The 56,294-nt window shown below is 64.9% G+C and carries 52 protein-coding genes and 1 riboswitch (2 of these 53 running past the window's edge); of the genes, 25 read left to right on the top strand and 27 right to left on the bottom strand.

Features of this window, described 5'->3' with window-relative positions; translation table 11 throughout:
- Positions 1-409: the 5' portion of a cytochrome b gene (locus ACVWW6_RS22790; protein WP_456681412.1), read on the bottom strand. The gene continues 143 nt to the left of window position 1, outside the view; 409 of the gene's 552 nt are visible here — the first part of the coding sequence; the start codon lies at positions 407-409; its stop codon lies off the left edge, out of view.
- A gap of 173 nt (positions 410-582) precedes the next feature.
- Between ACVWW6_RS22790 and murI the strand changes: the two genes are divergently transcribed.
- The 6 genes from murI to ACVWW6_RS22760 all read left to right on the top strand — a co-directional run bounded on the left by murI (position 583) and on the right by ACVWW6_RS22760 (position 5,894).
- Positions 583-1,380: a glutamate racemase gene (gene murI / locus ACVWW6_RS22785; protein ID WP_097532147.1), complete on the top strand. Its 798-nt coding sequence runs from the start codon at positions 583-585 to the stop codon at positions 1,378-1,380.
- 61 nt (positions 1,381-1,441) lie between these two features.
- Complete coding sequence (locus ACVWW6_RS22780; protein ID WP_011088449.1) at positions 1,442-2,215, top strand: HpcH/HpaI aldolase family protein; 774 nt, start codon at positions 1,442-1,444, stop codon at positions 2,213-2,215.
- Between the two features lie 67 nt (positions 2,216-2,282).
- The gene (locus tag ACVWW6_RS22775; RefSeq protein WP_182872062.1) at positions 2,283-2,666 is read left to right on the top strand and encodes a cupin domain-containing protein; all 384 of its coding nucleotides are present in this window, start codon (positions 2,283-2,285) and stop codon (positions 2,664-2,666) included.
- Positions 2,667-2,772: 106 nt separating this feature from the next.
- Positions 2,773-3,540 (top strand): acyltransferase, encoded by a 768-nt coding sequence (locus tag ACVWW6_RS22770; protein ID WP_182872063.1) that lies wholly within the window; start codon positions 2,773-2,775, stop codon positions 3,538-3,540.
- Between the two features lie 304 nt (positions 3,541-3,844).
- Positions 3,845-4,462: a 30S ribosomal protein S4 gene (gene rpsD, locus ACVWW6_RS22765; protein ID WP_011088452.1), complete on the top strand. Its 618-nt coding sequence runs from the start codon at positions 3,845-3,847 to the stop codon at positions 4,460-4,462.
- 364 nt (positions 4,463-4,826) lie between these two features.
- On the top strand, positions 4,827-5,894 hold the full coding sequence (locus ACVWW6_RS22760; protein ID WP_161534370.1) for a threonine aldolase family protein: 1,068 nt from the start codon (positions 4,827-4,829) through the stop codon (positions 5,892-5,894).
- A 16-nt stretch (positions 5,895-5,910) separates the two neighbouring features.
- On the opposite strand, the gene ACVWW6_RS22755 is transcribed toward ACVWW6_RS22760, so the two are convergent.
- From ACVWW6_RS22755 to grxD, 4 genes are read right to left on the bottom strand one after another with little or no spacing between them, the layout of a single operon-like run.
- A complete protein-coding gene (locus ACVWW6_RS22755) occupies positions 5,911-7,173 on the bottom strand; it encodes a serine hydrolase domain-containing protein (protein WP_456681411.1) in 1,263 nt (420 codons plus the stop codon).
- 1 nt (position 7,174) lies between these two features.
- Entirely contained in the window at positions 7,175-8,461 is a 1,287-nt protein-coding gene (locus ACVWW6_RS22750) for a serine hydrolase domain-containing protein (protein WP_456681410.1), read from the bottom strand.
- A 46-nt stretch (positions 8,462-8,507) separates the two neighbouring features.
- Entirely contained in the window at positions 8,508-9,059 is a 552-nt protein-coding gene (locus ACVWW6_RS22745) for an O-acetyl-ADP-ribose deacetylase (protein ID WP_456681409.1), read from the bottom strand.
- 3 nt (positions 9,060-9,062) lie between these two features.
- Positions 9,063-9,389: a Grx4 family monothiol glutaredoxin gene (grxD, locus tag ACVWW6_RS22740; protein WP_027548651.1), complete on the bottom strand. Its 327-nt coding sequence runs from the start codon at positions 9,387-9,389 to the stop codon at positions 9,063-9,065.
- Between the two features lie 239 nt (positions 9,390-9,628).
- Between grxD and egtB the strand changes: the two genes are divergently transcribed.
- Together egtB and egtD are read left to right on the top strand one after the other, a co-directional pair.
- A complete protein-coding gene (egtB, locus tag ACVWW6_RS22735; protein WP_456683174.1) occupies positions 9,629-10,927 on the top strand; it encodes an ergothioneine biosynthesis protein EgtB in 1,299 nt (432 codons plus the stop codon).
- A 50-nt stretch (positions 10,928-10,977) separates the two neighbouring features.
- On the top strand, positions 10,978-11,949 hold the full coding sequence (gene egtD / locus ACVWW6_RS22730) for an L-histidine N(alpha)-methyltransferase (RefSeq protein ID WP_162603627.1): 972 nt from the start codon (positions 10,978-10,980) through the stop codon (positions 11,947-11,949).
- Between the two features lie 261 nt (positions 11,950-12,210).
- On the opposite strand, the gene ACVWW6_RS22725 is transcribed toward egtD, so the two are convergent.
- Together ACVWW6_RS22725 and ACVWW6_RS22720 are read right to left on the bottom strand one after the other, a co-directional pair.
- Complete coding sequence (locus ACVWW6_RS22725; RefSeq protein ID WP_161534365.1) at positions 12,211-13,404, bottom strand: low temperature requirement protein A; 1,194 nt, start codon at positions 13,402-13,404, stop codon at positions 12,211-12,213.
- A 23-nt stretch (positions 13,405-13,427) separates the two neighbouring features.
- A complete protein-coding gene (locus tag ACVWW6_RS22720; RefSeq protein WP_011088461.1) occupies positions 13,428-13,664 on the bottom strand; it encodes a BolA family protein in 237 nt (78 codons plus the stop codon).
- Positions 13,665-13,859: 195 nt separating this feature from the next.
- On the opposite strand from ACVWW6_RS22720, the gene ACVWW6_RS22715 reads away from it, so the two are divergent.
- On the top strand, positions 13,860-14,219 hold the full coding sequence (locus ACVWW6_RS22715) for a DUF427 domain-containing protein (protein ID WP_028173372.1): 360 nt from the start codon (positions 13,860-13,862) through the stop codon (positions 14,217-14,219).
- Between the two features lie 100 nt (positions 14,220-14,319).
- Here ACVWW6_RS22715 and ACVWW6_RS22710 read toward each other — a convergent pair whose 3' ends face one another.
- Positions 14,320-14,493 (bottom strand): DUF1328 domain-containing protein, encoded by a 174-nt coding sequence (locus tag ACVWW6_RS22710; protein ID WP_007612121.1) that lies wholly within the window; start codon positions 14,491-14,493, stop codon positions 14,320-14,322.
- A 176-nt stretch (positions 14,494-14,669) separates the two neighbouring features.
- On the opposite strand from ACVWW6_RS22710, the gene ACVWW6_RS22705 reads away from it, so the two are divergent.
- Positions 14,670-15,860 carry an acyltransferase family protein gene (locus tag ACVWW6_RS22705; RefSeq protein ID WP_028173371.1) on the top strand — a complete coding sequence of 397 codons (1,191 nt, stop codon included), beginning with the start codon at positions 14,670-14,672 and terminating at the stop codon, positions 15,858-15,860.
- A 120-nt stretch (positions 15,861-15,980) separates the two neighbouring features.
- On the opposite strand, the gene purL is transcribed toward ACVWW6_RS22705, so the two are convergent.
- Positions 15,981-18,191 (bottom strand): phosphoribosylformylglycinamidine synthase subunit PurL, encoded by a 2,211-nt coding sequence (gene purL / locus ACVWW6_RS22700; RefSeq protein WP_456681408.1) that lies wholly within the window; start codon positions 18,189-18,191, stop codon positions 15,981-15,983.
- Between the two features lie 183 nt (positions 18,192-18,374).
- Between purL and ACVWW6_RS22695 the strand changes: the two genes are divergently transcribed.
- Positions 18,375-18,854, top strand: a complete 480-nt coding sequence (locus tag ACVWW6_RS22695; RefSeq protein WP_060908146.1) for a PaaI family thioesterase — start codon at positions 18,375-18,377, stop codon at positions 18,852-18,854.
- A 75-nt stretch (positions 18,855-18,929) separates the two neighbouring features.
- Positions 18,930-19,895, top strand: coding sequence for a DMT family transporter (locus tag ACVWW6_RS22690; RefSeq protein WP_060908147.1), 966 nt, complete (start codon positions 18,930-18,932; stop codon positions 19,893-19,895).
- A gap of 9 nt (positions 19,896-19,904) precedes the next feature.
- Here the strand turns inward: ACVWW6_RS22690 and ACVWW6_RS22685 are convergent, their stop codons facing one another.
- Together ACVWW6_RS22685 and purQ are read right to left on the bottom strand one after the other, a co-directional pair.
- A complete protein-coding gene (locus tag ACVWW6_RS22685) occupies positions 19,905-20,879 on the bottom strand; it encodes a tripartite tricarboxylate transporter substrate binding protein BugD (RefSeq protein ID WP_456681407.1) in 975 nt (324 codons plus the stop codon).
- Positions 20,876-21,577 carry a phosphoribosylformylglycinamidine synthase subunit PurQ gene (purQ, locus tag ACVWW6_RS22680; RefSeq protein WP_097532155.1) on the bottom strand — a complete coding sequence of 234 codons (702 nt, stop codon included), beginning with the start codon at positions 21,575-21,577 and terminating at the stop codon, positions 20,876-20,878. Before purQ ends, ACVWW6_RS22685 begins: the two co-directional genes overlap by 4 nt.
- Positions 21,578-21,744: 167 nt before the next feature.
- Here purQ and ACVWW6_RS22675 point away from each other — a divergent pair, with 167 nt between their 5' ends.
- Positions 21,745-22,761, top strand: coding sequence for a magnesium and cobalt transport protein CorA (locus ACVWW6_RS22675; RefSeq protein ID WP_028173365.1), 1,017 nt, complete (start codon positions 21,745-21,747; stop codon positions 22,759-22,761).
- A gap of 151 nt (positions 22,762-22,912) precedes the next feature.
- On the opposite strand, the gene purS is transcribed toward ACVWW6_RS22675, so the two are convergent.
- Entirely contained in the window at positions 22,913-23,152 is a 240-nt protein-coding gene (purS, locus tag ACVWW6_RS22670; protein WP_014494125.1) for a phosphoribosylformylglycinamidine synthase subunit PurS, read from the bottom strand.
- Between the two features lie 13 nt (positions 23,153-23,165).
- Positions 23,166-23,933, bottom strand: a complete 768-nt coding sequence (purC, locus tag ACVWW6_RS22665; protein WP_008974302.1) for a phosphoribosylaminoimidazolesuccinocarboxamide synthase — start codon at positions 23,931-23,933, stop codon at positions 23,166-23,168.
- A 309-nt stretch (positions 23,934-24,242) separates the two neighbouring features.
- On the opposite strand from purC, the gene ACVWW6_RS22660 reads away from it, so the two are divergent.
- Positions 24,243-24,566 (top strand): DUF1476 domain-containing protein, encoded by a 324-nt coding sequence (locus ACVWW6_RS22660; protein ID WP_060908152.1) that lies wholly within the window; start codon positions 24,243-24,245, stop codon positions 24,564-24,566.
- 116 nt (positions 24,567-24,682) lie between these two features.
- Here ACVWW6_RS22660 and cynS read toward each other — a convergent pair whose 3' ends face one another.
- The 4 genes from cynS to ACVWW6_RS22640 form a co-directional block, all read right to left on the bottom strand.
- Positions 24,683-25,171: a cyanase gene (gene cynS / locus ACVWW6_RS22655; protein ID WP_011088475.1), complete on the bottom strand. Its 489-nt coding sequence runs from the start codon at positions 25,169-25,171 to the stop codon at positions 24,683-24,685.
- Between the two features lie 15 nt (positions 25,172-25,186).
- Entirely contained in the window at positions 25,187-26,110 is a 924-nt protein-coding gene (locus tag ACVWW6_RS22650; RefSeq protein WP_456681406.1) for an ABC transporter ATP-binding protein, read from the bottom strand.
- Positions 26,111-26,116: 6 nt separating this feature from the next.
- The gene (gene ntrB / locus ACVWW6_RS22645; RefSeq protein WP_097532156.1) at positions 26,117-26,956 is read right to left on the bottom strand and encodes a nitrate ABC transporter permease; all 840 of its coding nucleotides are present in this window, start codon (positions 26,954-26,956) and stop codon (positions 26,117-26,119) included.
- A 154-nt stretch (positions 26,957-27,110) separates the two neighbouring features.
- Positions 27,111-28,490 (bottom strand): CmpA/NrtA family ABC transporter substrate-binding protein, encoded by a 1,380-nt coding sequence (locus ACVWW6_RS22640; RefSeq protein WP_456681405.1) that lies wholly within the window; start codon positions 28,488-28,490, stop codon positions 27,111-27,113.
- Positions 28,491-28,649: 159 nt separating this feature from the next.
- On the opposite strand from ACVWW6_RS22640, the gene ACVWW6_RS22635 reads away from it, so the two are divergent.
- Positions 28,650-30,578, top strand: coding sequence for a sigma 54-interacting transcriptional regulator (locus ACVWW6_RS22635; protein WP_456681404.1), 1,929 nt, complete (start codon positions 28,650-28,652; stop codon positions 30,576-30,578).
- Positions 30,579-30,584: 6 nt separating this feature from the next.
- Here the strand turns inward: ACVWW6_RS22635 and ACVWW6_RS22630 are convergent, their stop codons facing one another.
- Genes ACVWW6_RS22630 through ACVWW6_RS22620 form a run of 3 tightly spaced genes read right to left on the bottom strand, consistent with a single transcriptional unit; the run spans position 30,585 to position 33,223 of the window.
- Positions 30,585-31,463, bottom strand: a complete 879-nt coding sequence (locus ACVWW6_RS22630) for a sulfurtransferase (RefSeq protein ID WP_456681403.1) — start codon at positions 31,461-31,463, stop codon at positions 30,585-30,587.
- Positions 31,464-31,511: 48 nt separating this feature from the next.
- Positions 31,512-32,645: an acyl-CoA dehydrogenase family protein gene (locus ACVWW6_RS22625; protein ID WP_271612092.1), complete on the bottom strand. Its 1,134-nt coding sequence runs from the start codon at positions 32,643-32,645 to the stop codon at positions 31,512-31,514.
- A 35-nt stretch (positions 32,646-32,680) separates the two neighbouring features.
- The gene (locus ACVWW6_RS22620) at positions 32,681-33,223 is read right to left on the bottom strand and encodes an OsmC family protein (protein ID WP_011088482.1); all 543 of its coding nucleotides are present in this window, start codon (positions 33,221-33,223) and stop codon (positions 32,681-32,683) included.
- Between the two features lie 247 nt (positions 33,224-33,470).
- Here ACVWW6_RS22620 and ACVWW6_RS22615 point away from each other — a divergent pair, with 247 nt between their 5' ends.
- The gene (locus ACVWW6_RS22615) at positions 33,471-34,118 is read left to right on the top strand and encodes a TetR/AcrR family transcriptional regulator (protein WP_011088483.1); all 648 of its coding nucleotides are present in this window, start codon (positions 33,471-33,473) and stop codon (positions 34,116-34,118) included.
- Between the two features lie 107 nt (positions 34,119-34,225).
- On the opposite strand, the gene ACVWW6_RS22610 is transcribed toward ACVWW6_RS22615, so the two are convergent.
- Positions 34,226-35,767, bottom strand: coding sequence for an alpha/beta fold hydrolase (locus tag ACVWW6_RS22610; RefSeq protein WP_456681402.1), 1,542 nt, complete (start codon positions 35,765-35,767; stop codon positions 34,226-34,228).
- 139 nt (positions 35,768-35,906) lie between these two features.
- On the opposite strand from ACVWW6_RS22610, the gene mddA reads away from it, so the two are divergent.
- From mddA to ACVWW6_RS22590, 4 genes are all read left to right on the top strand, one after another.
- Positions 35,907-36,686: a methanethiol S-methyltransferase gene (gene mddA, locus ACVWW6_RS22605; RefSeq protein ID WP_456681401.1), complete on the top strand. Its 780-nt coding sequence runs from the start codon at positions 35,907-35,909 to the stop codon at positions 36,684-36,686.
- The gene (locus ACVWW6_RS22600; RefSeq protein ID WP_456681400.1) at positions 36,683-37,660 is read left to right on the top strand and encodes an NADPH:quinone oxidoreductase family protein; all 978 of its coding nucleotides are present in this window, start codon (positions 36,683-36,685) and stop codon (positions 37,658-37,660) included. The genes mddA and ACVWW6_RS22600 overlap by 4 nt, the downstream gene beginning before the upstream one ends.
- A 29-nt stretch (positions 37,661-37,689) precedes the next feature.
- On the top strand, positions 37,690-38,442 hold the full coding sequence (locus ACVWW6_RS22595) for a PaaI family thioesterase (RefSeq protein ID WP_456681399.1): 753 nt from the start codon (positions 37,690-37,692) through the stop codon (positions 38,440-38,442).
- A 335-nt stretch (positions 38,443-38,777) separates the two neighbouring features.
- Positions 38,778-39,698 carry a hypothetical protein gene (locus ACVWW6_RS22590; protein ID WP_028173353.1) on the top strand — a complete coding sequence of 307 codons (921 nt, stop codon included), beginning with the start codon at positions 38,778-38,780 and terminating at the stop codon, positions 39,696-39,698.
- A gap of 21 nt (positions 39,699-39,719) precedes the next feature.
- Here ACVWW6_RS22590 and ACVWW6_RS22585 read toward each other — a convergent pair whose 3' ends face one another.
- Together ACVWW6_RS22585 and ACVWW6_RS22580 are read right to left on the bottom strand one after the other, a co-directional pair.
- The gene (locus ACVWW6_RS22585) at positions 39,720-42,227 is read right to left on the bottom strand and encodes a patatin-like phospholipase family protein (RefSeq protein WP_271612097.1); all 2,508 of its coding nucleotides are present in this window, start codon (positions 42,225-42,227) and stop codon (positions 39,720-39,722) included.
- Positions 42,228-42,388: 161 nt separating this feature from the next.
- The gene (locus ACVWW6_RS22580) at positions 42,389-43,585 is read right to left on the bottom strand and encodes a TrmJ/YjtD family RNA methyltransferase (RefSeq protein WP_060908162.1); all 1,197 of its coding nucleotides are present in this window, start codon (positions 43,583-43,585) and stop codon (positions 42,389-42,391) included.
- Between the two features lie 337 nt (positions 43,586-43,922).
- Here ACVWW6_RS22580 and ACVWW6_RS22575 point away from each other — a divergent pair, with 337 nt between their 5' ends.
- The gene (locus ACVWW6_RS22575; RefSeq protein ID WP_011088491.1) at positions 43,923-45,137 is read left to right on the top strand and encodes an NADP-dependent isocitrate dehydrogenase; all 1,215 of its coding nucleotides are present in this window, start codon (positions 43,923-43,925) and stop codon (positions 45,135-45,137) included.
- A gap of 97 nt (positions 45,138-45,234) precedes the next feature.
- The gene (locus ACVWW6_RS22570) at positions 45,235-45,735 is read left to right on the top strand and encodes a DUF3455 domain-containing protein (protein ID WP_028173349.1); all 501 of its coding nucleotides are present in this window, start codon (positions 45,235-45,237) and stop codon (positions 45,733-45,735) included.
- Positions 45,736-45,739: 4 nt separating this feature from the next.
- Here the strand turns inward: ACVWW6_RS22570 and ACVWW6_RS22565 are convergent, their stop codons facing one another.
- Together ACVWW6_RS22565 and alaS are read right to left on the bottom strand one after the other, a co-directional pair.
- A complete protein-coding gene (locus ACVWW6_RS22565) occupies positions 45,740-46,966 on the bottom strand; it encodes a cyclic nucleotide-gated ion channel (protein ID WP_456681398.1) in 1,227 nt (408 codons plus the stop codon).
- A 4-nt stretch (positions 46,967-46,970) separates the two neighbouring features.
- Positions 46,971-49,649, bottom strand: coding sequence for an alanine--tRNA ligase (gene alaS, locus ACVWW6_RS22560; protein ID WP_456681397.1), 2,679 nt, complete (start codon positions 49,647-49,649; stop codon positions 46,971-46,973).
- Between the two features lie 231 nt (positions 49,650-49,880).
- Positions 49,881-49,971, top strand: a riboswitch (glycine riboswitch).
- A gap of 146 nt (positions 49,972-50,117) precedes the next feature.
- Here alaS and gcvT point away from each other — a divergent pair.
- The 3 genes from gcvT (at position 50,118) to gcvP (ending at position 54,669) form a co-directional block, all read left to right on the top strand.
- Positions 50,118-51,263, top strand: coding sequence for a glycine cleavage system aminomethyltransferase GcvT (gene gcvT / locus ACVWW6_RS22555; RefSeq protein ID WP_456681396.1), 1,146 nt, complete (start codon positions 50,118-50,120; stop codon positions 51,261-51,263).
- Between the two features lie 11 nt (positions 51,264-51,274).
- Positions 51,275-51,643 (top strand): glycine cleavage system protein GcvH, encoded by a 369-nt coding sequence (gene gcvH, locus ACVWW6_RS22550; protein WP_011088496.1) that lies wholly within the window; start codon positions 51,275-51,277, stop codon positions 51,641-51,643.
- A 161-nt stretch (positions 51,644-51,804) separates the two neighbouring features.
- Positions 51,805-54,669, top strand: a complete 2,865-nt coding sequence (gene gcvP / locus ACVWW6_RS22545; RefSeq protein WP_456683173.1) for an aminomethyl-transferring glycine dehydrogenase — start codon at positions 51,805-51,807, stop codon at positions 54,667-54,669.
- A 138-nt stretch (positions 54,670-54,807) separates the two neighbouring features.
- On the opposite strand, the gene ACVWW6_RS22540 is transcribed toward gcvP, so the two are convergent.
- Positions 54,808-55,857 (bottom strand): hypothetical protein, encoded by a 1,050-nt coding sequence (locus ACVWW6_RS22540; protein WP_456681395.1) that lies wholly within the window; start codon positions 55,855-55,857, stop codon positions 54,808-54,810.
- A gap of 50 nt (positions 55,858-55,907) precedes the next feature.
- Positions 55,908-56,294, bottom strand: partial view of a recombinase RecA gene (gene recA / locus ACVWW6_RS22535; RefSeq protein ID WP_011088499.1) — the 3' portion only. The gene runs 702 nt beyond the window's last position; the window shows 387 of its 1,089 coding nt (coding positions 703-1,089); its start codon lies off the right edge, out of view — the gene reads right to left on this strand; it ends in the stop codon at positions 55,908-55,910.

The raw sequence follows: 56,294 nt of genomic DNA, 5'->3' as shown, positions 1-56,294 counted from the left end.
CCGCCGCACGGTCGGGAGAAGTGAATTGCGGCACGTGAAACAGGCCGAAGAAGTCCGAATAATCAGGCGCGTGCGCCCCGGAATGCGCCCAGCCGAGCATGATGACCACGATCACGGCGAGATACAGCGCGCCATGGCTGATGCGGGCGGCCAGCCTCTGCCAGGGCTGGCTGTCGGCCGGCAACGCCGGCGTCGGGTTGACGACGCGCCAGACCAGGCGCAGCACCGTGAGCAGCAGGATCACATAGCCGATATCGGCATGGATCGAGCGGTAGAAGAAGCGGTCGGGCCGCGCCGGGATGTGGTTCATCCACCAGCCGAAGCCGATCATACCGATGATCGTCAGCGCCAAAATCCAGTGCAGCCAGCGGGAAACGCTGCCCCAGCCGTTACCGGTGTTTCTGATCATGTCGGCTCCCCGGAATTCTGCGGATATGTCCCCGTCCGCAGTGCAACACCCGTGCTGATAGCGGGAACATGCGGCAATCGCGAAATTGAATCGTTCAAAATTGGCCCCAGGTGCCACCGCCGCAAAACCGCCCCAAAAACCGAATGGTAACCAAGACGCTTTAAGGTAACGACGTGACCAATTCCCCGACGATCCTGGTGTTCGATTCCGGCCTTGGCGGGCTCACGGTGCTCCGTGAGGTCGTGGCCGCGCGCCCGGACGCGCATTACGTCTACGTCGCCGACGACGCCTTCTTCCCCTACGGCCACCACAGCGAGGACGAGATCATCGCCCGCGTCGTGCCGCTGATGGGGGAGCTGATCGGCACCCATGATCCGGACCTCGTCGTCATCGCCTGCAACACGGCGTCCACCCTGGTCCTATCGCACCTGCGCGCCGCTTATTCCCTGCCCTTCGTCGGCACGGTGCCGGCGATCAAGCCGGCCTGTGCGCAGTCGAAGAGCCGGCGGGTCTCGGTGCTCGGCACCAAGGGCACGGTGAAGCGCGAATACACCAAGGCGCTGATCCGCGACTTCGCGCAGGGATGCGAGGTGACGCTGGTCGGCTCGCCCGAACTCGCCTCGCTCGCCGAGCGCGCACTCGGCGGCCATCCGATCAGCGACGACGACATCCTCGCCGAGCTCACCCCCTGCTTCGTCGGCGATGCCGCCGACGCAGGCGCGCGTACCGACACGGTGGTGCTGGCCTGCACGCATTATCCGCTCCTGCTCGACCGGCTGACCAGGCTCGCGCCCTGGCCGGTGGACTGGATCGACCCGGCACCCGCCATCGCCCGCCGCGTATCGGATCTGCTCGGCCCGGCTATCGGCGGCATCATGCAGTCCGGCGCCGAGATGATCTTCACCTCGAACCGTGTGCATGACCTTTCGGCCACGCTGACGCCGTTCTTCGGCGGCCGCGCGCTGGCCTGACTTTCCGCGCCAACGACGCGCTGCTAGGCTTCGCCGTCGTCATCTCCGCGCAGGTTTTCTCATGTCGGTCCAGACCACGCCGCTCAACCGTCTCCGCCAATTGTGGCGCGAGGGCCGCCCCGCCTTCGGCGCCATCGCGACCATCCCGAGCGTCCAGACCGTTCAGATCATGGCCCGCTCGCTCGACTGGATCATCGTCGATCTCGAGCACGGGCCGATCGGCCTCACCGAAGCGCATGCGATGATCGCCGCCACGACCGGCACGCCGTGCACGCCGCTGGTGCGGATCGCGGCGAACGAACCGTGGCTTGCGAAAGCGCCGATGGACATCGGCGCCTTCGGCATCAATTTTCCGATGATCACGAACCGCAGCGAGGCGGAGAAAGCGGTGCGCAGCGTGCGCTATCCGCCGCGCGGCGATCGTCTCTGGGGTCCCTTCCACGCGCCATTCCGCTGGGGCCAGTCGATGCCGGACTACATGGCCGGCGCCGACGACGAGATGATCTGCATGATCACCATCGAGCATGTCGACGCCGTCAACCGCATCGACGAGATCATGGCCACGCCCGGCATCGACGTCGCGGTGATCGGCCCCGGCGACCTCGCCACCTCCATCAACAAGCGCGGCCAGATGGACGATCCGGAGCTCTTGGAGCTGGTCGCGCGCGCCGAGGCCGGCATCCTCAGAAGCGGCGTGCCGATCGGCGGCGTCGCCCGCACCGCCGACCAGGCCAACGCCCTGGTCGACCGTGGCTACCGCGCCATCGCGCTCGGCTTCGACTGGTCGCTGTTCCAGCGCGGCATCATGGCGGCGTTCGAGGGCATCAGGCGCTGAACAGGCCGATTGCCACCTTGCCGGGAACTGCCGCGCTGCTAGGGTCGGCCCTTCCAGGGAGGAAATAATGCTCAAAAAGACTTTGCTCGTTCTGTCCTTCGCAGGCCTTGCCTTTGCGGCCTTCGCCCAGCAGCCCGCCATCAAGCGCACCCCACTCCAGAAGACCGATTTCCCGGACGGCTACACGACCCTGACCGCCATCGCCGAAGTGCCGCCCGGCGGCGCCGCTGGCCGTCACACCCATCCCGGGATCGAGACCGGCTATGTGCTGGAAGGCGAGGCCGATCTCCTCGTCGAAGGCCAGCCTGACAAGCACCTGAAGGTCGGCGATTCCTATCTGATCCCGGCCGGCGTCGTCCACGACGCCAAGACCCACGGCGATAAATCATTGAAAATCATTGGTATTTACGTCTACGACAAGACCAAGCCGCTGGCGACGCCAGCCCCCTGATGCGGCGAACCGACCGACCCTAAGCGGGTTGGTTCGTGCTAGAGCACGCGGCGAGCGGGCGACCCGCTCGCTGCACATATTTTAGTCCGCAGGAACCGAAAGACCGATGCGCGGGACGCCCAAGACCATTTCGCTGCCGCGCCGCCTGATCTGCGACCTGATGCGCGCGTCGATGGACGTGCCCTTCGTCTCGCTGTCCCGTTCGCTCAATATCCGCCCCCTGCTGGAGGCGCGCTCGGGCGCGATGGCGCCCGCCGGCTGGGCTGCGATGTTCGTCAAGGCCTTCGCCCTGGTCGCCAGGGACGAGCCGATTCTGCGCACGGTCTACGCCAAATGGCCCTGGCCGATGCTCTACGAGCTGCCGAAGAGTGTCGCGCTGGTGGCTATCGCGCGGGTCGAGGACGGCGAGGAATGCGTGCTGCCGCAGCGAATCGCAGCCCCGGAGGCTCTTTCCCTGGCCGCGGTCGATGCCGAGATCCGGCGCGGCAAGACGGCGCCGATCAACGACGTTCCCATGTTCCGCAAGATCATGCGGGCGACCCGCCTGCCGCTGCCGCTGCGGCGGCTGTCCTGGGCCATCGGGCTCAATTTCGGCCGGCAGCGGGGCAACTGGTTCGGCAGCTTCGCGGTGAGCTCGGTGGCCGCCTATGGCGGCGGCGAGCTGCATCCCGTCACGCCCGGCCCCTTCATCGTCAGCTATGGGGTGGTCGAGCCCGACCAGACCATCCATGTCGTGATCCGCTGGGACCACCGGGTCACCGACGCCGCCCCCATCGCCCGGGTCCTGACCCGGCTGGAACAGGTCCTTAACACTGAAATCGCTGCCGAATTGCGGGCGGCCGGCCCGAAGCCGATCCGGGTGGTCGGGACTTGACCGCGCAGCGGTCATCCCGGGGCGGTGCGATAGCACCGAGCCCCGGATCTCGAGATTCTCAGGTGCGCAATTGCGCACCATAGTTCGGTGCTTCGCTCCCCCCGGAATGACGGCTAAAGAATTGACAGCGAACCCCAAACTCCCCTAAAAGCCGCCTGCTCGCGGGCCGATTTCGGCCCGCGAAGCGTTTCGCGACCCGTGGTCCTCTCCCTTAAGCTTTGGGGATCGGACCTGTCGGTGCCGGGCTTTGGCCTGTCACACAGGAGGGCGCGTTTCCTCAAACCATGCAACCGAAGAGGACGCGATGACTAAGCGCAGTGAGGCGAAGTACAAGATCGATCGCCGTATGGGCCAGAACATCTGGGGCCGCCCGAAGAGCCCCGTGAACCGCCGCGAGTACGGCCCCGGCCAGCACGGCCAGCGCCGCAAGGGCAAGCTCTCCGACTTCGGCGTGCAGCTGCGCGCCAAGCAGAAGCTGAAGGGCTATTACGCCAACATTTCCGAGCGCCAGTTCCACGGCATCTATGTCGAGGCGAGCCGCCTCAAGGGTGACACCGGCGAGAACCTGATCGGCCTCCTGGAGCGTCGTCTCGACGCGGTCGTGTACCGCGCCAAGTTCGTCTCGACGATCTTCGCCGCGCGCCAGTTCATCAACCACGGCCACATCAAGGTGAACGGCCGCAAGGTCAACATCTCGAGCTACCAGCTCAAGGTCGGCGACGTGGTCGAGGTCAAGGAAGCCTCCAAGCAGCTCGCCCACGTGCTCGAAGCCAGCCAGCTCCCCGAGCGCGACACCCCCGACTATCTCGACGTCGACCACGGCAAGATGACCGCGAAGTACATTCGCATCCCCGGCCTCTCCGACGTGCCGTTCCCGGTGCAAATGGAGCCGCATCTGGTCGTCGAATTCTATTCGCGCTGATAACGCGGCACACCAACGTTCAAAGGCCCCGGTTTTCCGGGGCCTTTTTGTTTGGTAGCATGCCATCGATGTCTCGGATGGCCGGCCAGTTCGCCAACACTCTGCCTTCGGCAATGCTGACTGAAGCGGCGATTCGAGCGTGGGCGGCCCTCTCCCGCGACCAGCAGGTCTGTCGATATCGGGGGCTGTTCGCTCATCCCGATTGCAATATGTTCACAGCGGACACGCCAGACGACATCCTTCTTGCCGCGCGACACCGCGTCGCTCAACGTTCCCGTGGCTGAGCACACGTCATCGGGCCCTGCCCAAACGATGCACGCAGTACGTCGCAATTGTTCGACTAGAGGAAATGACGAGACCAGCCATGCTCTACACCCCGCCCCCGATCGATCCCAAGGCGCCGCCGGTGCGCATCAATCTGCTGTCGGACACCCAGACCAAGCCGACGGCTGCGATGCGCGAGGCGATGGCGCGCGCCGAGGTCGGCGACGAGCAGGTCGGCGACGATCCGACCGTGAACGCGCTGTGCGAGCGCGTTGCGGATCTGCTCGGCAAGGAGGCCGCCGTGTACATGCCCTCGGGCACGATGTGCAACGTCACCGCGACGCTAGTGCATTGCCGGCCCGGCGACGAGATTCTCGCGCACGAGACCGCGCACATCATCGCCCGTGAGGGCGGCGCGCATGCCGCGATCGGCGGCTTCCAGGTTACGCAGCTCAAGGGCCCCGACGGCCAGTTCACGCCGGAGACGTTCCGGAAAGCTCTGCACCCGCGCACGCGCTACCAGCCGCCGCAGACCGTCGTCAGCGTCGAGCAGACCGCCAATATCGGCGGCGGCACGATCTGGAAGAAGGCCGCACTCGACGAGATCGTCGAGATCGCCAGGCAGCACGGCCTCGTCACCCACATGGACGGCGCGCGGCTGCTCAACGCCACGGTGGCGAGCGGCATTTCTCCGCGCGACATGACCGCTGGCTGGGATTCGGCCTGGATCGACTTCTCCAAGGGCCTGGGCGCGCCGATCGGCGGTGTGCTCGCGGGCTCGCGCGCCTTCATCGACGCGGTCTGGCAGTGGAAGCAGCGCCTCGGCGGCTCGATGCGGCAGGCCGGAATCTGCGCCGCCGCCTGCATCTACGCGCTAGACCACCACGTCGATCGCCTTGCCGACGATCATGCCAATGCGCGCGCACTCGCCCGCGGACTGTCGCAGATCGCAGGCATCGAGGTGCAGGAGCCCGAGACCAACCTCGTGTTCTTCAAGCCCGATGGCGCCGGCGTCCCCGGCGACAAGATGGTCGCCGCACTGCGCCAGCGCGGCGTGACGCTCGCGATGATGGACGGCCGCATCCGCGCCTGCACGCATCTCGACGTCAATGCGAGCCAGATCGAGGAAACGATCGGATACGTGCGCGAGATCGTGCGCGGGGCGTAAGTCCCGTAGCCCGCGATCAGCGCCCCATCGCCTGATAGATCAGCGTCTTCAGCGCCAGCTGGATCCGGCCGCGCTGCGACGGGGTCTGCACCATGAAGATTCCGAACAGATCGTCTTCGGGATCGATGAAGAAGAAGGTGCCGCCGACGCCGTCCCAGCGATATTCGCCGAGTGGCCATGACGTACCCGCCGGCACGGACGTGCGCACCGCAAAGCCGAGGCCGTAGCCGGAGGACGCGCCCGGATAATAGTTCTGGTCGCGCGCGATTCTGGTCTCCGGTCCGATATGATCCGACGCCATCAGCGCAATGGTCTCGGGCTTGAGATAGCGCCGGCCGTCATAGGTGCCGCCGTTCAGCAGCATCTGCGCGAAACGGGCGTAGTCGCCGACGGTGCCAACCATCCCGCCACCGCCCGACTCCCAGGTCGCCGGCCGCCTGATATCGCGGACCTGCGTCGTCGGATTGATGTTGCGGTCCTCCGGCATCGGCTCGGCAATGCGGGGAAACTTGGCGGGATCGGCGACGAAGAATGCCGTCTCGGTCATGCCGAGCGGACCCAGCAGCCGCTCCCTCTCGAACTGGAGCAGCGTCTTTCCCGAGATCACCTCGACGGCGCGTCCGAGCACGTCGGTGGAAAAGCCGTAATCCCACACCGTGCCCGGCTGCTCGACCAGCGGCAGCGTGGCGATCTTCGCGGCGAAGTCGGCATTGCTGAGATTGCGGTTGAAGAGCTTGGCCTCGGCATAGAGCTCGCGCACCGCGCCGCCGCCGTAATAGCCATAAGGCAGTCCGGAGGTGTGACGCATCAGATCCTTGATCGTCACCGGACGATCGAGCGGCTCCAGCGCCAGCCCGACCTTGCCGTCCTCGGCTCTCTTTTCGACGCCGACCTTCATGCCGGCAAAGGCCGGAATGTATTTTGAAACGGGATCGTCGAGCGCGAGCTTGCCCTCCTCGACCAGCATCATCGCCATCACGGAGGTGATCGGCTTCGACATCGAATAGAGGCGGAAGATCGTGTCCGCGCTCATCGAGATCTCGGTCGCGACGTCGCGGACGCCAAAATTCTCGTAATAGACCGGCTTGCCGTGCTGCTGGAGCAGCAGGATCGCGCCGGGTATCTTGCCGGTCGCGACCTCGTTGCGGATGTAGTCGGAGACTTTTGCCAAGCCTTCAGGCGAGAGGCTGTGCGCGGGGCGCCCCTCGTAGCCTGCTCTCGCGCCGACCACACCGACCAGAACGACGAGCGCCGCGATCAGCGCGCGGCGCCCGGTCATGTCACTTCTCCATGGCTTCATAAACCAACTGCTTCAGTGTCCGCTGCACGCGCTGGCGCTCGGTCGGGGTCTGCTCCAGCAGCACGAAGAACATGTCCTGCTTGGGGTCGACCACGAAATAGCAGCCCGAGGCGCCGTCCCACTTCAATTCCCCGAGATCGCCGGGCGGCGGCGGCTTGGCATTGCCGGGGTCGGTGCGGACCGCAAGGCCGAGGCCGAAGCCAAAACCGTCGCCGGGGAAGTAGAAATAGTCGCGGTCCACGCCGGAGCCCGGGCCGACCTGATCGGTCACCATCAGCTTGAACGTCTCGGGCTTGAGAATGGTCTTGCCGTCGAGGCTGCCGCCATTGAGCAGCATCTGCGCAAAGCGCTCGTAATCGGCCATGGTCGTCACCATGCCGCCGCTGGCGAACTGGATCTTCTTGACCACCGTCGGATCGTTGATGCGGCCGACCCGGAAATCGGCATCGTTCAGCACCGGCTGCGCCAGAAGCTTCTGCTTCTCGGGGGCCGTGACGAAGAAGCCGGTATCGACCATGCCGAGCGGATCGAGCAGTTTCTCCCGCATGATGTCTGTCAGCGGTTTGCCCGCCGCGATCTCCATCACCCGCCCCAGGATGTCGGTGGAATGGCCATATTGCCACAGCGCGCCCGGCTGGTTGTGCAGCGGCAGTTTCGCGATGCGCTCGGCGAACTCGGCGAGGTCGAAATCGCCGGCATAGATGTTGGCGTCGCGATAGGCCTTGCGGACCAGGCTGTCGCCATAGAAGCCATAGGTGATGCCGGAGGTATGGCGCATCAAATCGAGCACCGTGATCGGCCGCGTGAGCGGCACCAGTTCGAGCGACTTGGTGCCGTCGTCGGCCTTCTTCTCGACGCCGACCTTCACATTGGCGAAGGACGGGATGTATTTCGAGACAGGATCGTCGAGCTTGATCTTGCCGTCCTCGATCAGTCGCACCGCGACGACGGACGTGATCGCCTTGCTCATCGAGAACAGGCGGAAAATCGTCTTGTCGGTGATCGGCGCCTTGCTGACCACGTCCTGCACGCCGAAGGCTTCGTGATAGACCGGCTTGCCGTGCTGCTGGATCAGCACGGTTGCGCCGGCGATCTTGCCGGTCGCGACCTCGTTCTTGAAGAACTCGCTGACCTTGGCGAGCTTATCCTGATTGAAATGCGCGCCGGCCGGAATCTCGTAGGTGCCCTCTGCCCGTGCGAACGACATCGCGCCAAGCGACATCAGCGCGCCGCAGGCGAGCGCACGCAGTCCAGACTGTGAAATCATATCCCCTCCCCGGAACATGGCTGGACGGAGTGTACTGACCGCGTCATCAGGCACAAGGGCTGCTGTGTCGTGCTAGCGCCTTGGCATGGAGCCTGGCGCTCGGCTCGGCGAAGCAGCAGAACACCACGCGCGCAACGGATGGCGCGGCAGGGAGCGCCTCGATCGTCGTGCGTACGGCGATCTCCGCCGCCCGGTCGGCGGGAAAGCGGAAAATGCCGGTCGAAATCGCGGGAAATGCCACCGAGGTCAGCTTGTGCTTCCCGCACAGCTCCATCGAACGGCGATAGCAGGAGGCGAGCAGACCGTCTTCGTCCAGCGTGCCGCCATTCCAGACCGGACCAACGGTATGGATCACGTGCGCGGCCTTGAGCCGATAGCCCATGGTGATCTTGGCGTTGCCCGTTTTGCAGCCGTGGAGCATCCGGCATTCGGCGACCAGATCGGGCCCGGCGGCCCGATGGATCGCCCCATCGACGCCGCCCCCGCCAAGGAGCGACGTGTTGGCGGCGTTGACGATGGCGTCAACGCTCAGTGTGGTGATGTCAGCGACAATGACCTCGAACTCCGCGCCACCAATCCGGCGCGTCAGCTGGGTCACGTATTAGGCCGCAACCGCGACGCCCTTCTCGGAGAGGAGCTGCTGCAATTCGCCGGCCTGGAACATCTCGCGGACAATGTCGCAGCCGCCGACGAATTCGCCCTTCACATAGAGCTGTGGAATGGTCGGCCAGTTCGAGAAGGTCTTGATGCCGTTGCGCAGTTCTGCGGATTCGAGGACGTTGAGGCCCTTATAGCCAACGCCGAGGTGGTCGAGGATCTGCACGACCTGGCCGGAGAAACCGCACTGCGGAAATTGCGGCGTGCCCTTCATGAACAGAACCACGTCGTTCGACTTCACTTCGTTGGCGATGAATTCCTCGATGCTCATATCCATGTCCTTCTGGGGCGGAGCCCTCAACAACCACTCCGGGCCGGCTCAGCCGATTTAACCCGATACCTTCCTATATATGTAGCCCAAACCGTTGTGCATCCAAAGTAAAATGGGGGGAAAAGGCCCTGGGCGAGCGGCCTGGGCAGGCCCGAAGCCATTGCATGATGACACGAATATCATCACCGGGGAGGACTTTCATACCGTAACGGAGCCCCTATCTAGGACGAACCTTGGTTTTGGAACCGGGCAACGCCAACAACGTTCTCTTGTCCTGTCTGGAGAAAAACGTGACGAAACAAGCTTCCGCTACGGCCCCCGCCCCGCTTTCGTCACCGTCCTCCGCCCCAGGCAAGCTCGCCCAGCGGCTTCAGGACGCCTTTCTCGCCGTCCGCAACGAGACCGAGCGCCGGGCCGCGCCGCTGTCGCCCGAGGACCAGCAGATCCAGTCCATGCCGGATGCGAGCCCCGCGAAATGGCACCGGGCCCACACCACCTGGTTCTGGGAGCAGTTTTTGCTCGGCGAGCATCGCCCGGGCTATCAGCCCTTCCACCCGGATTTCGCCTTCCTGTTCAATTCCTATTACGTCAGCGCCGGCCCCCGTCATGCCCGGAATCACCGCGGAGACATCACCCGGCCCGGTGCCAGCGAGGTCGGCGCCTATCGCAGATACGTTGATGCGGCGGTCGTCAAATTCTTCCGCGAGGCCGGTGAGGACAAGCTCCGTGCCATCGCGCCACTGGTCGAGGTCGGGCTCAATCACGAGCAGCAGCATCAGGAATTGATGTTCACCGACATCCTGCACGCCTTTGCGCAGAATCCGGTCTATCCGGCCTACGATCCGGACTGGCGCTTTCCATCCGCGACGCGCACCGGCGATGACTGGTTGATCCTCAACGAAGGCATCCACACCGTCGGCCATGTCGACGACAGTTTTCATTTCGACAATGAGAAGCCGGCGCATCGCGCCCTCGTCGGCCCGGTCAAGATCGCACGCAATCTCGTCACCAATGGCGAATGGCTCGCCTTCATGCGCGACGGTGGCTACGCGAACGCAACGCTGTGGCTGATGGACGGCTTTGCTGTGGTCAGCAAGGAAGACTGGCAGGCGCCGGGCCATTGGCGCGAGGTCGATGGCGCCTGGCAGGTGATGACGCTCGCCGGCCTCAGGCCGGTCGATCCCGACGCGCCGGTCTGCCACGTCAGCTATTACGAGGCCGATGCGTTCGCGCGCTGGGCCGGAAAACATCTGCCGACCGAGATGGAGTGGGAGGTCGCTGCGCGCGCCGGCCAACTCAACGATGCCTTCGGCATCGTCTGGCAGTGGACACGGTCGTCCTACTCGCCCTACCCCGGCTACCGCGCCATCGAAGGCGCGCTCGGCGAATACAACGGCAAGTTCATGGTCAACCAGCTGGTGCTGCGCGGCTCATCGCTTGCAACCCCGGAGGGGCATAGCCGTATTACTTATCGCAACTTCTTCTATCCGCACCACCGCTGGCAATTCACGGGACTGCGGCTCGCCGATTACAACTAGTTCTCATCCGACGATCAATGCGCGCCGGACAGCGCGTTCAGGAGAGTATCATGAATGTGCACGCCAGCGCTTTGGCCGAAGCCCATCTTCCCGACGAGCAGACCACCGCTTTCGCCCGCGAGGCCATCGAGGACCTCTCGCAGCAGCCGAAAAAGCTGTCGCCGAAATACTTCTACGACGCGACCGGCTCGGAGCTGTTCGAGGCGATCACGCGTCTGCCGGAATATTATCCGACGCGCACCGAGCTATCGATCCTGAAGGAGCGCGGCAGCGAGATCGCAAAGATCATTCCGGAGCATGCGGCGCTGGTCGAGTTCGGCGCCGGCGCGACCACGAAGGTCCGCCTGCTGCTGAACCACTGCCAATTCGCCGCCTATGTCCCCGTCGATATCTCCGGCGACTTCTTGAACGCGCAGGCGAACGGCCTGAAGCGGGACTTCCCCTCGCTCGGCATCTATCCGGTGGCGGCCGACTTCACCACGCCGTTCGAGCTGCCAAAGGCGGTCGCATCGATGCCCAAGGTCGGCTTCTTCCCGGGCTCGACCATCGGCAATTTCGAGCCGCATGAGGCGCAGGCTTTTCTGAAGAGCGCGCGCCAGATCCTGGGCAAGGGCGCGCAGATGATCATCGGCGCCGACCTCGAGAAGGACGAGCGCGTGCTCCACGACGCCTACAACGATGCGGCCGGCGTCACCGCGCGCTTCAACCTCAATGTGCTGGTGCGGATCAACCGCGAGCTCGGCGGCAATTTCGACCTCTCCGCCTTCACCCATCGCGCCATCTACAATCGCGAGCGGCACCGCATCGAGATGCACCTGATCAGCAAGAAGAACCAGACCGTGCGCCTGCTCGGCACCAGCTTCTCGTTCCGCCCCGGTGAGAGCATCCACACCGAAAACAGCTACAAATACAGCCTCGAGCGCTTCGCTGCGCTGGCCCACGGCGCCGGCTGGCGGGTGCGCGAGAGCTGGACGGATGCGGCGAAGATGTTCTCGGTGCATGCGCTGCAGGTTGCGGATTAAACGCTCTCACCGCTTCCCCCGGACAGCCGGCCTGAGGGCCTATTCAATATAGGCGGTTTCCCTGCGGCGCATCCTTCGAGACGGCCGCCTTCGGGCGGGCTCCTCAGGATGAGGACCGAGTGCGCGGCAGCAGTTTCGAGGAGCACCGAGGCCGATTAGCCTCATCCTGAGGAGATCGCGGAGCGGTACGTCTCGAAGGACGAGGCGCGCGCTCGGACCGCTCCGCGAGGCCACGTACGACACCCTCCGGCCTGCCGTGCTTCAGTGCTCCTCGGCCTCTTCGGGCTTCGATCCCAGCGACACCGATTCCCACACCGCGACCACAATCATGATCACCGTGGTCGCGACCGACAGCCATAGCGGCGAGAGCTCCGCCGCGAACCACCACAGCGCCGCGAGCAGGATGATGCCGATGCCGTGCGAGAGCTGGAGGAAGCCGCGGATCGCGTGCTTGAACAGGATGGTGCCGACCAGGAACACCAGCGGGCCGCCGATCGTGCTCACGATGGTGCGGACGTCGGAATGGCCGGTCGGATGCTTCAGCACCAGTTCGTCCGACACCGCGGTCAGGATGATGCCGGCGACGATCGGCATGTGCAGATAGGTGTAGGCGAGCCGCGCCAGCCGGCCGGATTCTGCGGATTTCGAGATGCGCTCGGAGCCGGCCTCCGCGCCCTTGTGGAAATAGATCCACCACATCGCGATGGCGCCGGTGAGCGCCGAGACGAAGGCCAGGATGTTGTCCGCGGTCCACTCCAACTCGGCAAAGGTCGCGCCGTTGACGACGACGGCCTCGCCGAGCGCGATGATGATGAAGCCGGCGCAGCGCTCGGCCATGTGGCCGCCCTCGACGGCCCAGGCTTCGACCGAGGAGAACCCCAGCTTCGGCACCCAGAATCGCACGGCGGGCGAGACGTATTCGATCGCCAGTGCCACGATCCAGAACCACAGCCTCTCCTCCCCGTGCGCGAGGCCGCCGAGAATCCAGAAGATCGCGGAGCCGGAGAGCCAGACCAGGATGCGGATCGCGTTGTGCCGCACTTCCGTGCGGTGGCGCGGGGTTGCGAACAGCCAGAACGCGGTGCGTCCGACCTGCATGGTTGCGTAGGCGATCGCGAACCAGAGACCGCGGCCATCGAAGGCGGTCGGGATCGTCGTCGACAGCACGAGGCCGCCCAGCATCATCAGGAAGATCAGGATTCGGACCGGCGTCAGATCGGGATTGAGCCAGTTGGTGACCCAGGCGGTGTAGACCCACACCCACCACACCGCCAGGAACAGCAGCGTGACCTCGACGGCGCCGAGCGGCGTGAAATGGTGCAGCAGCGTGTGCGACACCTGCGTGACGGCAAAGACGAAGACGAGATCGAAGAACAGCTCGGCATTGGTGACGCGGCTGGGCTGGTTCGGCAGGATGACGCGAAACATCGCGCCGCGCGGATTGTCCGCAGCCATCATCGGTCCCCGCTGCGATCAGGTCAGGTGCCGGGTACCCCGGTTTGCAGCGCCAGCGCATGCAGCACGCCGCCCATCTGGCCGCGCAGGGACTGATAGACGATCTGGTGCTGCTGGACGCGGGACTTGCCGCGGAAGGATTCCGAGATCACGGTCGCGGCATAGTGGTCGCCATCGCCGGCGAGGTCACGGATCGTCACCTCGGCATCGGGGATCGCTGCCTTGATCATCGCCTCGATATCGTGGGCGTCCATGGGCATTCGGGTCTTGCTCCTTATCTCGGCTGAGATCAGCCTCGTCGTCGAATCGCTGCCGGGGTCCCCGGACCGGCAGGGCCAAACTTAGCGTGAACGGCCTTCTACGTCACGCACTCAGGCACTATATCCCTGATCCCATCAGGATAAAGGCACGACAAAGTGCCGCGCGCGGCAGATTGATCGAAAAGGCGTGAAATCATGAAGCTTCCAGGGCCCGACCACCCCATCACCATCACCCCAAACCCGAAGCGCGTCCGCGTCACGGCGGGCGACATCGTGATCGCCGAGACCAGCAAGGCGCTGACGCTGAAGGAGGCCAAATATCCGGCGGTGCAATATGTACCGCGACAGGATGCCAACATGACGCTGCTGGAGCGCACCGACCGTGTCACCCATTGCCCCTACAAGGGCGACGCGAGCTATTACAGCATCAAGGCCGACGGCAAGACGCTCGACAACGCGATCTGGACCTATGAAACGCCCTTCCCCGCGATGACGGAGATTTCCGGCCACCTCGCCTTCTATCCGGACAAGGTGAAGATCGAGGAAGTGGGGTAGTCTGGAGGCGGCGTCATTCCGGGGCGCGTCGCAGACGCGAACCCGGAATCTCGAGATTCCGGGTTCGGTCCTGCGGACCGCCCCGGAATGACATATCTAGCTACGCCCTGAAGATCGTGAGCCCCAATATCAGCAGCACCAGGAAGATCACGACGAAGACGTAGAACAGGAAGCGGGCGATGTCGGCGGAGGCGGCCGAGATGCCGGTGAAGCCGAGCACGCCAGCCACGATCGAGACCAAGAGAAAGATCAGCGCCCATTTCAGGATCGTCATCGCCAACTCCGACTTGGGCGCCGCACCGCGGCCCTCCAATGCGCGGATGCTAACTTCGCTGCACGGAACTGGTTCCTAACGGCACAGCAGGGTCAAGGCGCAGCACAGACTGCCCTTGCTGAATCGGGTTCCCGGCGGCACAGTCTGGCCGGGACAGGAGCAAGACCGGGGCGGCCATGATGACGATGTCACATTCAGCGACGATCGGTACGGAGGCTCACGCCGCGCCGAAGAGCAAGACGCGCAATGTGTCGCTCGATCGCGCCCGCACCTTCCTGACACTGGTGGTGCTGCTGCATCACGCGGTGATCCCCTATACTTATTTCGGTCATACCGATCCGAAGTACTTCTTCGGCTTCGACATGATCGTGCTCGCCACCGACAGTTTCTTCATGGCGATGTTCTTCTTCCTGTCGGGACTGTTCGCCTGGTCTGGTATCGCCCGGAAGGGAGCGCGGAGCTATTTGGCAGATCGCCTGCTTCGGCTGGGCTTACCCTTCGCGATCTGCGCCCTTACGGTCATTCCGCTCGCCTATTACGCGATCTCCCTGCGGCACCATCCCGAGATCGGCTTTTCGGAATTCTGGTGGAATATGGTCACGAAGGGCCCGTGGCCGAGCGGGCCGATCTGGTTCCTTTGGGTCTTGTTCGCCTTCGACCTGGTTGCCTGCCTGTTGCACCGGCTGTCGCCCAATCTGCTCGATCCGATCAATCGCCTCTCGCTATATGGTCGCCGTCGGCCCGCCGTATTCTTCGCGGTCATGCTTGCCGTCACCGCGGCGTTCTACATTCCCGGGCGGGTTCACTTCGGAGCAGGCAGTTGGTTCGAGTTCGGGCCGTTCTCGGTCCAGCACGGGCGCGTGATGCTCTACGCGACCTACTTCTTTTTCGGTGCCGGCATCGGCGTTGCGCAAATGGATCGCGGGCTGCTCGCTGCAGACGGCCGGATGGCGAGGGTCAGCTGGGACTGGATGGTACTGGCGATCGTTCCCTATTGCCTCTTGTGGGTGCTGATCTTCATCAAGCGCGAAATCCTGGGCAACCCGTCGCCGTTGCCGGACTGGTATGAAGCGCTCTATGCCATCTGCTTCACTGTCTTCAGCGTCGCCATCATGTTTCTGATCCTGGCCTTTTTCCAGAGGTTCAAGCAATCAGGCTCAGCCAAGCTGCTCGATCCAATGCAGAGCGACGCGTACGGCATGTTCCTGGTGCACTATCCGATCGCACTGTGGCTGCAATACTGGCTGTTCGACTATGACCTGCCGGCGGTCGTCAAGGCCACGCTCGGGTTTGTACTGACAGTCGCGGCGAGCTGGGCGCTGACGCGAGCATTGCGGCAGATCCCGGGCGCGACGAAGGTGCTTTGAGGAAACGGCACCGGCCTCCTATCGTCATTCCGAGCGCAGCGAAGCAATCCATCTCACCGCAGGCAGCAGTGTGGATTGCTTCGTCGCCTCGCTCCTCGCAATGACGGGGAGATGGCGTCGCTAGGCCGCCTTCCCGCCCATATACTCCGGCAGCCAGCGCTCGAACGAGGTGCGCAGCGTATCGATCGTTACCGGCGCTTCGCCGGCGATCGCGATCGCGTCGCCCCCGGTGGTGCCGATCCGCACGCAGGGCACCTCGCAGCCGCGCATCTTGGCGAGCACGCGGCCGGCCTCCGTTTCCGGTACGGTGACGAGATAGCGCGCCTGGTCCTCGCCGAACCAATAGGCCTGCGACACGAGCGCGGTCGGTGCCGCCAGCAGCTTTGCGCCGATGCCGCTCGCCATCGCCATCTCGGCGAGCGCGATCAGGAGGCCACCGTCCGAGAGGTCGTGCACGGCGGTCGCGGTGCCCGCATGGATCATGCCGCGCACGCAGTCGCCGTTGCGCTTCTCGGCAGCGAGGTCGACCGGCGGCGGCGCGCCCTCCTCGCGACCGCAGATGTCGCGCAGGTACACCGACTGGCCGAGCCAGCCATGGGTCTCGCCGATCAAGAGGATCGCCTCGCCCTCGGCCTTGAAGGCGAGCGAAGCGGACTTGGTGAAATCGTCGAGCAGACCGACGCCGCCGATCGAGGGCGTCGGCAGGATCGCGCGGCCGTTGGTCTCGTTGTAGAGCGAGACGTTGCCGGAGACGACCGGGAAGTCCAGCGTGCGGCAGGCTTCCGAGATGCCCTTCAGGCAGCCAACGAACTGGCCCATGATCTCGGGCCGTTCAGGATTGCCGAAGTTAAGATTGTCGGTGATCGCGAGCGGCTTGCCGCCGACCGCGGTGATGTTGCGCCAGGCTTCCGCCACCGCCTGCTTGCCGCCCTCGAACGGATCGGCCTCGCAATAGCGCGGCGTGACGTCGACGGTCAGCGCCAGGCCCTTCGGGCCATCCTGCACGCGCACCACGGCGGCATCGCCTCCGGGGCGCTGCATGGTGTTGCCGAGGATGACGTGGTCGTACTGCTCCCAGACCCAGCGCTTAGAGCACATGTCAGGCGTGCCGATCAGCTTCTCCAGCGCGCTACCTACGCCCAACGGTGCCGGCACCTCGCGCGCGTGCACGACCGGCAGCGCGGCGGAGGGGACATGCGGCCGGTCATAGAGCGGCGCCTCGTCGCCGAGCTCCTTGATCGGCAGGTCGGCCATGACGTCGCCGCCATGCTTGACCACGAAACGCTTGCTCGGCGTGGTGTAGCCGACCACGGCGAAGTCGAGGCCCCATTTCTTGAAGATGGCCTCGGCTTCCTTCTCCTTCTCGGGCTTGAGCACCATGAGCATGCGCTCCTGGCTCTCCGAGAGCATCATCTCGTAGGCGCTCATGCCGGTCTCGCGGGTCGGCACCGCGTCGAGATCGAGATCGACGCCGAGGTCGCCCTTGGCGCCCATCTCGACTGCAGAGCAGGTGAGCCCCGCCGCGCCCATGTCCTGGATCGCGATGACGCAGCCCTTCTCCATGATCTCGAGACAGGCTTCCAGCAGCAGCTTCTCGGCGAAGGGATCGCCGACCTGCACGGTGGGGCGCTTCTCCTCGGACTTGTCGTCGAACTCGGCCGAGGCCATCGAGGCGCCGTGGATGCCGTCGCGGCCGGTCTTGGAGCCCAGATAGACGATCGGCATGTTCACGCCGGAGGCGGCCGCATAGAAGATCTTGTCGGCATCGGCGAGGCCCACGGCCATCGCGTTGACGAGGATGTTGCCGTCATAACGGGTGTGGAAGCGCACCTGGCCGCCGACCGTCGGCACGCCGAAGGAATTGCCATAGCCGCCGACGCCGGCGACCACGCCGGAGACCAGATGCCGGGTCTTGGCATGCTCGGGCGCCCCGAAGCTCAGCGCATTGAGGCAGGCGATCGGCCGTGCGCCCATCGTGAAGACGTCGCGCAGGATGCCGCCGACGCCGGTGGTTGCGCCCTGGTAGGGCTCGATGTAGCTCGGGTGGTTGTGGCTCTCCATCTTGAAGACCACGGCCTGGCCGTCGCCGATGTCGATCACGCCGGCATTCTCGCCGGGGCCCTGGATCACCCAGGGCGCCTTGGTCGGCAGGCCGCGGAGATGGATGCGCGAGGATTTGTACGAGCAGTGCTCGTTCCACATCGCCGAGAAGATGCCGAGCTCGGTGAAGGTCGGCTCCCGCCCGATCAGCTTCAGGATGCGCTCGTACTCGTCGGGCTTGAGCCCGTGGGCGGCAACCAGTTCGGGGGTGATCTTGGGTTCGTTCTTCATGGATTCGGGGCTTTCGACGGCGTTTTGCCGTTCTTAGGAAGATCGGGGCCTCGCGAAAAGCCCTTTATGGCGCATTTTCCCACTGTCCCACGTTTTGCGGCCGAGGGGTGCGGGAACGGGAATTGCACGGCGCGGACGGATCGGATTTAAGGGCTGAAGACCCGCAATTGAAGGCCCATTTCCTTGCACGAATTGACCAAAATGGCTGCCCCGCCCCGCCCCGAGCTGCATGTCGCGACCGAGGGTGAGTTCAAGGGCTGGCAGACCTGGATCAGGGACAGCTTTGAGAACCATATCGGCCCCTTCTGGCACCGCCTGGAAGCGGACGGCAGCGTCCGCTGCGCCTTCCGGGTCGAAAAGAAGCACCTGAACGGCTCCGGCAACGTCCATGGCGGCTGCTTCATGGCCTTCGCCGACTACTGCCTGTTCGCGATCGGCCGGAACGCGCTGAACGGCCGCGGCGTGACGGTCAATTTCGCCTGCGAGTTCCTGGATGCCGGGCATGAGGGCGAGCTGATCGAGTGCACCGGCGAGGTCACCCGCGCCGGTGGTTCGCTGATCTTCCTGCGCGGGCAGATGGCCTCCGGCGAGCGCCTTCTGTTCACCTTTTCCGGGACGATCAAGCGGGCCAAGCGGAAGTCGCTCCCTCAGCCAAACGCATAGCTCGACGCCTTCCCTTTTGGCGCCCCCTCGCCCAGACTTGCGAGAGGCGCGGTCGCGCCGGGGAGCAAGAACAAGGTGCCGCAGAGCACATCGGGGGCGGGTCGCACGACGGCGTCCGCATCAACGCCGCTGTCGTCCATGGCCGCCACCGGCGCACGCAGCTGGCGCGACTATGCGCTGCTGTTCGCGCTCGCCTGCTGCTGGAGCTCCACCTATCCGCTGGCCAAGCTCGCGCTGGACACGATTCCGCCCATCACCTTCATCTCGGCGCGCTCGCTGATCGCGGCCGCCTTCCTGTTCGCGATCCTGTGGATACGCGGCGTCAGGATCCCGACCGATGCGAAGGCCTGGAAGCTGTTCGCAACCCAGCAGCTGATCAACTCGACCTTCCCGTTCCTGGTCATCACCTGGTCGCAGCAATATGTGCCGGCGTCCAACACGGTGGTGCTGGCCTCGACCACGCCGATCTTCGCCTTCCTGATCACCTCGCTGATCACGCGGCACGAGCCGGCCACGCTGTTGAAGCTCGCGGGCGCGATCCTCGGCCTCGCCGGCACCGTCGCCATCGTCGGCCTCGATGCGCTCGGCGGCTTCGGCCGCGAGATCGTCGCGGAGATCGCGATCCTGCTCGCCACCATCTCCTTTGCCTGCGCGACGATCTTCGGCCTCCGGCTATCCGACTACGACCCGATGGTGGTGGCGGCCGGCTCGCTGCTGTTCGGCGGCCTCATCCTGCTCCCGCCCTCGCTGATCATCGACCAGCCCTGGACGCTGCACCCGACGTTTCAGGCGATCGTCGCCACCATCGTCATGGGCATCGTCTCCAGCGCGTTGGGGTTGATGCTGTTCTACGTCTGCCTCGGCCGGCTCGGCACGCTTACCACGAACGCGCAAGGCTATTTGCGCATCCCGATCGGCGTCGGCCTTTCCGTGCTGCTGCTCGGCGAAAGCGTGCCCTCGAACCTGGCGCTGGGCCTGCTGCTGGTCATGGCCGGCGTCGCCGCGATGACGGTGCCGGCGGAGCGGCTGAAGCGGCGCTAGCGCAAGGCGCTATTGCTTGGCGTCGTCCGCCAGCATCTTCCGGTATTTCTCGACGTCGCGCGTCACCAGTTGCTGAAGCAGCTCCGGCGTATGCTCGTTGTCGTCGGGCGCGACGGTCGACAGGTCGGCAAAGCGCTTCTTCACCGCATCGGTCTCGACCGCGGTGCGCGCCGCCGCATTCAACCTGGCGATGACGGTCGGCGGCGTGCCCTTGGGCGCGAACAGGCCGTTCCAGCCCTGCGCCTCGAACTCCGGCAGCCCGGCTTCAGACGACGTCGGCAGGTCCGGCAACGTCGCGAGCCGTACGGTCGAGCCGACCACGAGTCCCCTCACCAGCTTCTCGTTGATCGACTGCGAGACCGAGGCCGCCGCGTCGCAGACGCCGTCGATCTGGCTGCCGATCGCATCGGTCAGCGCAGGGGCTGCGCCGCGATAGCCGACCAGCGTCGCGTCGATCCCGGCGGCGGTGACGAAGCTCTTGCAGATCAAATAGTTCGAGGAGCCGACGCCGGCATGGCCGAGATTGATCTTGGCCGGATTGGCCCTGGCGTAGGCGATGAACTCCTTGAGGTCCTTCGCCGGAAAATCCTTGCGCACGGCGATGATGCCGAACGTCTTCGCCACCATCGCGATCGGCACGAAGGAGTCCGGCGTAAACGGCAGCTTCGGATAGATCGTGTAGGTCGCGGCATTGGTGCCGGCATTGCCGATCGCAATCGTGTAGCCGTCGGGCTCGGCGCGGGAGGCACGTGCCAGCGCGGTCGAACCGCCGGCACCCGCAACGTTTTCGATCACGATGGTCTGGCCGAGCGCGACGCTCATTTGCTCGGCGACGGTGCGCGCGATCACGTCCGAGGTGCCGCCGGCCGCGAACGGCACGATCATGGTGATCGGACGCTTGGGGAAGTCCTGGGCGAACGCGGCCGTAGCGAACGCAGCGACGGCGGCAGCGACCGACAGCCGCTTCAACACGGGTGAAATCACGCGGCCTTTTCCAGATGCTGGGCGAGACCGGCGAACAGGCCGCGGCCGTCAGTGCAGCCCATGATGTCTTCGACGTGGTTTTCCGGATGCGGCATCATGCCGAGCACATTGCCCTTGTCGTTGACGATGCCGGCGATGGAATGCGCCGCGCCGTTGATGTTGGCGGCCTCGTCGACCACGCCCTCGGCCGAGCAATAGCGGTAGAGCACGCGCCCCTCGCCTTCGAGCCGCTTGATGGTTTCTTCGTCCGCCTCGTAATTGCCCTCGCCATGGGCGACGGGCACGCGGATCACCTGGCCGGCATTGTAGCCACGGGTGAACGGCGTGTCGGAACGCTCGACGCGCAGATGCACGTCGCGGCAGATGAATTTCAGCCGCGCATTGCGCATCAAGACGCCGGGCAGCAGGCCGGATTCGCAGAGGATCTGAAAGCCGTTGCAGACGCCGAGCACGAGACCGCCCTTCGCCGCATAGTCGCGCACAGCATCCATCACCGGCGCACGCGCGGCGATTGCGCCACAGCGCAGGTAATCGCCATAGGAGAACCCACCCGGCACGACCACGAGATCGGTGCCCGCAGGCAGCGACGTCTCGGCGTGCCAGACCATCGCGGGCTCGCTGCCCGAGATCAGCCTCAGCGCGCGCGCCATGTCACGCTCGCGGTTGATTCCGGGAAAGACGAGGATGGCGGCTTTCATGGCAGGGGTTCCGACGGTGACGGGAATCGGGCTGGCCGAAGGGCCAATTCGTGCAGAGACATAGCCATTTGACGGGGATTTTACCAGTGCTAGCCTCGCCGGACGGCCTTGTACACAGGCCATAGCCACGGCGCTTTTGCCTGACGATTTTGCCCGGGATTGCAGCCATGAACGTCCCGTCGCTGCCTGCATCCTCCTCCCAGCCGGTGTCCACTGAGGGCGTCGTCGCCGCGGGTGCCTATGTCGATGGCCGGCGCGTCGCCAACATCGCCATCAGCGAGGCCTCGAGCTGGCGGGCCAAGCCCGGCCACGTGGTCTGGATCGGGCTGCACGAGCCGGACACGGCCCTGCTCGGCGCCGTGCAGAAGCAGTTCGACCTGCACGATCTCGCGATCGAGGACGCCGCCCACGCCCATCAGCGGCCCAAGATCGAGCAATACGGCGAGGCCCTGTTCATCGTGGCGCGGACGGCGCAGCTGATCGAGGGCCGGATCGCCTTCGGCGAGACGCACATCTTCGTCGGCGAAGGCTATCTGGTCTCGGTGCGCCATGGCGCCTCGACCTCCTACACGCCGGTACGCGAGCGCTGCGAAAGCTGCCCGCGGGCGCTCGCGCGCGGCGAGGACTACATCCTCTACGCCATCCTCGACTTCATCGTCGACAACTACTCGCCGGTGCTCGAGAGCATCCACGATGAGGTCGAGGGCATCGAGGACGACGTGCTCTCCAAGCCGATCAGCAAGGCGCAGATCGAGCGGCTCTACATGCTGCGCCGCGACCTGCTGCGGCTCAGGAATGCGATCGGCCCGCTGGTGGAGGTCTGCCGCCGTCTGGAGCATGACGAGCTGGCGATGGTGCGCGCGACAATGCAACCGCTGTTCCGCGACGTCACCGACCACGTCAGGAACATCCAGGAGCGCATCGATTCCATGCGCGAGGTGCTGGCCTTCGCCTTCGAAGCGAGCCTGCTGGTGGGCCAGGCGCAGGAGACGGCGGTCTCCAAGAAGCTCGCCTCGTGGCTCGCGATCCTGGCCGTCCCGACCGCAGTCGCCGGCATCTACGGGATGAACTTCAAGTACATCCCGGAGCTACAGCTGGAATACGGCTACTTCATCGTGCTGGGATTAATGGCGCTCGCCTGCCTCGGGTTGTACTGGCGCTTCCGCCGCGTCGGGTGGCTGTGAGCGCGAACGTACACGACCAATGTAGCTCCTCATCCTGAGGAGCGCGCCCCCTGCGCGCGTCTCGAAGGATGGAGGCCGAGGTGCGAGAGCCGGGCCTGCATGGTTCGAGACGGCGCTTGCGCGCCCCCTCACCATGGGGTTTGCAACCGGGCTAAACGATCTCGACCCGATAGTTCTCGATCACGGTATTCGCCAGCAGCTTGTCGGCGGCTTCCTTCAGCGCCGCCTCCGCCTTTGCCTTGTCGGCGCCGGCGAGCTCGATGTCGAACACCTTGCCCTGGCGGACGCTGGCGACGCCGTCGACGCCGAGCGACTTCAGCGCGCCTTCGATCGCCTTGCCTTGCGGATCGAGGATGCCCGTTTTCAAGGTAACGGTGACACGTGCCTTCACGTCGAAAACCCCTTTAGCTCTTCACCAGCACCGGGCCGGAGCCCGCCGGACGCTCGTTCTCCATGAGGATGCCGAGGCGTTTTGCAACTTCGGTATAGGCCTCTAGCAGCCCGCCGAGATCCCGGCGGAAACGATCCTTGTCGAGCTTCTCGTTCGACTTGATGTCCCACAGGCGGCAGGAATCCGGCGAGATCTCGTCGGCGACGATGATCCGCATCATCTCGTTCTCGAACAGCCGCCCGCACTCCATCTTGAAGTCGACCAGGCGGATGCCGATGCCGAGGAAGAGGCCGGTGAGGAAGTCGTTGACGCGGATGGCGAGCGCCATGATGTCGTCGATCTCCTGGGGCGTCGCCCAGCCGAAGGCGGTGATGTGCTCTTCCGACACCATGGGGTCGTTGAGCTGGTCGTTCTTGTAGTAGAATTCGATGATCGAACGGGGCAGCTGCGTGCCCTCCTCGATGCCGAGGCGCTGCGACAGCGAGCCGGCGGCAACGTTCCGCACCACCACTTCCAGCGGCACGATCTCGACCTCGCGAATCAACTGCTCGCGCATGTTGAGGCGGCGGATGAAGTGGGTCGGCACCCCGATGTCGTTGAGGTGCTGAAACAGGTACTCCGAGATCCGGTTGTTGAGGACACCCTTGCCCTCGATCACCTGATGCTTTTTCGCATTGAACGCGGTGGCGTCATCCTTGAAGTGCTGGATCAGGGTACCGGGCTCCGGGCCTTCGTAAAGAACCTTTGCCTTGCCTTCATAAATGCGACGCCGACGGCTCATTGGGATGTACCGTGTTTTGTTGAAATCCATGAATTTGGTGTGCTCCGGTTGACTAGGATTACGACCCACAGCGGAGCTGCCGTGAACGGCCGGGAACCCGTAGAAACAGAACGGGAACCAAGCCTTTAGGCAACCTATCCGATTGGCTGTCCGAGCACAATCGATCCGGCCGTCCGGCACCAACTTATACCGTTTTGCCTGCGGCTTAACGGCCCGTTGTCTTGCCGATTCGTGCTCCTTATCTAGGCATGCGCCGGGGCTCTCGCAACGAGGGCCGCCGGGTCCAGTCAGCAGGGAATTGGAAAAGGCATGAGCGAGATCAACAAGCGCGAGGAAGGCTTTGAGAAGAAGTTCGCCCTCGACGAGGAGCAGAAGTTCAAGGCGGAGGCCCGCCGCAACCGGCTGCTCGGGCTGTGGGCCGCGGAAAAGCTCGGCATATCAGGGGAAGCCGCCACGGCCTACGCCAAGGAGGTGGTCGCGGCCGATTTCGAGGAAGCTGGCGACGCCGACGTCCTGCGCAAGCTCATGGCCGATTTCGCCACCAAGAGCGTCGTCGTCACCGAGCAGGCGATTCGCGCCAAGATGAGCGAGTTGCTCGCTGTGGCCGCGGCCGAGGTGAAAGCGGGGAAGTAGCGCCGCGCGCGTCCCACACTCGTAGTCATTCCGGGGCGGTCCGTGAGGACCGAACCCGGAATCTCGAGATTCCGGGTCCGATGCTTCGCATCGTCCCGGAATGACGGAGCGGGAGATCACCCCTCCTTGAAGCCGTACTCCGGCACGTTGCCGCTGGCGCCGTAATATTTGTACGGCAGGAACTTGCCGCTCATGGTGATCTTGACGCGGTCGCCCTTGGGGTTGGCGACGCGCTCGATCCCCATGTCGAAGTCGATCGCCGACATGATGCCGTCGCCGAATTCCTCCTCGATCAGCGCCTTCCAGGCCGGGCCGTTCACCATCACCATCTCGTAGAAGCGGTAGATCAAGGGATCGGTCGGCGGCATCGGCGTGCCAGTGCCGCGCATCGGCACCTCGTTGAGCATCGCGGTCTCGGCCTTCGACAGGCCGAACAGCTCGCCGGCGTTGGCGGCCTGGGGTTTCGTCAGTTTCATCTGGCCGAGGATCGCGCCGACGATCAGCACCTCCGCATAGCCGCCGATCTGCTCGCAAATGTATTTCCAGCTCCAGCCCTTCTCGCGCTTGATGTCGAGCAGCTTCTCGGTGAGGTCTTCGCGTTTCATGTCAGGATCTCCTTTTTAGGCAGTGAGTCCGGGACTGGTCCCGGGTGTCCAAGTCTGTCGTTGCTCTTCGCCGCCAGTTGCGACCGTCAGTCCGCGCTTGCCGATATGCACCACGGGCACGTTGCGCGGATCGTGATCGGGCTTCTCGGCCGCGAATGTCTTGCTGCGCGTCACCAGGAAATCGATGATGTGGTTACGCAGCGCATAGTACAGAGGATGGCGATGCAGATCGGTGCGGCCGCGATCCTTCGGCAGCGGATTTTCAACGACCTCGGCCAGCACCGCGCCGGGCCCGTTGGTCATCAGGAAGATCTTGTCGGCGAGATAGATCGCCTCGTCCACGTCGTGGGTGATCATGAACGCGGTCTGCCCGGTCTCCAGACAGATGCGCCGCACCTCGTCCTGAAGCGTGCCGCGCGTCAGCGCGTCCAGCGCCGAGAACGGCTCGTCCATCAGCATCATCTTCGGCGTGATCGAGAGCGCACGGGCAATACCGACGCGCTGCTTCATGCCGCCGGAGAGTTCCGAGGGACGCTTGTGCTCCGAACCCGTCAGGCCCACGAGATCGATGAAGGTCTGCGCACGCGCCTTGACCTTCGCCCGATCCCAGCTCCGCCATTTCGAGCTCACGGCATAGGCGACGTTGCCGAGCACGGTGCGCCAGGGCAGCAGCGCGTGGCTCTGGAAGATCACGGCGCGGTCGAGGCTGGTGCCCGAGATCGCCTGCCCGTCCACGATAACCGCACCCTCGCTCGGCGCATCGAGGCCGGCGAGAATGTTGAGCACGGTGGTCTTGCCGCAGCCGGAATGGCCGATCACGCAGCAGAACTCGCCCCGCGGCATCGACAGCCAGAGATTCTCGAACACGGTGGTCGTGGCACCGCCCGCACCCGGATAGCGTTTTGCGATGCCTTCGATGGAGATGAATTTGTCGGTCATCGGCCCCTACTCCGGAAACGTGACCATGCGCGTGAAGCGCGCGAGGATCTGGTCGAGCAGCATGCCGACAATCCCGATCAAGAGGATCGCGATGATGACGTTGGTGATCGAGAGGTTGTTCCACTCGTTCCAGACGAAATAGCCGATGCCGGTGCCGCCGACGAGCATTTCGGCCGCGACGATCACGAGCCAGGCGATGCCGATGGAGATGCGCATACCGGTCAGGATCGTCGGCGCCGCTGCGGGCAGGATCACCGTGAAGGCGCGCCTGATGGTGCCGACCTCGAGCGTGCGCGCGACGTTGATCCATTCCTTGCGCACGCTGGCAACGCCAAACACGGTATTGAGCAGCATCGGCCAGATCGAGCAGATGAAGATCACGAAGATCGCCGAGATCGAGGAATCCTTGATGGTGTAGAGCGCCAGCGGCATCCAGGCGAGCGGCGAGATCGGCTTCAAGACCTGGATGAAGGGGTCGAGCGCCTTGCTCAGCAACGGCGACATGCCGATCAAAAAGCCGAGTGGAATGGCGACGAGCACGGCGAGCAGATAACCGGTGCCGACCCGCGCGATCGAATAGGCAAGCTGGATGCCGAGCCCCTTGTCGTTGGGCCCGTTGTCGTAGAACGGCCTCCTCACGTGCTCCCAGAGCTTTGCGCCGACATCGAGCGGCCCTGGCATGGCGGATTTGCCCTGCGTCGCGGTCAGGCCCATCAGCTTGGCATATTCCGGACTCATCGTCGCGACCGGCGCCGTCGAGCGCGTGGCGAGATGCCAGATGCCGAGGAACGCGGCCAGCAGCACGATCGAGACGAGGCCGGCGCGGAGGCGGAGGTTGGTGCTCATCTCCCTCTCCCCGCTTGCGGGGAGAGAGTTGGGGTGAGGGGGGCCCTCCGCAAGGGAGGTGAGAGTTGGACTCGCGGAGAGTCTCCCTCACCCGATCGCTTCGCGATCGACCTCTCCCCGCAAGCGGGGAGAGGTGAAGAGAGCGCACGGCCCATCACGACGCCTTCCTGATCTTGAAGCTCGCGAGGTAATCCTCGGGCTTTGCCGGATCGAAAGTCTTGCCCATCACCGCGAACGACTTGTAGGCGGTTGCCGGCGGCGACAGGCCCATCTCGGTCATCAGCTTCTTGGTATCCGTCGCCAGATACACCTGCTCGGCCACCGCCTTGTAGTCGACGTCGCCCTTGATCTGGCCCCAGCGCTTCATCTGCGTCAGCATCCACACCGCAAACGACTGCCAGGGGAACGGATCGAAATCGACGCGCTTGGCGTCGGTCTTCACGCCGCCGAGGCCGTCGGCATAGGTGCCGGTCAGGACCTGCTCCAGCACCGTGACCGGCGCGTTGATGTAGTTGGCGGGCGCGATGGCCTCCGCGATCTGCTTGCGGTTCTCCGCCTTCGACGCGTAGGCGGTGGCATCGACGATGGCGCGCGTCAGCGCGGCAAAGCTGTTCGGCGCCGTGGCGATGAATTCGCGGCTGGCGGCAAAGCTGCAGCAGGGATGGCCGTCCCAGATCTCCTTCGAGAGCAGGTGCATGAAGCCGACGCCGTCATAGATCGCGCGCTGGCAGATGTTGTCGGGCGCGAGGAAGCCGTCGATGTTGTCGGCGCGGAGGTTCGCGACCATCTCCGGCGGCGGCACCGAGCGCAACTGCACGTCGGTATCGGGGTCGAGCCCGTGCTCGGCGAGATAGTAGCGCAGCAGATAATTGTGCATGGAGTAGTCGAAGGGGATCGCGAATTTCAGGCCCTTCCAGTCCTTCGGATCGCGCTTGTCCTTGTGCTTGGTCGCCAGAACGATGCCCTGCCCGTTGATGTTCTCGATCGCAGGCACTGCAAACGGAATCGCGTTGGCGCCAAGCCCCAGCGAGATCGCGATCGGCATCGGCGCCAGCATGTGAGCTGCGTCGTATTCCTTGTTGATGGTCTTGTCGCGGATCACGGCCCAGCCGGCGGTCTTCACCACTTCGACATTGAGGCCGTGCTTGGCATAGAAGCCCATCGGCGCCGCCATGATGATCGGCGTCGCGCAGGTGATGGGGATGAAGCCGACCTTGAGGTCCTTCTTCTCCGGCGTGCCGGCCTGCGCGAAGACCTCGGTCGCGGTCTGAAGCGGGAAGAACTGCGACAGTGCGGCGAGTGCGGTCGATGCGCCGACCGATTTCAGGAAGGCGCGCCGGACCACGTCCTGCGGAAACATCGCGCGCATCACGGCGGAGGCGACGACGCCCTCGTAGCGCTTCTCCTCACTCTCGATCTGCGAGCAGCGCAACGCCGTGGCCTGCTCGTGCTCCGCCGCGGACTGGTGCTGGCCGCAGGCACAGCCGGCTCGAAGGTTGCGATTGGGATCAAACGGATTGTCGAACGTGGACATCGGACCTCCTGCGCGTCATTGCAGGAGCAATTACGCAAAGAGCATGCCACCACCTTTCGGCCGTCCAGTGCCTTGATGACGCAGCACTTTTCATCACACTTGGTCGCTACGAAAATTCGTGATACACGAGAATTCGTAGTTCAATCACGAGATTTCGTAATGGCGACGACGCAGATGTTCGCTCCCGATGATACCTCCGAGGCCCTCGACCCGCGCGTCGCCGCGTTCGAGTCCTCGGTCGAGGCCACGCTGCTGGTCGATCCCTATGCCGACCAGATCATCGACGCCAATCCGGCCGCCTGCGCCCTGCTCGGCTACGACCGCGCGCTGCTGCGGCAGACCAGGGCGAGCACCCTGCACGCCGGCGAGCTTCCGGCCCTGACCGTGTTCACCCAGGCCGTGCTGCACAAGGGCGCCTACTGGACCACGGCGCTCACCCCTCGCCATGCCACCGGACAAAATCTCCGACTGGAATATGCCGGCTGCGTGCTGCCCCATGACGGCCGCACGCTGGTGCAGCTCACCCTGACCGATCTCGACGCGCGCCGGCGCCGCAATGTCGATGCCGCCGCCGAAGACCACATGCGCAGCGGCATCTCGACCTGGCAGCGGGTCGAGCGGGTGTTCCAGGACATCGAGCGCGAGAACCAGCTGATCCTGCGCGCCGCCGGCGAAGGCATCTATGGCGTGAACGCGGAAGGCAAGACCACCTTCGTCAATCCCGCGGCCGAACGCATGCTGGGCTGGACCGCCGAGGAGCTGGTCGGCAAGGAGATCCACCCGATCGTGCACCACACCCATCACGATGGCCGGCACTATCACAACCATGACTGTCCGATCTACGCGGCGTTCCGCGACGGCGCCGTGCATCAGGTCGACGGCGAGGTGTTTTGGCGCAAGGACGGCTCGCCGGCCTGGGTCGAATACACCTCCACCCCGATCCGCGACCGCGGCGTCGTGGTCGGCGCCGTCGTGGTGTTTCGCGACGTCAGCCAGCGCCGCGAGGCCGACGAGAAGCTGCACGCAGCCCTCACCGAGGTCGACCGCCTGCGTGAGCGGCTCGAGCTCGAGAACGCCTATCTCCAGGAAGAAATCCGCATCGAGACCAATCCGCGCGGCATCATCGGTCAAAGCGAGGCGATCCAGAAGACGCTGCGCCAGGTCAAGCTGGTGGCGCCGACCACCGCGGCGGTGATGATCACCGGCGAGTCCGGCACCGGCAAGGAGCTGATCGCCCGCGCCATCCACGAGGATTCCACCCGCAGCGACCGGCCGCTGATCCGCGTCAACTGCGCCGCGATCCCGCGCGAATTGTTCGAGAGCGAGTTCTTCGGCCATGTCCGCGGCGCCTTCACCGGCGCGACGCGCGACCGCATCGGCCGGTTCGAGCTCGCCGACGGCGGCACGCTGTTCCTCGACGAGGTCGGCGAGATCCCGCTCGAATTGCAAGGCAAGCTGCTGCGCGTGTTGCAGGAAGGCAATTTCGAGCGCGTCGGCCAGGAGCGCACCCGCGCGGTCGACGTCCGCGTCATCGCCGCGACCAACCGCGACCTCAAGCAGGAGGTCCAGCGCGGACGTTTTCGCGAGGACCTCTATTTCCGCCTCAACGTGTTTCCGATCGAGACGGTGCCCTTGCGCGAGCGGCGCGAGGACATTCCCCTGCTCGCCCAGCATTTTCTGACGCGCGAGGGCAAGGCGCTGAAATCGAATTTGCGCCTGTCGGAAGGCGATGCCCGGCGGCTCACGCGCTACGACTGGCCCGGCAATGTCCGCGAATTGCAGAACGTGATCGAGCGCGCCGCGATCCTGTCGCAGAACGGCCGCCTGCGCATCGACCTGCCTGATACCTCCGGCGCGCCAGCTCCGGCCGGCACCGCGCGCCAGAAGGCCGATGCGCGGCCCGCGGTCATGACGTCAGCGGAGATGCGCGATCACGAGCGCGCCAATATTCTCGCCGCGCTCGAGGCCTGCGCGGGAAAGGTGTTCGGCCCCGGCGGCGCGGCGGAGATGCTTGATATCAAGCCGACCACGCTGGCCTCGCGGATCAAGGCGCTGGGGATCGCGCCCCGTCCGCGGGCCTTCGGTTAGCGACGCTCACGCCGCCTTGGTCGTCACCTCGGATGCGATCGGCAGCCCTTGCTCGATCGGCAGCGACGGATCGCGCGACCATTCGTTCCAGGAGCCGAAATACATCCGCACGTCCTTCACGCCGGCGTTCTTCAGCGCCAGGAACGTGTTCGAGGCCCGCGCCCCCTTGAAGCAGTAGAGATAGACCGGCGTCGTCTGCGAGATGCCGACGGTGGCGCATTCGGCCAGGATCTCGTCCTTGGACTTGAAGCGCGGGCCTTCGGCGGTCGGCTTCATCATGCGGTACCATTCCAGCCACACCGCGCCGGGGATGCGGCCCTTGCGCGGGCAGAAATCCTTTCCATAAGGAGACGAGCTGTCGCCGATCCACTCGTCGACATCGCGCACGTCGAGGATGGCGATGCCGGGCTTGCCGACGGCGCCAAGCATCGTCTTCGCATCGATCAGGATCTCGCCCGCCTCAGGCACGATCGCGAACGACGCCTTCGCCGGCGTCGGCACGTCCTTCGTCACCGGGAAGCCCGCGGCCGACCACGCATCGAAGCCGCCATGCAGCACCTTCACCTTGGGATAGCCGAGCATGGTGAGCAGGTAATAGCCGCGGCAGGACTGGCCGAAGCCCGAGTTCATCGACTGCTCGTAGATCACGGCCGTCTCCTTGCCGGAGAGACCGGCGGCGCCGAACGCGTCGGCGAATTTTGTCTTCAGCTCCGCCATGCCCTCAGGCGTCGAGGTCGCGAGGAACGTGAAGATCTCATGCACGTTGACGGCATTGGGCAGATGGCCGGCGGCGTAGGCATCGGGATTGCGGGTGTCGATGACGACACACGGCTCTAGCTTCAAGAGATCGGCGAGTTCGACGGCAGTGATCAGAACGTCAGTCATGGCAGCCTCTCCGTTGAGGTTGGGGGTCTTCGGGTGGACTCGCAAAGATCAGGAATCGGCGAGCATCTTGCGCAACTGCTTGGTGGCAGGCGTGACGATCGCGACGAAATAGGCCTCGCGCAGGCGTCGCTGCGCGCGGTGGCTTTTGAGGTAACCGCGCGCGCCACAATGCAGCATCGCCGCATGCGCCGCCGCGACGCTGGCTTCGCCGGCGCGCAGGCGGAGCGCGATCACCTTGCGCCAATAGGTCTCCTCCTCGTTGTAGGGATCGCGCGCCAGCGCCATGGTCTCGGCCTCGAGCTCGGCGGCGAGGTCGCGGAAGTGCACCGGCTGCTGCGGCAAATAACGGTTGATGTGGCCGAGGGGACCGCCGACCTCGTCCATGATGTTGATGCAATCCCTGATAACGCCGAGCGCCATGCCGGCCTGGAGCAGGATGAAGCCGGCGCGGATCTTCTTGACGAAGGGACCTGCGGGATCGGCGAGGATCAGCTCATCCGGCACGAAGACGTCGCGGAACTGCACGCCATAGGTACCGGTGCCGTCCATGGCGAGGAACGGCTTGCATGGCGTGAGTGTGATCGCAGGGTCCGAGCAATCGGCCAGAAACATCACAGTCCCGGGCTCGCCACTTGCGATGCCCTGATCGTCCTCGCACTGGAAGATGGTGCCGAAATAATGATCGGGGCCGAGATTGGAGACCCAGGGCAGCGCGCCGCGGACGATGTAGCCGCCCTCGACCTTCCGCCCTTTCAGCTTGAGCTTCTCGATGCCGAAGAAGCTCTTCATCGGATTGGAGAGCCCGGTGCCGCCGAGCACCCGGCCGGTCGAGAAGGCATCGCCGAAGCGCCTCGCGAGCTTCATATTGGTCGAGTTGGCGGCGTACCAGACCAGCGTGTTCTGGCACCAGGCCATGAACGCCGTAGCGCCGCAGACCTCGCCGATCGCCGCCATCGCCTGGATGGCGCAGCGCAAATCCGCGGGACCTTCGTGCGGCATATGACTGCCCCACGCGCCGACCGCGCCGAATTCGCGCAGCACCTCGGCCGGATAGACCGAGCCGTCGTCGATACCGGCGGCGAGCGGCGCGAGCTGCTCGCGCGCGATCCGCGCTACCTCGCCTGCAATGGACGGTGCGGGTTGATCCAAAACGTCGACCCGCGATAAAGCCAGTGAACCCATGATCGCCTCCCGCACCTTGTCCTGTTGCCGTCAGCCTAGATGCCGACCTCGAGATTGACCGGACGGGTGAAGGTGTTGGCGACAGGCGACCATTTCTTCACATGGGCGACCAGCGCGTTGATCTCGTCCTGCGAGATGCCCTCGCACTCCATGTCGACCTTGACGCGCACGTCGGTGAAGCCAACGGGCTTGTCGGAGACATCGCCGGTGCCCCACACGGCCGTGATGTTGAGGTCGCCCTCGAGCTCGAGCTCGAGCTTGTTGACGATCCAGCCGCGATGCACGGCGTTGGCGTGCAGGCCGACCGCAAGGCAGGAGCCGAGCGCGGCGAGCGAGGCTTCCGACGGATTGGGCGCGGTATCGTCACCCAGAAGGCCCGGCGGCTCGTCGACGATGTAGGGCTGCAGATTGCGGATGTAGTTGGCGTGGCGGAATTTTCCTTCCGCGACTGTCTTGCATTTCAAGGTCTTGACGACCTTCGGATTGGCCTTGCCGCTCGCGATCAGTTGCTCGAGGCCATTCTTGTCGATGGGCGCGAGGCAACCCGTCAGCACGGTCTTTTGAACGACGGCAGTCATCAGTTTTCTCCCTGGCAGCCGAGGAAATCGGCAGGATACCGAACGGTCTGTTTCCTTGCATGGAGCGTGCCAGAGGCGGCCAAAAACAAAAGGCGAAGCATTGGAGCCGCTTAGCCGGCGCTGCCTGCGGATTGATCAGCCGCCCCATGCCCAAAGGCGATGCAGATGGGTTGCGCTTTGCGAATCTTTTCAGCGCGGAACAGATGCGGCTTGCTGATGCGGCGTCGCTGCGGGTAAGTTTGGACTCATGGCAAAGACGTCATCGAAGAAGATCTCGCCCCACGCCGGTGCCGGCGAAGACGAATCCGCGCGCGGGCGCCTCTTGAGCGCCGCGACGCATCTGTTCTGCAAGAACGGCATCAACGCCACCGGCATCGACGCGATCATCGAGGAAGCCGGCACGGCCAAGACCACGCTCTATAAATTGTTCGGCTCCAAGACCAACCTCGTCAACGCGGTGCTGGAGAGCGAAGGCAAGCAGTGGCGCGAATGGTTCATCGGCGCCATGGAGCAAGGCGGCGGCGACGCGCAGGCAAAACTCACGCGCATCTTCCCCGCGCTGAAGAGCTGGTTCGCCGAGGAACGCTTCTACGGCTGCCCGTTCATCAACGCCGTCGGCGAGCACGACAAGGACGCAAAACAATTCCGCAACATCGCGCTGAAGCACAAGAAGATCGTGCTCGGCCACATCGAGAAGCTCGCCGGCGAGCTCGGCTCGAGCGAGCCGGCAGTGCTCGCGCACCAGCTCGGCCTCATCATCGACGGCGCGATCGTCGCAGCGATGATCTCGCGCGACCCGGGCGTGGCGGATACGGCCGCGCTCACGGCCGGCCCCCTGCTCGGCCAGTCCAGAACGAAGAAGAAGCGCGCCGCGGATCAGTTAGAGGCGGTGTAAGCCTCGCCATGATCCCGTAGGGTGCGCAAAAGGCGCAAAGCGCCGTGCCCACCAGATCTTCGCGACCTTGTTGATCGAGATGGTGGGCACGCTTCGCTTTGCCCACCCTACAATGTCCGTTTCATAAATCCCCCGATCGCCGCCAGCACCGGCTGCTGATCGCCGGCAAAGAACCAGTGATCGTTGCCGTCGAGCTCGACGAACTCCGCGCCGCTGATCCGGCTCGCGATGTCGCGGCCGGCCGCGATCCGCACCGCCCGGTCGCCCCGCCGGTGCAACACGAGCGTCGGCACGGCGATCTGCGCCAGGAGATGCCGCACGTCGGCGTCGCGAAACGCCTCCAGCACGGCGGAGATGCCGCCGGGACTGGAGGCCGCGCGCAGCAGCCCCGCCCACCAGGCGCGCGCCTGGGCATCACGAGCCAGGCTCGGCGCAAAAGTTTCGATCCCGACCGGACCGCCCCATTGCGCGACGAGCTGCTGGCGCCAGGCGTCATACTGGCTGGCGCGCAGCGCATGCGGATAGTCCTGCGACCAGCAGCCCTTGGCCAGGGCGCCGAACAGGATGAGCCCGGCCACGAGGCGCGGCTCATCGACCGCAAATTTGATGCAGGCCGGCCCGCACTCGGAGGCGCCGAACAGCACGACGCGGCGCGCATTCGTCGCGCGCAGGACCGTGCCGATATCCTCCGCGGTGACGTCGATGCCAGGGGCCGATCCGACCCGGTCGGACAGCCCGATGCCGCGACGATCGAACACGATCAGCCGCCCGAGCTTCATCAACGACGCCAGAAACGTCCGGCTCGCGGGATGCTCCCAGGCGCGCTCCACATGCGACACGAAGCCGGGCATGACCAGGATATCGAGCGGGCCGCTGCCATAGGTCTGATACGCCAGATGCACGCCGGCGCCCTTCACATAGCGTGTCGTCGGAACGGCAAGCGCTGTCGCCGCGGGACTCATCAGCGCTTCGGTCTCGGCTTCCGGCGCAACCCCGAGCTCGTCGCGCAGCCGCTGCGTCAGTGCCGCGTGGTGCCGCTCAGCCGCGCTTCGGTCGCCGGCCAGCAGCAAGCTGCGGATCAGATGGCGGCCATAGACTTCGCTGAGCGGATCGAGCTCGACCAGACGTCCCGCGTGCACTGTGGCGGCAAAATGCTCGCCCGCGGCGTTCTTGTCCTGCACCAGCCGCTCCAGCGCGTTCATGAGCCGCCCCCGCAGCGCCTCCCGGCGGAAGAACGCCCAATCGTCGAATTCGGGACAATCGTCCAGCGCGAAGCCGGCCAGGAAGTCACTCCGGTAGATCCGGCAGGCCTGCTCAAAGTCGCCGCGGTCGCAGGCGCTCTCGAACAGATGCGTATCGACTTTCAGCGCGATCGCGGGTGACCATCGCACGCTGGCGCGATCAGTCTCGAAAACCGGCTGGCCGAGCGTCTGCTCGATGCGGTGAAGCAGCCGCCGCAATCGCGCACGTCCGGTCTCGCCGGGGCTCTCGGGCCACAGCAGCGTGGCCACGACGTCCCGCGCCACAGCACCCTTGGCCTCCGCGACATAGACCAGCAGCGCAAGACCCTTGCGTAAGGCCAGCTTGATCAGGCGGTCGTCGGCATGGACCTCAGGGAAGCCAAATGTTTCCAGCGAGAAGGCCGTCATGGAAATCCTCCCTCCCCGGCCGGGGGACGCTCAGGGGACGGTCCAGCGATAACAATCGGGTCAGATCGAGCCCGCTCGCCGGTGAGCGATTGAGGCTCCTGCATGCGGCACTGCCGCCGTCCGCGCAATAGGAAAAAACATGTTCGCGCGCCTCGCAATCCTGCTCTACGCCATCGTGAGCTATGCCGTATTCACGGTCTCATTTCTCTACGCCCTCGGTTTCGTCGACAATTATGTCGTGCCGAAGTCGATCGACGTCGGCAGCCCCACGAACTTGGGCGAGGCCATCCTCGTCAACCTGCTGCTGATGACCCTGTTTGCCATCCAGCACAGCGTCATGGCGCGCCCGGCCTTCAAACGATGGTGGGCCAAATTCCTTCCCCCGGCCTGCCAGCGCAGCACCTACGTGCTGCTCTCCAGCCTGATCCTCCTGCTGCTGTTCTGGCAGTGGCGTCCGATCCCGACGCCGGTCTGGCAAACGAGCGGAATAGCGGCCTGGCTGCTGATCGGCGTGCATTGGCTCGGCTGGCTGATCGCGTTTGCCTCGACCCACATGATCGACCATTTCGATCTGTTCGGTCTGCGTCAGGCTTTCGTCGCGTTCCGCGGGACCGAGATATCAGGTCAATCCTTCAGGACGCCGCTGCTCTACAAGATCGTGCGGCATCCGCTCATGCTCGGCTTCCTGCTCGCATTCTGGGCGACGCCCGCGATGACCGCCGGCCACTTGCTGTTCACGCTCGCGAACACGGCCTACATCCTGGTGGCGTTGCAGTTCGAGGAGCGGGATCTGATCGCCGAGTTCGGCGCGACCTACCAGGAATATCGCCGCCGCGTTCCCATGCTGGTGCCGCGCCTTTTCGCCCGCCGCCGGACGGACGATCGGAAATCGCCTCGTCCCGTTGGAGCACCCCGATGAAAGCGGTTCTGTGCAGCTCGTTCACCGGCCCTGCGGACTTGCGCCTCAGCGAGATCGACGAGCCGAGGCCTGCCGGCGACGAGATTCTCATCGACGTCCACGCGGCGTCCGTGAGCTTCATGGACCAGTTAATGGTTTCGGGCCTTTACCAGATGCGGCCGCCGACCCCCTTCGTGCCCGGCACGGAAGCATCCGGCATCGTCGTCGCGGTCGGCGACAAGGTCACGACATTCACCCCGGGCGATCGGGTGGCGTGCAGCAGTTGGACCGGCGGCTACGCCGAACGGATGACCGCGAAGCAATCGAAGAGCGTGCGTCTGCCCGATGGCGTCGCGTTCGAAGCGGCAGCGACGGTGCTGCACAATTACGGCACGGCCTATTATGCGCTGGTCGAGCGCGCACGGGCGGAAGCCGGCGAAACCGTGTTCATCACCGGCGCTGCCGGCGGCGTTGGACTAGCCGCCGTGGACCTCAGCCGCCATTTCGGCCTGCGCGTCGTCGCCGGTGTCGGCTCCGATGACAAGGCCGCCCTGGTGCGCGGTTACGGCGCCAGCGAAATCGTCAACTATCGCGGCGAGGACCTGCGCGACCGGATCAAGTCGATCACATCGGGAGAAGGCATCGATATCGGCTTCGACAATGTCGGCGGAGCGGTCTTCGAGCAGATGGCGCGGCTGATGAAATGGGGCGGGCGGCTGCTGCCGATCGGATTCACCAGCGGCGAGATTCCACAGGTCCCGATGAACCTGCCGCTCCTGAAAAACTATTCCATCATCGGCGTCTTCGTCGGCGCCTGGGCGGAGAGGTTTTCCGCGGAGGCCGCGCGCATGAACGTCACGCTGATGCAATTGCTGGCCGACGGACGAATCCGCCCGCATATCGATCGCATCCTCCCTTTGGAGGAGGCCGGGGACGCCATGCGCGCCGTGGCCAATCGCACGGTTCAGGGACGAATTGTCCTCAAGATCAGGTAGAGTGTGCCGACGAAGAGAGAGCATAACCGATGACCCGGATCATCATCGACAAGCGCTATTGCGGTCCGCCGAACTCCGGCAACGGCGGCTATGTCTGCGGCCGGCTGGCGCGGCACATTCCCGGCACTGCGGAGGTGACGCTGCGCGCACCGCCGCCGCTGGACAGGCCGCTCGATGCGATCGCGACCGACGACGGCACATGGGAGCTTCGCGATGGCGCCAAGCTCGTCGCGACCGGGCGGCCGACAAATGTCGAACTGGCGCGGCTGGAGAAAGCCAGCTTCGAGGAGGCCCGCGCCGCCGAGCTGCGGACGCCGGTCAAGCCGCACGAGCACCCGTTGCCGACCTGCTTCGTGTGCGGACCCGCCAGGGCGAAGGGCGACGGCCTTCGCATTTTCGCCGGACCGCTCGGGCGTGATGTGCGGAATGCCGTTCTCGCGGCGAGCTGGATACCGGATCCGAATCTGGTCGCCGAGGACGGCCTTGTCGCAAGCGAATTTCTCTGGTCGGCGCTCGATTGTCCCACCGGCTATGCCTGCAACTACAATCAGGAGAGCGACAGCTTCGACCAGGCGCCGCTCCTGCTGGGACGGATGTCGGCACGCATCGAGGCCCGGCCGCGCCCCGGCGACCGCTGCGTCATCACGGCCTGGCCGACCGGCCGCGACGGCCGCAAGCGCACGGCCGAGGCCGCAGTGCATGATGAAACCGGGAGGTTGCTGGCCGTGGCGCGCGCGACATGGATTGCAGTGGAGCGCGAGGTGCAGCTGGGGTGCGGGTGATGCTCGGCGGGCGACGGGAGAAGCCCCCGCCCCATACCTTTTCAAGAGCAAAAGCGCCGCGGCGATGAGCTGACTTCGGCCAACCAAACGCGATGCGACCAAGCCACGCCGAACGGCCCGTGGCGGGTGTAAGCGGCTCTCCCGAGGCTGTTCACACCTCAATCGGGCATTTTTAGCTACCGCAACCTGTGTTACTCTGCCGGCCGTCCGGGCTTCGGACGGCGGCTTCCGCCGCGCTGTGCGATTGCTTCGAAAATCACTTTGGTGCGCTCGCGGCTGCAGTTTCGAAATGCGCCGCCTGCAAAAATATAGTGCTTATGCGATAGGAGTGCCTGATGCGTCTTGCCCCAGCCTCTCTGCTCTTTTCGACCAGCCTGTTTGGATTTTTCCTACTGTGCGACAGTTCGGCGCCGGCGAACCCAACCTACGTCTGTCCCATGGCATCCGCCGCGCTTGAAGATGACACGCTGTACGCATTCGACGGTCGAACGATGACCCCGGTCATTTCCGCGAATGAGTTCGAGGCCCCCCAGCGAAAGTGGACAACTCTCTATTTCGTCGTCAAGACGGCCGGCGATGACCGGGCCGGTGCGATCGTGATAAAGACGGCGAGGCTTGGACCGCAACTGACCTCCGACCGGCCGGACTATGGCCGCGTCTTGTTGCGACGATCCGGCGTCGGCTCGAATTGTGGAAGCCAGCGTTCATATTTGAACAGCGTTTCAACGCTCGCATACGAGGCCTATCACGACCTGGGTTACGATCGCGGCGAGATCCTGGAGCGCCCGGACGGGAGCGACACTGGCCTCACTACTTTGCAACACTTCCATACTGGCTACGACGCAACGGACTATGCTTCTCGTGACCAGAAATGCAGGCGAACGGATGACAAAAAGCGTTACGATGGAAGCTACGAAGCGCGAAGTAACCGCTCACAATTTTCGTTTGTGACAGATATCGTCGACCACGGCATCAGCGGCGCGGCTTCGCAAGCGGCCTCGGGGGGCTTTCGGTGGGTCGCGTCCCTGATTGTTCCTCCAGCTTCTGCCAACAGAGAAAATTTGCGGGAGCGTCGGGTTGAGATCAAGCCCTATCAGACAGTTGCCGGCATCGCTTGCGTACCCTTCCGGATCAGCCCACGAGGCACCGCGCAGGTGATCCGAGTTAACGATCTCGATCGCAGGAAACAGGTTGGGTTCGACTTCGGCAGAGTGAAGGAAATCCGGCTAGGTCCGACAACCGGAGGGGAGCCTTAGAAGCGCCGGCTGCGCCACTCATCACCCAGCGGGCGCGCTCGGAGCCGGAGCAGCAAAAGGCGGGGCCCCCGTCAACCGCCGAACGAAGTCGTCTGCTGTAGCAGCGGCATCCAACCCAAATGCATTTGCCATCATTTCGACGCTGGACCAGCCCAGGTCTCGATATGCCTCGAACTGGGCCGAGTCGAAAAACTGATCGACAGTGGATTGATTCGGGAAATCAGGATATTTGGCCTTGTACCCTTTGGTGGAAAAGCTGAGCTGCTTGATCATTCCCGATTTCAGATAAACGAATGTTCCGGTCTTCGCTTGGTCCGCAATCCCGGCACGGTGCTCGGCAGGATAATCGATCGAGGCCACGAAGTAGGATTTCTTCGCGAACTTCGCGCCGGCCGGATAGCCCATGTCCCCTGCGGGCGCGATGGTATCTGCCTCTGCCTCGATCTTGATGATGACACCGAAATCTTCGCGCACTCGCTGACATACCGAGGCGAGGGCCGACATTGCCGTTGACGGATCCTCCTCCGAGTCGAGCACGATCACCACATCGCAGCGCCTCCGGATGAGCTCGTAGGCTCCCAGATTGTCGAAGTGCCCTCCGTCGCTCAGCTCGAGAAAATCGCTGTCGCGCTGATAGCCGGACCGAAACACCCCGTACTTGAGGCCCGGCGAGAAATAGTTCGGCGTTCCCCGAGATGCGCCGGGAGCGCCAATCCAAAGGCCGAGGCGGAGATTGAAGAGCATCATGACGGTCGAGATCAACCGATCACGCGTGATGCCGGTCCCGATAAAACCGGCATTCGCGTTGGCAGCGGCGCCCGAGGCTGCCATGGCAGAGGCGAGCGTCATTGGACCATGCCGCTTGCCGTGGTCCGATGTCGAAAGCCATCCCGTTGTAAAACTCCCGACATAACACGGGCTCAACAGAAAACTGGCTCCGCCGCGAAGCGCAACCGTCTGATCGAGGTCGTTGACCAGAATGACGTTGGTGTTGATCAGTGGATAAGGAAGCGGACTGGTCTGTTTGGGTGGCCATATCGCCGCCAATGGCAACCGGTCCGCATCGCTATAATTTGGCGCATCCGCCGCCTTTTGCTCAATCGTCGGCATGAAGGCTTCCATCAGGCGGTCGCGATAGAAGCGATGCAGACCGAGGTAGTTGACGTTGCTCCACCATCCAAAGGCAACTGAAAACACCAGGAGCGCAGCGAAAAACTCGCGGCAATATTGTGCCTGGTCTGCGGTGAGATGTTGCGGCTGGATTAGAAATCTCGCTCCAGCATAGGCGATCACGAGTATGAGATAGAGAAAGGCACCGGCCGCCAAAGTGGCCGCGACGCGGGTGGCAAGAGAGGGCGCGAGCCGCTGCGCCTGCACGAAGTGACCATAAAGACCGGAAAGAAATCCGCTGGCGACGGTGAAGATTCCGATCAGCGCCTTTCCTCCGGTTGGATAGCTCTTGGTGGAATCCGCGATTGCCTCGAACACAAAGGGAAGAGATCCGAACGTGAGGCACGCGATCAGGGTGGGAAACCACACCGTCGCGGCCAGCTCGTATTTGCGCCGCACCGCATAGTTGACGCCGAACTCCAGTATTCCTGAAAGCTGCAGAATGCCGACAATAATCGCGCACGCGCCGAACAGACCGAATCCGGCGGTCGCAATCAACAGCGCCGAAGTGACGGGATCGACAGTAGCCAGATCGAAACGTGCTCCGAAGTGACCGAACGTGAAGTAGGAGACCAGCAGCCCGGCGATGCCGACGGCGGCACAACGCCCGGCCCGGGCGATGCGGTCACCGCGGTTTTCCGTGGTCTCGGGAGGAATGAGGATCGAGATGATCGCAAGGAATATCGTCCCGATCAGCGCAATCGCCAGAAGCAACACAATGGCGAAAATGAAGACACCGGCAAACGCCGAAACGCAGATGCCGATCCATGGCAACGACAGGGTCATGGCTTCCAGTTTTGGGACGGTTAGCTCTCCCATGGTCCCGTACGATTCGTAGAAGGCGTGAAAGCCGGTGGCCACGAATACGACCAGCATGAACGCGATCGCCAGTGGCAGCCAGAAGAAAACGCTGATCAGAAACGTGCGAAGCAGAACCGCGATTCCCGACCAGATCGAGATGCCGCCGCCTGGCGCGAGAAAGCTGGCGTGCCAGCGCAAATACTTCAGGCTCTCATTTTCACTCGCAAGAGATTGCGTTTGCTCGCTGCCATAGGGAAAGTTTGCGCCCGCGTCGGTGTTGGGATCGTCATGCCATTTCCACTGCACCGCCGACGCGGCATATCCGCCGCCGGACACGCTCGATATGTAGTCGAAATGCTTGAGCAAGCCGCTGTTGGCAAATCTTTGCAATGCACCGAGACAGAACGTCGCCGAGCGAATGCCTCCCCCTGACAGCGCGAGCCCAATCCAGGGGCCGGTTACAGCTCTCTTCCGGCCCACGGCCACAGCAGCGCGTTCATCCTGCAAAACGGCGGCTTCGTGCTGCCGCGCGATCGCTGTGGCCCCCGCCTGCGTCAAGCTCCTTTTTCGAAAAAGCACAGGCGCCCCCACAACCAGCGAATGAGGTGAACAAGCCCGACAATCTTAGCCGCTTGTCCGTGGACGGAAAGGCAAAAGCTGGATTTCGGAACAGTTCAGCCCGCTGAGGCATGGGCCGTGGTGGATAAGTCTTGGGTACTTCAGGTCTTGGACATCATGGACTGGAGAACCGTAAGGCCACTCTCCAGATCCCGCTCCACATCCGCCGCCCGGATCTCCAGCACGCGATAGTCGCGCGCCTCGAGCCACGTCCGCCGGCCCGCCCGGTCCGCCGCGATCGTCTCGCCCTCGCCCGGGTTCACCAACTCGATCGCGATCCGGTGCGGGAACGAGACGAAGTCCGGGATGTGGCGGCCGACCGGGGTCTGGCGCTTGAACTGGCCTGCGAAGCGGCGGTCGCGGGTCAGGGCCTGCCAGAGCAGCCGCTCGGCATCGGTCGGGTTTCGGCGGAGCAGGCGGGCGAGCCCGCGCACGGTCGATCCGCTGTCGGGGACACCGCCGCCCTGGCCGTGCTCGGCCAAGAGCGCGCGCAGGCGGGTTGCCTGCTCGCCGTCGAGCACGCCGCCCTTGGCCGGGCCCTTGCGCCCCTCCGCGATCGCCATGACGACGCCATGGAGGGTGTGCATGTCCTGCTTGGTCGGCTCCATCCGGCTGAAGATGTTGCGCAGGTTGACCAGCATGGTGTCGCGCTTCTCGGCCGGCCGCAGGAACTCGACCTTATCGAGCTCGCGCACGAGATTGTCGAAGAAGGCCTGCATCTGGTGCTGCGAGGCGCGCTCGGAGCGCTCCGGCATGGCGTGCGGCAGCTCGCCGGATGTCGCCAGCTTGAACCATTCATAGCCGATCAGCAGCACGGCCTGGGCGAGGTTGAGCGAGGCGAAGCCCGGATTGACCGGGAAGGTGATGATGCGGTTGGCGAGGCCGACCTCCTCGTTGGTCAGCCCCCAGCGCTCGCGGCCGAACAGGATACCGGCCTTGCCCCCGGTCGCGACGTGTCCGGAGATCTCGGCCGCTGCGGCTTCCGGACCCACCACCGGCTTGGCCTGGTCATGGGGGCGCGCGGTGGTGGCGAACAGCAGGTCGAGATCGGCGACGGCCTCACCGACCGTGTCGAACAATTCGACCTTTTCCAGAATATAGTCGGCGCCGGCGGCGGCGCGCTGGGCGGCGATGTTGGGCCAGCCGTCGCGGGGGTTGACGATGCGCAAGCGGCTCAGGGCGAAGTTGCCCATGGCGCGCGCGGCCATGCCGATGTTTTCGCCAAGCTGCGGCTCGACCAGGATCACGATCGGACCGTCGAGGGAAAGACCCGCCTTGCTCTTGTCAGTCCCCGACATCTCGTTTCGCTTTCACTCTTCGTCTCAAGGCCTTGGCAAGGCGCTCTCAGGAATTGATTCAAGGCCCGCCGCCAGCCGGCGCGCCCTGCCGCCTGTCGTTTGCCTGTCCTGACGAAATTCTCAAGGGAAATAACGACTTGGATTCGACTTTTGAATCTCTTCTGAAGCCTCAGGCCGGCCCCCGCCGGCGGGCCGCTCCCCGCCCCCCATCTGGGGAAGCTGGATGAGCTAAAAGTGCATAATCCCTTGGCTTTCGCCCGCCGCGCGGCGGTGCTAAGAGGCGGCGGATATTCCCGTGGCGCGCCAATAGCGCCGTTCCCAAGAGGCTTCCCCGATCATGGCAAAAATCAAGGTATCCAATCCCGTCGTCGAACTCGATGGCGACGAGATGACCCGGATCATCTGGCAGTACATCAAGGACAAGCTGATCACCCCGTTCCTGGATGTCGAGCTGATGTATTTCGACCTGGGGATGGAATACCGCGACCACACCAACGATCAGGTGACCATCGACGCCGCCGAGGCCATCAAGAAGGTCGGCGTCGGCGTCAAGTGCGCCACCATCACCCCTGACGAGGCCCGGGTGAAGGAGTTCAACCTCAAGCAGATGTGGAAGTCGCCGAACGGCACCATCCGCAACATCCTCGGCGGCGTGATCTTCCGCGAGCCGATCATCTGCAAGAACGTGCCGCGCCTGGTTCCCGGCTGGACCAAGCCGATCATCATCGGCCGCCACGCCTATGGCGACCAGTACCGCGCCACCGATTTCAAGTTCCCGGGCAAGGGCACCCTCTCGATGAAGTTCGTCGGCGAGGACGGCACCGTGATCGAGAAGGAAGTGTTCAAGGCCCCCGGCGCCGGCGTCGCCATGGAGATGTACAATCTCGACGACTCCATCATCGACTTCGCCCGCGCCTCGCTGAACTACGGCCTGCTGCGCAACTACCCGGTCTATCTCTCGACCAAGAACACGATTCTGAAGGTCTATGACGGTCGCTTCAAGGACATCTTCCAGGACATCTACGACCGCGAGTTCAAGAAGGAATTCGAGGCCAAGGGCCTGACCTACGAGCACCGCCTGATCGACGACATGGTGGCCTCGGCGCTGAAATGGTCCGGCGGCTATGTCTGGGCCTGCAAGAACTACGACGGCGACGTGCAGTCCGACACGGTCGCGCAGGGCTACGGCTCGCTCGGCCTGATGACCTCGGTGCTGCTCACCCCGGACGGCAAGACCGTGGAAGCGGAAGCCGCCCACGGCACGGTGACCCGCCACTACCGCGAGCACCAGAAGGGCAAGGAGACCTCGACCAACTCGATCGCGTCGATCTTCGCCTGGACCCGTGGCCTCGCCCACCGCGCCAAGCTCGACAACAACGCCGAGCTCGCCAAGTTCGCGAACACCCTCGAGAAGGTCTGCGTCGACACCGTCGAGGCCGGCTACATGACCAAGGACCTCGCGCTGCTGGTCGGTGCCGACCAGCGCTGGCTCTCGACCACCGGCTTCCTCGACAAAGTCGCGGAGAACCTCACCAAGGCGATGGCGGCGTAAGCCGACCGCAATTTCGCCCGACTGGGCCGGACATCATCACGGGCCGCGCCTTTGAGCGCGGCCCGTTTGTTTTTTGAAACCCTTTGCGGAGACCGCCATGTTCAGCAAGCTTGCCGCCCCCACCCTGATGCTCGCGGCCCTGATCGGACCGGCCGGGGCTGCGGAGACGCTTCCCGAGGCCATCGCCGCGCCGGGCGAGACCGTCGTGCTCAGCGTCCACGCCGAGGGTGCGCAGGTCTACGAGTGCAAGGCGGGCGCCGACGGCAAGCTCGCCTGGGCCTTCCGCGAGCCGATCGCGACGCTTCTCTCCGAGGGCAAGACGATCGGCCATCACTATGCCGGTCCGAGCTGGGAGCTTGCCGACAGCAGCGCCGTGGTCGGCAAGGCCATCGGCAACGCGCCGGGCGCCACGGGCGCCGACATCCCCTGGCTGAAGCTGGAGGTCGCCTCCCGCCGCGGCAGCGGCGTCCTGACGCCGGTCACCACCGTCCAGCGCATCAACACCCATGGCGGCAAGCTCGAGGGGTCTTGCGACAAGGCCGGCGAGTTCAAAAGCGCGCCGTACTCGGCGGACTATGTTTTCCTGAAGAAGGGCTGACCGCTCAGCGGTCGGTGCCCTCGCGCTCGGCCTGGGCCAGTTCCGCCGCAGCGAGATCGCCGGTCTCTTCCAGCCGCGCCTTCGCGGTCTTGTGGACGTGGGCCGCGAGCGTCGGCATGCGCTCGATCAGGGCGTGGAAATCCTGGGCGTCGAGCACCAGCAGCCGGGTCTTGCGCGTCGCCGTCACCGTGCCGCTGCGCTTGGTCTTGTGCAGCAGCGCGATCTCGCCGAAGAAAGTGCCGTCGGTGAGCCGCACATTCTGGCTCGGCAGCGCGATCTCGACCTCGCCGGCGGTGATGAAATACATCGACGTGGCGGCATCGCCCCGCCGCACCAGGATCTCGCCCTGCTCGATGGTGCGCGCCCGCAAGAGCCGCATGATGTCGGCGATCTCCGAGGCCGACAAATGCGAGAACAGCGGCACCCGCGCCAGCATGCCCCAGGTGACGACGAAGTCGCGCCGCTTCACCTCTTCCGCGAAGGCCGTCGAGATGATCGCGACCGGCAGCGCGATCATGGCAAAGCCTGAGATGATCGCGAACACCGAGACGAACTTGCCGAGCGCCGTCACCGGCACGACGTCGCCATAGCCGACGGTGCCGAGCGTCACGATCGCCCACCACATCGCCTGCGGGATGGTGCCGAGCTTGTCCGGCTGCACGTCGCGCTCGATGGCGTAGAGCAGCGAGGCGAAGGTCAGGACCACGCCGATCAGGATGACGATGCAGCCGATCAGCGCGCGCCGCTCGGCGTGCACGGCGGCGAGCAGCGAGCGCATTGCCGGCGAATAGCGGATCAGCTTGAAGAACGGCAGCACGCCGAGCGCCGCCAGCGTCGCATGCCGGCCCGTGGCGAGCACGATTGCCGCGGGCAGGAACGCCATGAGGTCGATGATGCCGAGCGCGGAGAAGGCATAAGAGAGCCGGTCGGACAGCGCGGACGCCTTGCGCTGGGTGTGTCCGGCCACCGTCCACAGCCGCGCGGCATATTCCAGCGCGAACACGATCACGGCGAAGACCTTGATCGCCGAGAACAGCGCGCCGAACTGCGCGTCCAGATCCGGCACCGAGGCGAGGACCATCGCGACCACGTCGAGCACGATGACGCCGATGATCAGCTGGATGAAGCGCGACCCGACCGAATAGGCCAGCGGATCGTGCTCCAGCAATTCGTAGAGGCGATCCCTTAAATTGGGGTCGCGAAGCCCACGTCCTCGCGGAACGAGGCCCACGGCCTCACGCGCCCGCCATGGCTTTTTCGATCGCCGCAAGCGCCTCGGGCGCCTTGGCACCGTCGGGGCCACCGGCCTGCGCCATGTCGGGGCGGCCGCCGCCGCCCTTGCCGCCGAGCGCTTCGGAGGCGACACGCACGAGGTTCACGGCGTTGAAGCGCGCGGTGAGATCGGCGGTGACGCCCACCACGATTCCGGCCTTGCCGTCCCCGGTGACGCCGACGATGGCGACCACGCCGGAGCCGATCTGCTTCTTGCCGTCGTCCGCGAGGCTCTTGAGATCCTTCATCTCGATGCCCTCGACCGCACGCGCCATCAGCTTGACGTCGCCGACCTCGCGCACGCCGGAGGCTGCGCCATTGCTGGCGGCAGCACCGCCGCCCATCGCGAGCTTCTTGCGGGCGTCGGAAAGCTCTCGCTCGAGCTTCTTGCGCTCCTCCATCAGCGCGGTGATGCGCGCCGGCACGTCGTCGATCGAGGTGCGCAGCTCGTTCGCCGCGGTCTTCGCCAGCGCCATGGTGTCGTTGGCGTGCTTGCGCGCGTAGTTGCCCGTCAGCGCCTCGATGCGGCGCACGCCCGAGGCGACCGCGCTCTCACCGGTCAGCGTGATCAGGCCGATGTCGCCGGTGCGCCGCACATGGGTGCCGCCGCAGAGCTCGACCGACCAGCCGAGCGCGTTGGCGCCGCGTTCGCGCGCGGTCCTGCCCATCGAGACGACGCGGACCTCGTCGCCGTATTTCTCGCCGAACAGCGCGCGCGCCCCGGCCTCACGAGCTTCATCGACGCCCATGACGCGGGTCGTGACCTCGTCGTTCTCCAGCACCACGTCGTTGGCGATGTCCTCGACGCGGGCAAGCTCCTCCGCCGTGATCGGCTTCGGATGCACGAAGTCGAAGCGCAGCCGGTCCGGCGCGACCATCGAGCCGCGCTGGGCGATGTGGTCGCCGAGCACCTGGCGCAGCGCCTCGTGGATGAGATGCGTCGCCGAGTGATGGGCGCGGATCGAGGAGCGGCGCGAATGATCGACCTCGAGCTGCAGCGCGGTGCCGAGCTTCAGCTCGCCGCTCTCGACCGTGCCGACGTGGACGAAAAGATCGCCGAGCTTCTTCTGCGTGTCGGTGACGCGGAATTTGACGCCGCCCTCCCCGAGCAGCACACCGGTGTCGCCGACCTGGCCGCCGGACTCCGCGTAGAACGGTGTCTGGTTGAGCACCAGCGCGCCGGTCTCGCCGGCCTTGAGGCTGGCGACTTCCTGGCCGTCCTTGACCAGCGCGGAGACCACGCCTTCGGCGCTCTCGGTCTCGTAGCCGAGGAATTCGGTGGCGCCGAGCTTCTCGCGCAGCGGGAACCAGATCGCTTCGGAAGCCGCCTCGCCGGAGCCCTTCCAGGACTCGCGCGCCTTGGCTTTCTGGCGCTCCATCGCATCGGTGAAGGCGGACTGGTCCACGCCGATGCCGCGCGACTTCAGCGCGTCCTGCGTCAGGTCGAGCGGGAAGCCGTAGGTGTCGTAGAGCGTGAAGGCGACGTCGCCGTCGAACATGTCGCCCTTCTTCAACGAAGCGCTCTTCTCGTCGAGGATGGCGAGGCCGCGCGTCAGCGTCTTGCGGAAACGCGTCTCTTCCAGCCGCAGCGTTTCCTCGATCAGCTTCTCCGCGCGCATCAGCTCCGGATAGGCCTGGCCCATCTCGCGGACCAGCGCCCAGACCAGCCGATGCATCAGCGGCTCTTTCGCACCCAGCAGCTGCGCATGGCGCATCGCGCGGCGCATGATCCGGCGCAGCACGTAGCCGCGGCCTTCATTGGAGGGCAGCACGCCGTCGGAGACGAGGAAGGCCGAGGAGCGTAAGTGGTCGGCGATGACGCGGAACGAGGCCACGGTCTGCTCGTTCGGCCCGCTGCCGAGCGCGGAGGCCGTCGCGTCGATCAAGTGACGGAACAGGTCGGTCTCGAACACGCTGTCGACGCCCTGCATGATGCAGGCCATGCGCTCGAGGCCCATGCCGGTGTCGATCGAGGGACGCGGCAGATCCACGCGCTCCTCCTTCGTCACCTGCTCGTACTGCATGAACACGAGATTCCAGAATTCGAGGAAGCGGTCGCCGTCCTCTTCCGGCGAGCCCGGAGGTCCGCCCCAGATGTGCTCGCCGCGATCGATGAAGATCTCCGAGCACGGGCCGCACGGCCCGGTGTCGCCCATCGCCCAGAAATTGTCCGAGGTCGGGATGCGGATGATGCGGTCGTCGGAGAAGCCCGCGATCTTCTTCCACAGCCCATGCGCCTCGTCGTCAGTGTGGTAGACGGTGACGAGCAGCTTGTCCTTGTTGAGCCCAAAGTCCTTCGTGATCAGCTTCCAGGCGAGCTCGATCGCGCGCTCCTTGAAATAGTCGCCGAACGAGAAGTTGCCGAGCATCTCGAAGAAGGTGAGATGGCGCGCGGTGTAGCCGACATTGTCGAGGTCGTTGTGCTTGCCGCCGGCGCGCACGCATTTCTGCGAGGTGGTGGCGCGCTGATAGGGCCGCTTCTCGACGCCGGTGAAGACGTTCTTGAACTGCACCATGCCGGCATTGGTGAACATCAACGTGGGGTCGTTGCGCGGCACCAGTGGCGAGGACGGCACGATCTCGTGGCCGTTCTCGGCAAAGAAGTTCAGAAAGGTCGACCTGATCTCGTTGACGCCGCTCATGTTCATCCAATCGGGTGTGTTCGGACCCGCGACCGCCGTCCAAACCGGAAATTAAGGCTGATATCTGCGGGTCAAAGCGCTTTTAGACAAGGCCAGCTTCGCTGTCCAGAAACTGTGCAGAGAGATCAGAGGGTTGCCGCAGGCGCTCAATCCCGTTGCAATCCCGTTGAAAGACGCAAAGGCCGCGTTGACAGGCTTGGCTGGCCTGTGGTCTGTACCCATCTGTATCGTACGGCCACGTCGGGAGAGACCGGCTTTAGGCAGCCGGCGCCGAAGGAGCAACCGCCCCGGAAACTCTCAGGCAAAAGGACCGCGTGGCTTTGACAGCATCTGGAAAGAGGCGCCGACGAGCTTGAGGCTCGGACAGCGTCCGCCGACGGGATAATACTCTCAGGCACAGCGACAGATGGGGCTTCGACTGGTTGGCTCGGGGAATCGTCCCCGGGGAACCGCCGAGGGCCCCCTGTGATGCTAGCTCACGACCAAGACTCCCTGAAACGTACGCCCCTCTACGACCTTCATGTGTCCCTCGGGGGCAAGATGGTGCCGTTCGCGGGCTATGACATGCCCGTGCAGTACCCCGCTGGCGTGCTGAAGGAACACCTCCATACCCGCAGCCAGGCCGGCCTGTTCGACGTCTCCCACATGGGCCAGATCGCGCTGCGGCCGAAATCCGGCAGGGTCGAGGACGCCGCCCACGCGCTGGAACGGCTGGTGCCGCAGGATATCGTCGCGATTGCGCCGGGAAGGCAGCGCTACGCCCAGTTCACCAATGCCGATGGCGGCATTCTCGACGACCTGATGGTCGCCAATTTCGGCGACCACCTGTTCCTGGTCGTCAACGCCGCCTGCAAGGCAGAGGACGAGGCGCATCTGCGCGCGCATCTCTCGGACGACTGCGTCATCGATTCGCTGGCCGACCGCGCGCTGATCGCGCTGCAGGGTCCGAAGGCGGAAGCGGTGCTGGCGAAATTCTGTGCAGAGGCGCCGTCCATGAAGTTCATGGACGCCGGTCCGCATGAGGTCGCCGGCATCAAGTGCTTCGTCTCGCGCTCCGGCTACACCGGCGAGGACGGGTTCGAGATTTCGGTTCCCGCTGCGGACGCCGAGCGTCTGGCCAAAACGCTGCTGGAAAACCCCGACGTGATGCCGATCGGGCTCGGCGCCCGCGACAGCCTGCGGCTGGAAGGCGGGCTCTGCCTCTACGGCCACGACATCGACACCGCCACCACGCCGGTCGAGGCCGCGCTGGAATGGTCGGTGCAGAAGAGCCGCCGCAGCGGCGGCGCGCGCGCGGGTGGTTTCCCCGGCGCCGAGAAGATTCTCGCTCATTTCGACCAGGGTGCGGCCCGCCGCCGCGTCGGCCTGCGCGCGCAAGGCCGCGCGCCGGTGCGCGAGGGCGCGCTGCTGTTTGCTGATAGCGCATCCGCCGAGCCGATCGGACAAGTCACATCGGGCGGCTTCGGCCCGAGCCTGAACGCGCCGGTCGCGATGGGTTACGTGCCCACCGCATCGAGCGCGCTCGGCACGAGCCTGTTCGCCGAGGTGCGCGGCCAGCGGCTGCCGCTCACGGTCGCCGCCATGCCCTTCGTGAAAAACACCTACAAACGCTGAGGACTTCAGAAATGACCACGACGCTGTACACCTCCGACCATGAATGGCTCGCCATCGAGGGCGATGTCGCCACCGTCGGGATCACCGACTACGCGCAGTCGCAGCTCGGCGACGTCGTGTTCATCGAGCTGCCCAAGCTCGGCCGCGCGCTGAAGAAGGCGGAAGCCGCCGCCGTGGTGGAGTCCGTGAAGGCGGCCTCCGACGTCTACGCGCCTGTGACGGGCGAGGTGCTCGAGACCAACGATGCGCTCGCCGCCGAGCCGGCGCTGGTGAACTCGGATGCACAAGGCAAGGCCTGGTTCTTCAAGATCAAGATTGCCGACAAGAGCGAACTCGGCGGCCTCATGGATGAAGCCGCCTACAAGGCCCACACGGCGTGAGATGAAGCGAACTCTGACCTCACATTCGGTGTCATCACCCGCGAAGGCGGGTGATCCAGTACGCCGCGGCCCATCGGCTCAATCACGAACGCCTGCGTTTACTGGATCGTCCGCCTTCGCGGACGATGACAGCGACAGATGACCTAAAGCGAGGACCCATGATGACCGCGCACCGCAAATCCAACGGCGACACCACCAATTTCGCTCGCCGCCACATCGGCCCGTCGGCGCGCGACGTCGCCGCGATGCTGGAGACCGTCGGCGCCAAAAGCGTCGACGCGCTGATGGCGGAGACGCTGCCGGCCTCGATCCGGCAGGCCGCCCCGCTCGATCTCGGCAAGCCGCTGAGCGAGACCGAGGCGATCGCGCATATGGGCGAGCTCGCTGCCCAAAACCAGGTCTTCACCTCGCTGATCGGCCAAGGCTATTCCGGCACGATCCTGCCTGCGGTGATCCAGCGCAACATCCTGGAGAATCCGGCCTGGTACACGGCCTACACGCCCTACCAGCCCGAGATCAGCCAGGGCCGGCTGGAGGCGCTGTTCAACTTCCAGACCATGATCTGCGACCTCACCGGGCTCGACGTCGCCAACGCCTCGCTGCTCGACGAGGCCACCGCGGCCGCCGAGGCGATGGCGCTGGCGGAGCGGCACTCGCGGGTCGAAGCAAAGGCCTTCTTCGTCGACAAGGACGTGCATCCGCAGACGCTGGCTGTGATGCGCACTCGCGCCCAGCCGCTGGGTTGGAATTTGATCGTCGGCGATCCCCTCACCGATCTCGACAAGGCCGACGTGCTCGGCGCGCTGCTGCAATATCCGGGCTCATCGGGCGCATTGCGCGACCTCAGGCCCGCAATCGCGGCGTTGAAGGCCAAGGGCGCACTTGCGATCGTTGCCGCCGACCTGCTGGCACTGACACTGCTCGCCTCGCCCGGCGAGCTCGGTGCCGACATCGCCATCGGTTCGGCGCAGCGCTTCGGCGTGCCGATGGGCTATGGCGGACCGCACGCGGCCTATATGGCGGTGCGCGATGCGCTGAAGCGTTCGCTGCCCGGCCGCATCGTCGGCCTCTCCGTGGATTCGCGCGGGATGCCGGCCTATCGCCTCGCGCTGCAGACCCGCGAGCAGCACATCCGCCGCGAGAAGGCGACCTCCAACATCTGCACCGCGCAGGTGCTGCTCGCCGTGATCGCCGCGATGTATGCGGTCTATCACGGCCCCGAGGGGCTTTCGCAGATCGCGCGCCAGGTGCATCGCCGCGCTGCGGTGCTCGCCGCGGGCCTGCGCAAGCTCGGCTTTGCGCCGCACTCCGACAGCTTCTTTGACACGCTCAGCGTCGATGCCGGCGCCAAACGCGCCGAGATCGTCGCGCGCGCGGCGGCCGAGAAGATCAATCTCGGCGTCGGTGAAACCGCGCTGCGCATCGCGCTCGACGAGACCACCACGCCCGCGACCGTCGAGGCGGTCTGGCGCGCCTTCGGCGGCCAGCTCGCTTACGCCGAGTTGGACGCGACCACGCGCGAGGCGCTGCCGGAGGCGCTGAAGCGCACGACCGCGTTCCTCACCCACCCGGTGTTCCACGCGCATCGCTCGGAGACCGAGATGCTGCGCTACATGCGCAAGCTCAGCGACCGCGACCTCGCGCTCGACCGCGCCATGATCCCGCTCGGCTCCTGCACGATGAAGCTGAACGCGACCACCGAGATGATGCCGCTGACCTGGCCGGAATTCGGCAGCCTGCACCCGTTCGTCCCGCGCGAGCAGGCCAAGGGCTATCACGCGCTGTTCGCGCGGCTGGAGAAGTGGCTGTGCGACATCACCGGCTATGACGCGATCTCGCTGCAGCCGAATTCCGGCGCGCAGGGCGAATATGCCGGGCTGCTCGCCATTCGCGGCTATCATGCCGCGCGCGGTGAGGCCCATCGCAAGATCTGCCTGATCCCCTCCTCCGCCCACGGCACCAACCCGGCCTCGGCCGCGATGGTCGGCATGGACGTCGTGGTGGTCGCCTGCGAGAAGAACGGCGACGTCGACGTCAACGATCTCCGCGCCAAGGCCGACAAGCATGCGAATGACCTCGCCGCGGTCATGATCACCTATCCCTCGACCCACGGCGTGTTCGAGGAGCACATAAGCGAGATCTGCGACATCGTCCACGGCCATGGCGGCCAAGTGTATCTCGACGGCGCCAACCTCAACGCGCAGGTCGGCCTGTCCCGGCCCGGCGATTACGGCGCCGACGTCAGCCACCTCAATCTGCACAAGACCTTCTGCATCCCGCATGGCGGCGGCGGCCCGGGCATGGGCCCGATCGGCGTGAAGGCGCATCTCGCCCCGTTCCTGCCGGGCCATCCGGCGACGCGAGGCGACGCACCGGTCGGCCCGGTCTCGGCCGCGCCGTTCGGCTCGGCCTCGATCCTGACCATCTCCTACATCTACATCCTGATGATGGGCGGCGAAGGCCTGAAGCGCGCCACCGAGATCGCAATCCTCAACGCCAACTACATCGCCGCACGGCTCGATGCGCATTTCCCGGTGCTCTACAAGAACGCGAGGGGCCGCGTCGCGCATGAGTGCATCGTCGATCCGCGTGCGCTGAAGACGACCAGCGGCGTCACCGTGGACGACATCGCCAAACGGCTGATCGATTACGGCTTCCACGCGCCGACCATGAGCTTCCCGGTGCCGGGCACGCTGATGATCGAGCCGACCGAATCGGAATCGAAGGCGGAGCTGGATCGCTTCTGCGACGCCATGATCGCGATCCGGAAGGAGATCGCCGAGGTCGAGGCCGGCCGCTTCAAGATCGAGGCCTCGCCCTTGCGCCACGCCCCGCACACCGTGCACGACATCGCGGACGATGCGTGGGCCCGCGCCTATAGCCGTGCCGAGGGCTGCTTCCCCGACGGCGTCTCGCGCACCGACAAATACTGGAGCCCGGTCGGACGCGTCGACAACGTCTATGGCGACCGCAATTTGGTGTGCTCGTGCCCACCGGTGAGCGACTACGCGGAAGCGGCGGAGTAAGACGCGACGGAAGTTTCGTAGGGTGGGCAAAGCAGAGCGTGCCCACCACATTTGTGCACATTGAGATATGGTGGGCACGGCTCTCGCGCGCCTTTGCCCACCTTACGGCTCTGCCCTCTACCCATCCTACAACCTAGCTTAAGGCGCCACCAGCGAACGACTTTGCCCGTCCCAGCGCCAGAGCCGTTCGTTGGTCAGAAGCGTGCCGCCCCACCAGCGCCGGATCGGATTGTGGCTGCGGAAGTCTTCCCGGCCCGCAAGCACCGCTTTGCCGAACTCCGTCAGCAACAGCCGGCTCCGGCGAAAGGCGGCGTTGCGACCTCGCGCATCGTGCGGGGCAAGCGTCGCGAGCTTCGGATCGAGACCGGCGACCGCCGGCATCGGACCGGACGCAAGCCCTTCGAGCAAAGGGCCGAGCTCCCACTGGTCGTACACACGTGTTTCGAGCAGGCCGCCCGGCTGAAACAGCTCCCTGGTACGGTTGTGTCCCCTCGCAATCAATTCGAGAAGCCGCGCTTCCGTCGCACCCAGTCCGGTGATTGGTGACGGCAGTTCTGCCAGCAATTCTTCCATCGCCGGCTTCAGGAAGGGTAGCCTGGGGAAATCCCTGCCGAGCAATCCGGAACAGAACTCCGGCGTTGGCGCCCGGTAGGCCTCCCAAGCCATGCGGGCGACCTCGAAGTCGCGCTCCGTCACATCGAGCGCCCGCACGGTACGCTCGCGAAGCCCCGCGACGTCTGCTCCGAGCAAATCGAAATCGACCAGTCGCAATTTCAGGCGCTCGGCCATGTAGGGTTCGGCGCGGAGATAATCGAGGATCCAGACCAACTGCAATTGATTGTTCGGGCTGGGATCAAACCACAGCTCGATGAGCTCGACGCCATAGGTCTCGCAGAACCAAACCAGCGGGAGCTCCTTGTGCGCGAGACCAGTGTCGGGAGACCGGGCAACAAGATCGGACCAACGCACCTCCGGATCGCCTCTGAAAGAGCCTCCCGTGAGATAGGCCTGGAGGTGATGCGACGTCGGCAGCGGCCCCGACACGAACCGAAAGATGAGCGGAACAACCATGTCGGCGCGGTCCGCGTAGGTGAGACCGACGCCGGATGAACTGGTCAGGATCATACGCTTCATCGTCGATGCGCCCGCCCCCACGCAAAACGAAACGGGCCCCGAAGACGTCGGCAACTCAACGTCCTCAGTGCCCGCTCCTCGCGAAAAACTCTCCGCGTTAAGACTTACTCGTCCGCCGGCTCCTCGCCGTCGGCGTCGCGCTCAGGGGTGCCGGCCAGAATCTGCTCGGCGATCAGGCCGGAGTTCTGGCGGATCGCGGTCTCGATCTTGGCGGTGATGTCGGGGTTGGCCTTCAGGAACGCTTTCGAGTTCTCGCGGCCCTGGCCGAGGCGCTGGCTGTCATAGGAGAACCAGGCGCCGGACTTTTCGACGATGCCGGCCTTGACGCCGAGATCGAGGATCTCGCCCATCTTGGAAACGCCCTCGCCGTACATGATGTCGAACTCGACCTGCTTGAAGGGCGGCGCCAGCTTGTTCTTCACCACCTTGACGCGCGTGGTGTTGCCGACCACTTCGTCGCGCTCCTTGATCGCGCCGATGCGGCGGATGTC

Source organism: Bradyrhizobium sp. USDA 3311, from assembly GCF_054062495.1.
This window is presented reverse-complemented; position numbering and strand designations above follow the sequence as displayed.

What these genes read in the sequence shown, in the direction of transcription:
- ACVWW6_RS22780 (WP_011088449.1), top strand. Translation starts at nt 1,442, where the DNA reads ATGTCGGTCCAGACCACGCCGCTCAACCGTCTCCGCCAATTGTGGCGC.
- ACVWW6_RS22775 (WP_182872062.1), top strand. Translation starts at nt 2,283, where the DNA reads ATGCTCAAAAAGACTTTGCTCGTTCTGTCCTTCGCAGGCCTTGCCTTT.
- ACVWW6_RS22770 (WP_182872063.1), top strand. Translation starts at nt 2,773, where the DNA reads ATGCGCGGGACGCCCAAGACCATTTCGCTGCCGCGCCGCCTGATCTGC.
- rpsD (WP_011088452.1), top strand. Translation starts at nt 3,845, where the DNA reads ATGACTAAGCGCAGTGAGGCGAAGTACAAGATCGATCGCCGTATGGGC.
- ACVWW6_RS22760 (WP_161534370.1), top strand. Translation starts at nt 4,827, where the DNA reads ATGCTCTACACCCCGCCCCCGATCGATCCCAAGGCGCCGCCGGTGCGC.
- ACVWW6_RS22755 (WP_456681411.1), bottom strand. Translation starts at nt 7,173, where the DNA reads ATGACCGGGCGCCGCGCGCTGATCGCGGCGCTCGTCGTTCTGGTCGGT.
- ACVWW6_RS22750 (WP_456681410.1), bottom strand. Translation starts at nt 8,461, where the DNA reads ATGATTTCACAGTCTGGACTGCGTGCGCTCGCCTGCGGCGCGCTGATG.
- grxD (WP_027548651.1), bottom strand. Translation starts at nt 9,389, where the DNA reads ATGAGCATCGAGGAATTCATCGCCAACGAAGTGAAGTCGAACGACGTG.
- egtD (WP_162603627.1), top strand. Translation starts at nt 10,978, where the DNA reads ATGAATGTGCACGCCAGCGCTTTGGCCGAAGCCCATCTTCCCGACGAG.
- ACVWW6_RS22725 (WP_161534365.1), bottom strand. Translation starts at nt 13,404, where the DNA reads ATGGCTGCGGACAATCCGCGCGGCGCGATGTTTCGCGTCATCCTGCCG.
- ACVWW6_RS22720 (WP_011088461.1), bottom strand. Translation starts at nt 13,664, where the DNA reads ATGCCCATGGACGCCCACGATATCGAGGCGATGATCAAGGCAGCGATC.
- ACVWW6_RS22715 (WP_028173372.1), top strand. Translation starts at nt 13,860, where the DNA reads ATGAAGCTTCCAGGGCCCGACCACCCCATCACCATCACCCCAAACCCG.
- ACVWW6_RS22710 (WP_007612121.1), bottom strand. Translation starts at nt 14,493, where the DNA reads ATGACGATCCTGAAATGGGCGCTGATCTTTCTCTTGGTCTCGATCGTG.
- ACVWW6_RS22705 (WP_028173371.1), top strand. Translation starts at nt 14,670, where the DNA reads ATGATGACGATGTCACATTCAGCGACGATCGGTACGGAGGCTCACGCC.
- purL (WP_456681408.1), bottom strand. Translation starts at nt 18,191, where the DNA reads ATGAAGAACGAACCCAAGATCACCCCCGAACTGGTTGCCGCCCACGGG.
- purQ (WP_097532155.1), bottom strand. Translation starts at nt 21,577, where the DNA reads ATGAAAGCCGCCATCCTCGTCTTTCCCGGAATCAACCGCGAGCGTGAC.
- ACVWW6_RS22675 (WP_028173365.1), top strand. Translation starts at nt 21,745, where the DNA reads ATGAACGTCCCGTCGCTGCCTGCATCCTCCTCCCAGCCGGTGTCCACT.
- purC (WP_008974302.1), bottom strand. Translation starts at nt 23,933, where the DNA reads ATGAGCCGTCGGCGTCGCATTTATGAAGGCAAGGCAAAGGTTCTTTAC.
- ACVWW6_RS22660 (WP_060908152.1), top strand. Translation starts at nt 24,243, where the DNA reads ATGAGCGAGATCAACAAGCGCGAGGAAGGCTTTGAGAAGAAGTTCGCC.
- cynS (WP_011088475.1), bottom strand. Translation starts at nt 25,171, where the DNA reads ATGAAACGCGAAGACCTCACCGAGAAGCTGCTCGACATCAAGCGCGAG.
- ACVWW6_RS22650 (WP_456681406.1), bottom strand. Translation starts at nt 26,110, where the DNA reads ATGACCGACAAATTCATCTCCATCGAAGGCATCGCAAAACGCTATCCG.
- ntrB (WP_097532156.1), bottom strand. Translation starts at nt 26,956, where the DNA reads ATGAGCACCAACCTCCGCCTCCGCGCCGGCCTCGTCTCGATCGTGCTG.
- ACVWW6_RS22640 (WP_456681405.1), bottom strand. Translation starts at nt 28,490, where the DNA reads ATGTCCACGTTCGACAATCCGTTTGATCCCAATCGCAACCTTCGAGCC.
- ACVWW6_RS22635 (WP_456681404.1), top strand. Translation starts at nt 28,650, where the DNA reads ATGGCGACGACGCAGATGTTCGCTCCCGATGATACCTCCGAGGCCCTC.
- ACVWW6_RS22630 (WP_456681403.1), bottom strand. Translation starts at nt 31,463, where the DNA reads ATGACTGACGTTCTGATCACTGCCGTCGAACTCGCCGATCTCTTGAAG.
- ACVWW6_RS22625 (WP_271612092.1), bottom strand. Translation starts at nt 32,645, where the DNA reads ATGGGTTCACTGGCTTTATCGCGGGTCGACGTTTTGGATCAACCCGCA.
- ACVWW6_RS22620 (WP_011088482.1), bottom strand. Translation starts at nt 33,223, where the DNA reads ATGACTGCCGTCGTTCAAAAGACCGTGCTGACGGGTTGCCTCGCGCCC.
- ACVWW6_RS22615 (WP_011088483.1), top strand. Translation starts at nt 33,471, where the DNA reads ATGGCAAAGACGTCATCGAAGAAGATCTCGCCCCACGCCGGTGCCGGC.
- ACVWW6_RS22610 (WP_456681402.1), bottom strand. Translation starts at nt 35,767, where the DNA reads ATGACGGCCTTCTCGCTGGAAACATTTGGCTTCCCTGAGGTCCATGCC.
- mddA (WP_456681401.1), top strand. Translation starts at nt 35,907, where the DNA reads ATGTTCGCGCGCCTCGCAATCCTGCTCTACGCCATCGTGAGCTATGCC.
- ACVWW6_RS22600 (WP_456681400.1), top strand. Translation starts at nt 36,683, where the DNA reads ATGAAAGCGGTTCTGTGCAGCTCGTTCACCGGCCCTGCGGACTTGCGC.
- ACVWW6_RS22595 (WP_456681399.1), top strand. Translation starts at nt 37,690, where the DNA reads ATGACCCGGATCATCATCGACAAGCGCTATTGCGGTCCGCCGAACTCC.
- ACVWW6_RS22590 (WP_028173353.1), top strand. Translation starts at nt 38,778, where the DNA reads ATGCGTCTTGCCCCAGCCTCTCTGCTCTTTTCGACCAGCCTGTTTGGA.
- ACVWW6_RS22580 (WP_060908162.1), bottom strand. Translation starts at nt 43,585, where the DNA reads ATGTCGGGGACTGACAAGAGCAAGGCGGGTCTTTCCCTCGACGGTCCG.
- ACVWW6_RS22575 (WP_011088491.1), top strand. Translation starts at nt 43,923, where the DNA reads ATGGCAAAAATCAAGGTATCCAATCCCGTCGTCGAACTCGATGGCGAC.
- ACVWW6_RS22570 (WP_028173349.1), top strand. Translation starts at nt 45,235, where the DNA reads ATGTTCAGCAAGCTTGCCGCCCCCACCCTGATGCTCGCGGCCCTGATC.
- alaS (WP_456681397.1), bottom strand. Translation starts at nt 49,649, where the DNA reads ATGAGCGGCGTCAACGAGATCAGGTCGACCTTTCTGAACTTCTTTGCC.
- gcvT (WP_456681396.1), top strand. Translation starts at nt 50,118, where the DNA reads ATGCTAGCTCACGACCAAGACTCCCTGAAACGTACGCCCCTCTACGAC.
- gcvH (WP_011088496.1), top strand. Translation starts at nt 51,275, where the DNA reads ATGACCACGACGCTGTACACCTCCGACCATGAATGGCTCGCCATCGAG.
- gcvP (WP_456683173.1), top strand. Translation starts at nt 51,805, where the DNA reads ATGACCGCGCACCGCAAATCCAACGGCGACACCACCAATTTCGCTCGC.